Below are 57,671 nucleotides of genomic sequence, written 5' to 3' on the forward strand. Positions count from 1 at the left end.
TACAACTTATAAGTACGTAATAAGAGCTGTATATTCACGAATGTAGTATAGTATAAACATAGAATGATAGTGAAGAGAGGGGCAAAGACAATGACAGTTTATGATTTTTCAGCTAAAACAATTACAGGTGAAGAAAAATCGTTAAAAGATTACAAAGGAAAAGCACTTCTTATTGTCAATGTAGCTAGCAAATGTGGTTTCACACCACAATATAAAGGATTACAAGAGGTATATGATAAATATAAAGACCAAGGACTCGAAATACTCGGATTTCCTTGTAACCAATTCGGGGGACAAGAACCAGGTACAGAAGCGGACATTACTAGTTTTTGTGAATTAAACTACGGTGTAAACTTCCCGATGTTTGCAAAGGTTGATGTGAAAGGTGATAAGGCTCACCCTCTATATACATACATGACAGAACAAGCACCAGGTTTACTTGGTATGAAAGCAGTGAAATGGAATTTTACGAAGTTTTTAATCGGAAAAGACGGGAAAGTAGTAGGGCGTTTTGCTCCGCAGACGAAGCCGGTAGATTTAGAGGTTGAGATTGAGAAGGTGCTTGGGGAATAAGTAGGAGTTTCACTTTATTAAAAAACGTCTCAAAGAACAATGTAGTTCTTTGAGACGTTTTCTTTAAACTCAAATTTTCAAGATTAAATAACTGTATCAAAGCCATCTGATTTAGGTGGAGAAGCTGCTTTTTTCATAAGCACTTCCCATAAGTGTACGGATTTCTTCCATTCTACCGTAGCCTGCCCCTGTTGATACATAGCGTTCTCATAACTGGCAGTAAGTTGTTGCATATCGGCCGAGTTGTAAAGTGTATCGATATGGAGAGCGTATTCTCGGAATGTTTGACTTTCACCCCGTGGTATGCCAATTCTCGCAAATTGTTTTAAAAGTGCACCGTAAGCTTTTTGATAAACAGCATCATCTTTTCGGTATTTATAGAAATGAATAATAAGAAATGTCATCCATTTCATTCTAGTGGTGAAGAGAATGTATCCTATAATACTAATTAGTGCCGTAGAGAGGAATACATACCACCAAGAAAAACTAGTTTTAGAATTTGTGACCTTTTTAGTAGAAGCTTCTTCTGTATTTTCAATTAAACTTTTAAGTTTTGCTTCATTATTTCGTTGTTGTATTTGCTCGATATTAGAATTATTTGCTTCGCTATTTTGTGAAATAGGAGCAGGCGTATTATTTATAAAATTATAGGGATTAGTAAATCCTTTTGTCGGTTCGAATGGAATCCATCCGTATTCTGGGAAATATACTTCGACCCAAGAGTGTGCGTTATCGTTCGTGATTGTATAAACATCCTCACCTTCTGCAGAGGCAAGTGTATTGTCAAGAGTTCCTTCTGTATAGCCTTTCACCCAGCGAGCTGGAATCCCGGCAGAACGAAGTAGTACAATCATAGACGTCGAAAAATTATTACAGTAGCCGCTTTTTGTATCGAAAAGGAATTGATCTACATAATCTTGGCTTTTGGCAGGGAATGAGACATTCGTTGATTCGTATGTAAAAGAGTTGTCTGTGAAGTAATTTTCAATAGCTAATACTTTATCATATCGGTTGTCTTTATCATTTGTAAGATTGATAGCCAAGTCTTTTACGCGCTGTGGTAATGACTCGGGAAGTTGTGTGTACTTTGTCATAAAATAAGGATTTGTTTCTTGACCTTCATTTGTTTTTACAGCTTTCAAGTTTTTTATGGAAAACTCAGGGATCTCATATGTTACTTTATACGAATGTAAAGTAGTAGAAGAGTCGCCATTCATTGTATAAATTTTTTCTGAAAACGGGTCAACACTGTATGATACATCAGAAGAAGCTTCAACTGTTACTAATCCTGCTGGATAGGTAAGGTGAGGGTAACTTTTTTGCATGGTAATTGTTGCCTCTGTAGTTTTCGTTTTTGTATTTTGTTCGTACCAGCTTACGACGTCGTTTTTATTTTTAAAAGAAACCTTTTTCGGATTTTCAGAAACATCCCAGCCTTTTCCGGTATAAAAATCTTTCGTTTCGACTCTCCAATATTGTTTGTTTTGCGTTCGTGCTGTGAAAACAATTGTAGGATCCGCCTTAAAAGGACCACCTAATCGTGAGTCATCTAAACCATACCCAATTGTAGAAACTTTTTTTTCTTTACTTGCTTCAGATGTGTTGAATTTTAAAAAATCCATTGGGTTTGGCCATTGAGGGCCAAATTTTGGAGCAAAGTATGCGATGGTTGCTAATAATACAATAAATATTGTAAGTGGTCTAAGTAATTTTGAGATTTCCCTAGCATAATTTTGTAAGTGTTCACGTTCTTTTATTCGTTCTACTTGAAGAAGACTAAGCATAAAAAAGCCGATGACAACAGTACGAATAATAGCGTAGTTTGCATTGTATAAATGTAAGTTATGAAAAGTTGCGATATAAATAATAGTCAATACAAGAAATAGAAACCCACGTTTTTTATGAATAATCCAAAATGAAGTAAAAGAACTCAAAAACCAAAATGAGAGAAAAAATAAAACCGTCGGAAAAACTGGAGAAATATCTAGTAAATTCCCTTGGAAAAACAGGGAGGAATTTCGAAACATATCAGAAAAGAATGCTGTTAGCCAAGATGGATTTATAAAAGCACTTTTATAATATAGGGAATGAATGATAAATAGGACTGTGACAATTTTTATTGGAATCTGCCACCTCGTTTGAAAAAAAGAGAGAGCGAAGCAAATTCCTATAAATGTTACGAAAATATCTAATCTACCTACATTTGTAATACCTATAAGAGGTCTTAGCCATTCTAGTAAAAGCAGAAATACACATGCATGCATAAAGAATCTGTTCGTATCCCACTTGTATTTTGTTTGTAATGTTATCATTTGCTCACCTCAAAAAACACGTTTGTATACCGGTTTTCATAAACCGTGTTTACAAATATTTGTCGTTTTTTTAGAGTTTCTATTATACTGATTTCTCGGTGTGAAAGTTGATTCGCTTTTTCTTTCACGACAAAAACCATACATTTTCTATTTCTTATAGCAGCACAATCAGCCGCCTTTTGAATATCGGGAGAAAGATTACTGGTCACGAGTATAACCGTGACGGGCTCATAAATTTTTCTTAGTTCCATGTCTACACTCTGGGAGAGCGGGAATACACTGTCTGCTTGCACTTTTGCTAAATGACAAAGGATTTGTTGTAACTGCGTATCTCCATTGTCTAAAGGGAAAATAGTTTGTTCTTTTCCGATAGACACGAATGATGCTGGTGAATTTTGTTTCAAGACAGTCCTTACGATAGAGGCAGTAAATGTGACGACTGATTCGAATAGAGGAGACTCGGTTCTGTCTATGAATATCATGACATTATGGCTGCGCTGTTGTTCAAACTCTTTTGTCATAATAGTGTTTGTTCGTGCAGTTGCTTTCCAATCAATCCATGAAAAGCGATCACCAGGTTTATAGTCTCTGACACCGACAGAGATTGTAGAGTCTTTTGCTGAATTTATATTTGCTGAAAGCGCTCCTTGTTCGAAATGATTTTCCAATTGTCGATATGCTATATCTACATACTGGGGATAGACTAAAAATGTATCTGGAACTGAAAAAGTTACTTCTTTCTCTATCATGCCGAATAAATCGCCAGTTTTTACACGAACGCTTGAAAAAGTGTGCTCGCCTCTAGAGATTGTGTCAATAACATATTGAAACGAAATATTTCGTTTCAATCCTGGGAAGAGTACTACCTTATTCATCTTTGTTTGTTTACAACTTATAAATTGTGGTGGCAGTTCATCTTCTATAACTAAATAAAGTAAGGGAAAAGGAAATTTTCTTTTTATTGTAATCGTGCTTATAAATTGTTCTCCTACTACATATCCATTTTGGTTTGTTATTCGTCTTACTTCAGCGTCCCATAAAGCGTAAAAGGGGAGTAGTAGTGAATAAAGAGCAATGGGAATTGTGCTGTAAAACAAAAACCAACTTACAAACCCTCCTTGAAACATAGCGTACACAAATGTTAAGACTAGACATAAAGGGAGTAGCAATAACTTCGTAACGTGATATAGCGCTCGCAGTATTCGTTTCATCAAGGGTTCATCGTCCTTTGAGTCGGCACAGTAGTTCGTGCAACGATTTTTGCGATAACTTGTTCTCCAGTTATTCCTTCAAATTTTGCTTCCATTTTTAAAATGAGTCTATGTGCTAAAACGTAAGGAGCTAAAAATTTAACATCGTCTGGAATAACATAATTTCTGCCATGGATAAATGCATAAGCTTGTGAAGCTTTCATTAAAGCAATTGAGCCACGTGGACTTGCACCTAGCTGTATAGAACTGTACGTACGAGTCTGATTAACAAGTTTTACAATGTAATGCTTAATTGCTTTGTCCATACTTACTACCCGTACGCTTTGTTGTAAATAAATTAATTCTTCTATTGTAGTAATGGTCTGTAATTGAGAGAGTGGATTTGTTTTTTCCATCCGGTTTAAAATTTCAAATTCTTCTTCTGGTGTAGGATATCCCATTTTTAGTTTCAATAAGAAACGATCGAGCTGAGCTTCTGGTAGAGAATATGTTCCTTCATGTTCGACCGGATTTTGTGTAGCCATGACAAAGAACGGCTTTGGTAAAGGCCTTGTAATGCCATCGATTGTAATATTGCCTTCTTCCATACATTCAAGTAAAGCAGATTGTGTCTTTGGAGATGTACGATTAATTTCATCAGCAAGTACAAAATTCCCCATAATTGGTCCAGGCTTGAACTCAAATTGGAGCTCTTTCGGATTATAAATAGAAACTCCCGTTACATCTGACGGCAATAAATCAGGTGTAAATTGAATTCGCTTATAATCAGCATCAATGGATTTAGAAAGAGCACGTACTAGCATTGTTTTCCCGACACCAGGAACATCTTCTAATAGCACATGACCGTCAGCTAAGAGAGCTGTCAAAGCTAAGATCGTTTCTTTTCGTTTTCCGACCATTATTTTTTCAATATTATTGATTATTTTTTCTACAGTGGGATGTAATGAATCAAGCTGGGGCATCGTAATCCTCCTAATGTTATTATCGTTTTCTAATCTATTTAGTGGACATATTTCTAATTCTATTTGTAGATAGTAAAACTTTTACCTTAAATTCTGAGAATATTCAGATTATTTATTTCGATTACATCTAGTATAATTGTTTCCGTAACTAAGGGCAATACAGTAAATAATGATTTGTAGTTTTATGTAAAATCAGACTCGATATAAAATAATAACATTTGGAAAAAATTTTTTACATACAATTTATACTCTTTTCCTTATGGCAGTTTTGAAATAATATCAAAACTCTTTTTCTTTTGCAAAATAGTCGATACCTCAAAATACCATTCTCCTAATAATTAAGATTAACCATAATCTTCACAACGGAACACAAGATTTTCTCACAAACTTATTTTCTACTGAATTTTTGACAATCTCTTGAACTGTGCGAAATGTCACATCTGTATTTTACAACCTCTCTTATAGTAAGGGTATGTAAGAGAGACGTATTAAAGGAGTGAACAGTATGAAGAAAAAAACTTCAGCACTAATGAGACGTTTAAAATATTTTTCACCAATAGATCGTTATAACGATAATCATACACAAGAAACATATGAAGATCGCGAATGGGAAAATGTGTACAGAAAGCGTTGGCAGCATGATAAAGTAATTCGTTCTACACACGGCGTGAACTGTACTGGTTCATGTAGCTGGAATATATATGTGAAAGATGGAATTGTGACGTGGGAAGGGCAGGAGCTTAACTATCCAACGACAGGTCCTGATATGCCAGATTTTGAACCGCGAGGATGCCCACGTGGAGCAAGTTTTTCTTGGTACATTTATAGTCCACTTCGTGTGAAATATCCGTATGTACGTGGTGTTCTTTGGAGTATGTGGCAAGAGGAACTACAAAATAACGAGTCACCACTAGATGCTTGGAAAAGTATTGTGGAAAACCCTGAAAAAGCACGTAAGTATAAGCAGGCGCGTGGTAAAGGTGGATTTATTCGTGCGAATTGGGATGAAGTATTACAACTCGTTTCAGCTTCTCTACTTTATACAGTAATTAAATACGGGCCAGATCGAAATGTTGGCTTTTCACCAATTCCAGCTATGTCGATGTTAAGTCATGCTGCTGGTAGTCGTTTTATGCAACTTATGGGTGGGCCGATGCTTAGTTTCTATGATTGGTACGCAGATTTACCACCAGCTTCTCCGCAAATTTGGGGCGATCAAACAGATGTACCAGAAAGTAGTGACTGGTATAACTCTGGTTACATTATGACATGGGGTTCAAATGTACCGATGACGAGAACACCCGATGCTCACTTTTTAGCAGAGGTTCGATATAAAGGAACGAAAGTCGTTTCTGTCAGTCCTGACTTCGCTGAATCTACAAAGTTTGCGGATGATTGGATTAGTGTGAAACAAGGTACAGATGGTGCACTTGCGATGGCAATGGGGCATGTGATCTTACAAGAATTTTACGTAGATAATCAAGTGGAATATTTCACAAAGTATGCGAAGCAATATACTGATTTTCCTTTCTTTGTCACATTGAAACAAAAAGGAGATCAATTCGTTGCTGATCGTTTCTTAAACGCTGCTGATATTGGACGCGAAACGAAGTTAGGAGAATGGAAACCTGTTCTTTGGAACGAGAACACGAATGATTTTGCAACACCTCAAGGCACAATGGGCTCACGTTGGGATAACGAAAAGAAATGGAACTTGCGTTTAGAAGATGAAGAAACAGGTGAAAAGATTGATCCACGTCTTTCTTTACTTGGAATGGAAGAAACGATTGGAACGGTACAAATTCCGTACTTCTCTGATGATGGAAACAAAGTATTAGAACGTACAATTCCAGTGAAAAAGGTTATGACAGAAGAAGGCGAAGTGTTCGTTACAACTGTATACGACTTAACGTTAGCAAATTACGGGGTGAATCGAGGGTTTGGCGGACAAGAGCCGAAAGACTTCAATGATGATGTACCGTTTACACCTGCATGGCAAGAGAAAATGACAGGAGTGAAACGAGAACTAATTATTCAAATCGCTCGTGAGTTCGCACAAAATGCCGCTGATACAAATGGTCGCTCGATGATTATTGTTGGAGCTGGTATTAACCATTGGTTTAATTCTGATACGATTTATCGCGCAGTTTTAAATCTTGTTCTTCTAGTTGGGGCACAAGGAGTAAACGGCGGGGGATGGGCGCATTATGTTGGTCAAGAAAAGTTACGACCTGCAGAAGGATGGCAAACAATCGCGATGGCAAAAGATTGGCAAGGGCCACCAAAATTACAAAATGGTACGTCTTTCTTCTATTTCGTAACAGATCAATGGCGCTATGAAGATACACCTGTTGGACATTTAGCATCACCAATTGAAGGTAACTCACGTTATCAACATCACGGTGATTACAATGTATTAGCAGCACGACTCGGCTGGTTACCTTCTTATCCAACATTCGAGAAAAATGGAATTGAATTATATAAAGAAGCTGTTGCTGCTGGTGCAACAACGCAAGAAGAAATCGGAAAATATGTTGCACAAAAATTAAAAGAAAAAGAACTGAAATTTGCGATTGAAGATCCTGATAATAAAAACAACTTCCCGCGCAACTTATTCGTTTGGCGTGCGAATTTAATTTCAAGTTCTGGTAAAGGGCATGAATATTTCTTAAAACATTTATTAGGTACAACAAACGGATTAATGAATGACGATAGTGATTCATTACGACCAGAAGAAATTAAGTGGCATGAAGAAGCACCAGAAGGGAAGCTTGATTTACTCATTAATTTAGATTTCCGTATGGCTGGAACAGCGCTGTATTCTGATATCGTCTTACCTGCTTCAACTTGGTACGAAAAACATGATTTAAGTAGTACAGATATGCATCCATTTGTGCATCCATTTAATCCAGCAATCGGTTCACCGTGGGAAGCACGCTCTGACTGGGATATTTTCACTTCACTTTCTAAAGCTGTGTCAGATTTAGCGAAGAAAATAGATCTTGAACCAATGAAAGAAGTTGTTGCAACACCACTTCTTCATGATACACCGCAAGAATTAGCGCAACCACTTGGCAAGATTAAAGATTGGAGTAAAGGTGAATGTGAAACAATCCCGGGTAAAACGATGCCACAAATTCATGTTGTTGAAAGGGATTATAAAACGATTTATGACAAAATGACAGCACTTGGACCAAATGCCGGAAAACAACCGATTGGTACGAAAGGGATCTCTTGGTCAGCAGAAAAAGAGTATGAGCAATTAAAGAGCAAATTAGGAGTTGTTCGAACGGATACTATTGCGAAAGGTTGCCCAGACATAAAAGAAGCAATCAATGCTGCTGAAGCGGTATTAACGCTTTCTTCTACAACAAACGGTCATATGGCAGTAAAAGCATGGGAAGCACTTGAAAAACAAACAGATCTAAAATTACGTGATTTAGCAGAAGAACGTGAAGAAGAATGCTTTACATTCGAACAAATTACAGCACAACCGAAAACAGTAATTACTTCTCCGGCCTTTACAGGTTCAGAAAAAGGTGGACGACGTTACTCACCGTTTACAACAAATGTGGAACGTCTTATTCCTTGGAGAACGATAACTGGTCGACAATCTTTCTACTTAGACCATGACATGATGAAAGAATTTGGTGAAACGATGGCAACATTTAAACCAATTCTGCAACATAAACCGTTCCGTAAGTCACGCCCTGAAGTAGAAGGGAAAGAGATTACACTAAACTATTTAACACCGCATAATAAGTGGTCGATTCATAGTATGTATTTCGATTCATTACCGATGTTAACGCTGTTTAGAGGTGGTCCAACTGTTTGGATGAATAAAGAGGACGCTGCAGAAGCTGGCGTTGCTGATAATGATTGGATCGAGTGCTTTAACCGTAACGGTGTTGTCGTAGCGCGTGCTGTTGTAACGCACCGTATACCGAGGGGAATGGCATTTATGCACCATGCGCAAGATCGCCACATTAACGTGCCTGGTACGAAATTAACCAGCACCCGTGGGGGAACGCATAATAGTCCAACCCGTATTCATGTTAAACCAACACATATGATTGGTGGATATGGCCAATTAAGCTATGGATTTAACTATTATGGTCCGACTGGGAACCAGCGTGATTTAAATGTTGTAATCCGTAAACTGAAGGAGGTAGATTGGCTTGAAGATTAAAGCGCAAGTCGGAATGGTAATGAACCTAGATAAATGCATCGGCTGTCATACTTGTAGCGTTACGTGCAAAAGCACCTGGACAAATCGTCCAGGTGCGGAATATATGTACTTCAATAACGTAGAAACGAAGCCTGGAATTGGTTATCCGAAACAATGGGAAGATCAGGAGAAATATAAAGGCGGATGGGAATTGAAAAATGGTGAAATTCAGCTGAAATCTGGTTCGAAAATGAAACGTCTTATGAACATTTTCCACAATCCAGATCAACCAACAATTGATGATTACTTTGAACCTTGGAATTATGATTATGAAACATTAACAAATAGCCCGCAGCGTAAGCATCAACCAGTTGCTCGTCCGAAATCAGCAATTACAGGCGAATTTATCGACAAAATTGAATGGGGTCCGAACTGGGAAGATGATTTAGCTGGTGGACATATAACAGGATTACAAGATCCGAACGTAAAGAAAATGGAAGAAGAAATTAAAACAGATTTTGAAAACGTCTTTATGATGTATTTACCACGCATATGTGAACATTGTATGAATCCGTCTTGCGTATCATCTTGTCCATCTGGTGCGATGTATAAACGTGAAGAAGACGGCATTGTTCTTGTAGATCAAAATGCATGTCGTGCTTGGAGGTTCTGCGTATCATCTTGTCCATATAAAAAAGTGTATTTTAACTGGCAAACGAATAAAGCTGAAAAATGTACAATGTGTTTCCCACGTATTGAGGCTGGTATGCCAACAATTTGTTCAGAAACATGTGTGGGACGTATCAGGTATATTGGGGTAATGCTATATGACGCTGACAAAGTAAAAGAAGCAGCTTCTGTTGAAGACGAAAAAGATTTATATGAATCTCAGCTTACTGTTTTCCTAGATCCAAATGATCCAGAAGTAGCAGCTGAAGCGAAAAAACAAGGCATTCCTGAAGAATGGATTAAAGCAGCACAAGAGTCACCAATCTATAAAATGATTATCGATTGGAAAATTGCTCTGCCTCTTCATCCAGAGTACCGTACAATGCCGATGGTTTGGTATATTCCGCCGCTTAGCCCAATTATGAATATGGTGGAAGGGAAAGGCAGTAACTGGCAAGCAGAAGAGATTTTCCCTGCTATCGATAATATGCGTATTCCAATTCAATATTTAGCGAATTTACTCACTGCAGGAGATGAATCACACATTCGTCTTACATTGAAGAAAATGGCTGTTATGCGAACGCATATGAGAGCGCTGCAAATTAATAAAGAGCCAAATGAAGCTGTATTAAAAGAACTTAGTTTAACAAAACAGGATGTAGAAGATATGTATCGTCTTCTTGCTATTGCGAAATATAAAGATCGCTTCGTCATTCCGGGCACTCACCGTGAACAAGTGGCAGATTTATATAGCGAACAAGGAAGCTGTGGTTTAGCATTCGCAGGTGGTCCAGGCTCTTGTATGACAATTTCTTAAATAAAGGGGGCAGAAAATGATGAAACAAAGTTTACAAACTGCTTTTTCTTGTTCTTCTTTTCTTCTCTCCTATCCTGAACTAGGGTGGAGAGAAGCTGTAACTGAATTGCAAGAAGAGATTGAAACGATAGAAAAGGAAGAAGTTAAAACATCACTTACAGCCTTTATAAAGCAAGCGCTAGATAAAACGAATGATCAACTTATTGATGGTTACGTATATACATTTGATTTTGGTAAAAAGACGAATATGTATTTAACGTATATGAACACTGGTGAACAAAGAGAAAGAGGGATTGAATTACTAGAGTTAAAGCAGCATTATAAAAAATCGGGTTTTGAAGTAACAGATAAAGAACTACCTGATTATTTACCGCTATTACTCGAGTTTTTTGCAAATGCAAATGAGCAAGACAGTGAACCAATTATGAGTAAATACAAGGAGAATATACAAGCATTACACGTTCAGTTAAAAGAAGCAGGTAGTATGTATGAACCAATTCTTGCGGCTGTTCTACTCGCTATCGAAGCATGGGATGTACAGACAAATTAGAAAGGAGAGTTGTTAAAATGATGAATCAATTTCTATGGGTATTGTTTCCCTATATCATTTTTGCAATCTTTATCGGTGGACATATTTTTAGATACAACTATGATCAATTTGGATGGACATCAAAATCTAGTGAACTATTAGAAAAGAAAATGCTCCGAATCGGAAGTCTATTATTCCACTTTGGGATTATGTTCGTAATTGGCGGTCATGTTATGGGGATATTAATTCCAGAAGCTGTATACCGTTCGATAGGTATTTCTGAGCATACGTATCACATAATGGCAATTAGTTTCGGGCTTCCGGCAGGTGTTGCTTCTATCATCGGTTTAATTATATTAACGTACCGCCGCGTAACTGTAAAACGTATCATTGCAACGAGCACAAAGGGAGATTATATTGCGCTTATTTTATTACTTATCGTAATGTTAGCAGGACTTTCTTCAACATTTTTAAATATCGATTCAAAAGGATTTGATTATCGTACAACAATTGGCCCTTGGTTCCGAAGTCTCTTTATTTTCCAACCGAAAGTTGAATATATGACGGAAGTACCAGTATGGTTTAAAATTCATATTCTTGCAGGGATGGGTTTATTCGCAGTGTGGCCATTTACAAGACTAGTACATGTATTTAGTGCCCCAATTAAATATGTAAGCCGTAGTTATGTAATTTACAGAAGACGTATTCCTAATGAGTTGAAAAAATAATACTGCTGTAAACGGATAGGAGTTAGCAGCTAAAACGAAACGAGGTCTCATATGGCAGGCCTCGTTTTTGTTTACATAGGAAATAATCGTTAATAAGTAGTTTAAATTGAAAAAAGATTAGCATCTAAATAAGATGCTAATCAATGCTACAAACAGAAGCAGAGCAATCTTCACAAGCAATTTCACATTTTAAAAATTGTAAATCGTGGATTGTAATCTTTCCTTTATGAATCGAAATTGTACCTTGCTTTTTTAATTCATTTAACATTCGATTTACACTTTCACGTGAAGTTGCACAGAAATTAGCAAGTTCTTGATTTGTTAATGGTAAATCGATGAGAATCCCATTTTCTTTTAATACACCGTAACTATTTGTCATTCGTATAAGAGTAGAGTACACGGCACCTTTTTTGCCGTGTAATACTAAATCTCGGAACTTCGTTTGCATTCTTCTTAAATGTTCACTAATCCATTTCATAAATTCAAATACAAGTGCTGGTTTTTGGAGTAATGCTTTTTCTAACGCTTCACGCTTTATAACTCCTACCTCAACATCTTCAAGGCATTTTGAATTTAATAAGTATTTCGCATTGTCCGTGAATAATGTTAGTTCTCCAATAATGTCATATTCCGAACAAATTCGAAGTGTCAATTCTTGTCCGTCAGCACTTAATTTACTAATTTGTACTTTTCCTGAGTGGATGATATAGAGCTCTGTTGCCTCCATACCTTCTTGAAAAATAAAACTACCTTTTTTAATTTGCATTTTATATTCAACAGATGCAAGTAATTCTTTTAAATCTTGAGATAATGTCATACTGTTTGCCACAGTGATCACCTTTCTTCTTATAAGCAATACATTTCCTATTTTGAGTGTAAGTATGATGAAAATGCAAGAGCTATTTTAAAAATAAATTGAAATTTCAATGACCGTAAGGGGAAGAAATCTTCAGTTTTTAGTTTGAAAAATTCAATAGACAAAGTGGATGAGATTAAAGATGTGAACAAAATTCGAACGGATTTGTGAAGAATTTTTGAATGGGGAAAGTAATGTGAGAAAAGTCACATTGAATATGTAGCTTCTTTTTTATAATGAAGGCAAATAAAAAAATTGAAAGCTTACTAAGGATTGCAGCAGAAAAGAAGGGATATAGATGCATGAGAACATGAAAGATTCTTTAGAACGGCCACTTCAAGATTTACGTATTTCAGTTATTGATCGTTGTAATTTTAGGTGTACATACTGTATGCCTGCTGAAGTGTTCGGACCTGATTACGCTTTTTTAAAGGAAGAGCTTTTATTAACGTTCGATGAAATAGAAAGATTAGCGAGATTATTTATAAGTATGGGAGTCAATAAAATTAGGCTTACTGGCGGTGAACCTTTATTGCGTAAAGACTTACCGACGTTAATTGCAAGACTTGCAAAGCTAGAAGGCTTAAAAGATATTGGACTCACAACAAACGGTATTCATTTAGCAAAACAAGCAAAGGCGTTAAAAGAAGCGGGATTAAAACGTGTAAATATTAGTTTAGATGCGATAGAGGATTATGTCTTCAAAAAAATTAATGGACGAAATGTAAGCACAAAACCTGTATTAAAAGGAATTGAAGAAGCGAAGAACGCAGGGTTAGAAGTAAAGGTAAATATGGTCGTAAAAAAAGGAATGAATGATAGTCAAATTCTTCATATGGCTCGTTACTTTAAAGAAAAAGAAATTCAGCTCCGTTTTATAGAGTTTATGGATGTGGGCAGTACAAACGGCTGGAACTTTGAACAAGTTATTACGAAGGAACAATTAATAGAGAAGATTAATCGTGTATATCCGATTGAGCCTGTTAAACCTCGTTACTTTGGAGAGGTTGCGAAAATGTATCGATATGTAGGGAGCGATGCAGAAGTTGGATTTATTACTTCTGTTTCTGAGTCATTTTGTTCTTCTTGTACGAGAGCCCGTATTTCGGCAGACGGTAAGTTTTTTACATGTTTATTTGGAACAAAAGGAACGGATTTGCGAACGCTTCTTCGAGAAAATATTTCTGACGCCTCATTATTAAAAATTTTACAACATACATGGCGATATAGAACAGATCGATATTCAGATGAAAGAACAGTTGAAAGTACAAGTAAACGTCCAAAAGTTGAAATGTCTTACATTGGTGGATAGTGAAAGGCGGAGTTCTTATGCAAGAGCGTTATGCAAGACAAGTATTGTTTTCTAGAATTGGTGAAATGGGACAAAGAAAAATAAGAGAAAAGCATGTGCTCCTAATCGGTGCGGGTGCACTAGGAGCTGCAAATGCAGAAGCTCTTGTTAGAATGGGAATTGGGAAATTGACAATTGCTGACCGTGACTACGTCGAATGGAGTAATTTACAACGGCAACAGTTATATACAGAAGAAGATGCACAGCAGTGCAAACCGAAAGCAATTGCAGCGGCAGAGCATTTAAGAAAGATTAATTCTGAAGTGGAAATTGTACCAGTAGTATCGGATGTCACACTGCAAGAAATAAAAGAGTTAACAAAAGAAGTGGATCTCATATTAGATGCGACTGACAATTTTGATACGCGCCTACTTATAAATGACATTTCACAAAAAGAAAATATACCTTGGATATACGGTGGATGTATTGGAAGTTACGGTGTAACGTATACAATTCTTCCAGGGAAAACACCATGTTTTCGCTGCTTAATGGATCATCCTATGGGCAGTGCAACATGCGATACAGCAGGAATCATTCAACCAGCTGTACAAATGGTCGTTGCTCATCAAGTAACAGAGGCGATGAAAATATTGGTGGATGATTTCGAGGCGCTAAGAGGAACAATGTTATCATTTGATATTTGGAACAATCAATATCTCTCATTAAAAGTAAATAGACAGAAGAAAAATACATGTCCATCTTGTGGAAATACACGCACGTACCCAAGTTTAACATTTGAAGCACAGATGAAAATGGAAGTGCTATGCGGACGGAATACGGTTCAAATCCGTTCAGGGGTAAAACGTGTTCTTCATTTAGAGGAAGTTCAAAAACGATTACAAAAAAGTGTACTTGTCCAAAAAACGCCTTACTTACTATCATTTCTAATTGATGAATATCGTTTCGTTTTATTTACAGACGGTAGGGCATTTATTCATGGAACAAATGATGTGAAAATAGCAAAACGTTTATACGCAAAATATATAGGATGAACAGAAAGAGAGTTGTCCCTTATTAAAACGAGGTGAAAAAGAATGTTAGAAAAACGTATACCAATTCCAGTGGCAGAAGCAGTTGCACGTGTAATGGAATATGCTTACCAAGGTGAAATAGAAAAGGTTTCTCTTATAGAAAGCTACGGTAGAACACTTGGAGAAGATGTTATTGCAGATCATGATGTCCCGCATTTCAATCGTTCTCCATACGACGGATTTGCGATTCGAGCAGAAGACACAAAAGAAGCAAGTAGCAGTAATCCCATTCTGTTTGAAGTGATTGGTGAAATTGGAGCAGGTTTTGTTTTTACAGAAGATGTGAAAGCATTTCAAGCTGTCCGTATTATGACAGGTGCGGCAATTCCTGCGGGGTGTAATGCAGTAGTTATGTTAGAGCTAACGGAAGGATTTGAAGAAAACGAAAAGACTTATATGAAATTGAAACGCTCCTTTGTTGCTGGGGATAACATTTCTTTTAAAGGAGAAGATGTAAAACAAAATAGCATTCTGGTGAAAAAAGGGACTGTTATTAATCCTGGAGTTGCAGCACTTCTTGCTACGTTTGGTTATAGTACGGTATATGTTGTAAAACAGCCAGTCATTGGAATTGTAACGACAGGAAGTGAACTGCTCGAAGTACATGAACAATTAAAGCCAGGGAAGATTCGAAATAGTGACTCTTATATGGTAGCTGCTCAAATTGAACGAGCAGGTGGAATTGTACAGTATTATGGGCAATTCGCTGACAATTTTGAGACGTGTTATAACACTGTAAAAAAAGCGATAAAAGAAGTTGATATATTAATTACAACTGGTGGCGTTTCAGTAGGAGACTATGATTATTTACCGGCTATTTATGAGAGATTACAAGCTAATGTACTTTTTAACAAAATAGCGATGCGACCAGGAAGTGTGACAACTGTAGCTGAGTTAGAGGGAAAACTATTATTTGGTCTATCTGGTAATCCTTCTGCTTGTTATGTCGGATGTGAATTGTATGTTCGACCTGTCATTGGAACATACTTGCATAGGAAAGATCCGCACATATATCGTGCAGAGGCAATTTTACAGAAAGACATTTCGAAAGCAAATCCGTTTACTCGTTTTGTAAGAGGGAGAGTAGAAATTGTAGATGGGCAATTGCAAGTTACACCAGTCGGTTTAGATAAATCTAGCGCAATTTCTTCAATTGCAGAAGCGAATGCATTTATCGTTCTGCCGGGAGGAACGAGAGGATTTGAAACAGGAATAACCGTTTCGGTACTGTTATTAGAATCGAACGTCGGAAGTGAGTGGCCGTGGGAAGAGCCGCTTCGATCATACAAGTAATAGAAAAAGAGATTGCTAACTTATATAAGGATCAGAGGTGCAAGATGACACATACGTATTATGAAGTAATTGATACACCTATTTCAATTGAAGAAGTTACAAACAAAGTAATTCGTCGTGAGTGTGGTGCGGTTACTACTTTTATTGGTACTGTTAGAGAATTTACGAAAGGTCGACGTACACTTTGTTTAGAGTATGTAGCTTATAAGACAATGGCGGAGAACCAGCTTGAGAGAATTGGCACTGAAGTAGGAGAGAAGTGGCCAGGGACATATGTCGCTATTACACATCGCATTGGTACATTACAAATTTCTGATCTTGCTGTTGTTGTCGCTGTTTCTACACCACACCGGAAAGCTGCATATGAGGCGAACGAATATATTATGGAGCGTATTAAACAAATTGTTCCAATTTGGAAGAAAGAGTTTTGGGAAGATGGTGAGTCATGGATAGGTGATCAGTTAGAGAAGGTAACATATGCAAATGGTGAGCCTGGAAAGGAGAGGAGTATATGATTGAAGTACTATTATTTGCACATTTACAAGAAGAAGTAAGTAAGCCGGCATTACACATAGATTGTGAAAATATTACAGTTGCGAAGCTGAAGGAAGTTCTGATTAAGGAATATAATGTAGCAATTTCAAACGAGATTATGGTCGCGATAAATGAAGAGTATGCAAATGAGGATGACATCATTCAAGTTGGCGATGTCGTAGCAATGATTCCGCCAGTAAGTGGTGGTTGATTCTTTTCAGCCTAATCATGTTAGGACGTGATTAGGCTGGAGAGAATGAATATAACTATGCATACATAGGAGGGAACAGGATGAAAAGTCCTAATTTTCAATTAAGTTTACAAACTTCTAATCTAGTTATCGGTTTTATGGTATGGGTCATTTTATCATCATTAATGCCTTATATTAAAGCGGATATTCCATTAACTGCGGGACAAATTTCTATAGTAACAGCAGTACCGGTTATTTTAGGTTCTGTTCTTCGCATTCCAATTGGTTATTGGACAAATCGTTTCGGAGCAAGAAAATTATTCTTTATTAGTTTTATTTTATTATTATTTCCTGTCTTTTATATTAGTGTTGCCAATTCTATGATGGATTTAATTATTGGTGGATTATTTGTCGGAATCGGTGGTGCTGTATTCTCTGTAGGGGTAACTTCTTTACCAAAATACTTTCCGAAAGAGAGTCACGGTTTTGTAAATGGTATTTACGGTGTAGGTAATGCCGGAACAGCCATTACTTCATTTTTAGCGCCTGTTATCGCAACTTCAGTTGGCTGGAGAGCGACAGTACAATGTTATTTGGTTTTACTTGCAGCATTTGCACTTATGAATTTTTTATTAGGCGATCGTAAAGAGAAAAAGGTGAATACACCATTAATGGAACAAATAAAAGGTGTATATAAAAATGAAAAACTTTGGTTTTTATGTATCTTTTACTTTTTAACATTCGGATCATTTGTCGCATTTACCGTATACTTACCAAACTTTTTAGTATCTCACTTCGGATTAGAGAAAGTAGATGCAGGTATGCGGACAGCTGGATTCATCGTACTCGCAACAATTATGCGCCCAATTGGTGGTTGGCTCGGTGATAAGTTTAATCCATTTAAAATATTAATCTTTGTATTTATCGGTTTAACACTTTCAGGTATTATTTTATCATTTATGCCTAGCATGAACGTGTATACATTTGGTTGCCTACTAGTCGCATTTTGTGCAGGTATAGGTAATGGTACAATCTTTAAACTCGTTCCAATGTATTTCTCAGAACAAGCTGGTATTGTAAATGGTCTCGTATCAGCTTTAGGTGGACTAGGAGGATTCTTCCCACCGCTAATTTTAACGTTACTATTCCAATTAACAGGTCATTATGCAATTGGATTTATGGCGTTATCAGAAGTCGCACTTGCTTGTTTAATCATTACAGTATGGATGTATAGCCAAGAGAAATTGTTAGTGATGTTAAAGAATCATTAATAAGGAAAAAGAACTGTCCCAAAGTATTTTGGGATGGTTCTTTTTGTAATAGGCTTCAACATGTTTTTATTGCTATCTCAACAAACGCTCGTTTTCTAAAAGAGTGTGTTTTTAAAATGAAAAACAGAAGGTTTATGGAATTTTATTTTAAAATATAGAAGTCAAAAGTTATTCAATTAAAGGGTAGATTAGTGAAGGAAATCTTAAATCTATTCTAAAGATCGAACTCATTTTTAGAATGCAAATATTTAATTGAATCGGGATGTTTAGATGAAAAAAATATAAGTCCACTCAAGATAAACAAGTATCAAGTATGTTAGGTGTTTTAAGCGACAAGTATGGAATTGATGTAAGTATTCTTCGCATAGTAACTGCAGTATCAGATTTTTCTAGGGCCAGATTTTTTGGTAAGGCTAATGGATATTGTGAAAAAGAATACTTAAAATAAAAAATACCGTTTAGGTTGATAAGATAAAATTATGAATTTGTATAAACAATCCATAATTTTCTTTATGAGTTATATTTGATATGTTAAAGAAAAGAGAGGGGAGGGAAATGAAATAAGAATTTTTGATGAGCATTTTCATATTATTGATTTCAGTTTTCTGATTATTAAGAACTGAGGGTGTTTTCCGATGAATAAAATGTGGTCCATATTTAGTAAAGAGTTTAATCCAACTATAATATATTTGGAATGAGGTTTTACATGTTTGTTTTTATTATATTAGACGTGATATTACCAATATTAATATTGATGCTAATTGGTGCAATCTTACAAAGAAAGTTTCAATTTAACTTAAAGCAGCTATCTACACTTATTACTTATTGCTTGATGCCAGCGGCTGTATTTGTGAATATATATGATATTCGTATAGAAACAGGTTTGTTGCTCCAGATAATATACTATTTAATGCTTTATAGTCTGAGTCTGATCATAGTAAGTCATTTCATTTCAAAAATATTAAAGTTAGAAAAAGGAGAAAGTGCAGCTCTAAAAAATAGCATTTCGTTAATGAATTCCGGTAATTATGGGTTACCAGTAAGTCAATTGATTTTCAGTCACAATCCAGTGGGGGTTTCCATTCAAATTTTTATTGTTATTTTCCAGAATCTTTTAACTTATTCATATGGGATATATAACTTACTATCAGCAACAAAAACAATCGGAGGTATTATTCAATCATTTCTAAGACTGCCTGTATTTCATGCACTCGTATTAGGGGTTTTCTTTCAATCTTTTACAATTCAAATACCTAATTCTATCTTTATTCCTCTTAATCAGCTTGCGAATGGTTTTGTTGCAATAGCACTCATATTGCTAGGGGCACAATTATCCAACATTAAGCTTAATTTTTTCCATCGAGTCATAACATGGGCTTTAATTGGAAGGTTACTGATGGGACCATTATTAGCACTTGCTATGATATATCTACTAAACATGGATGGTATTGTTGCACAATCATTATTTATTGCAAGTTCTTTTCCTACTTCAAGAAATACATCAACCATTGCTATGGAGTATCAAATAGAACCTGAATTACATGCACAAATCGTTTTATTTTCAACACTTTTCAGCATTATTACAGTAACTGTCATTATTTATTTGTCATATATTTTGTTTTGAATGTACGTGCAAAAAACGAATAGATTTGAGGTGGTAAATGATGGACGGAAATCCCATCGATATGAGAAGAAAACAGTCTTAAATATATTGAGTGTCGTTTACAATTGTACTATGTCTGATAATCAAGTGGCTTAATTCAAAAAAAGGAAACTCATTAGGGGTTATTTCGTATGTAAATCTTTAAAGCATCTACATATAGATTTGCGAAAAAAGACACAATCTCGCTTATAATTGACGTTACATGAGCTTAGGTTGATAGTGATGGGGGAGCGTCAAGTAAGAATTTTATCTTTATTGATTCCATGTAGTTTTTCCGTATTATTGTAAATAAGGGGGATGATTCCAAGTTGAATAAACAGAATATTAGCACAACGGTTTCGAGAGATATAATTGTTACCCATCTAGTTGGTAATATAAAAACAGATGATGTGTATGAATGGTTTAATGGTTTCGAGCAGGTTTGTCAGCAATTCATTTCCGAAGGGCGGAAATACAAATTGTTGGTGGATAGAAAAGGATACACGCCAAATCATTTTTCTGTTCAAAAAGTATGGAAAGAGAAGTTTTTCAATGAAACCATTTTGAATCACAGTAAGGCAATTGCATTTCTCCTTGAAGAGGGGGAGATAATGGATTATTTACAACAATCTAATACGAAAGAATCTGTGAGATTTTTTGATGAGTATGAATATGCGCTAATTTGGTTGAATGAATATCCAATATAAAACCTGTATTGAAGCAGTTGCTCTCAAGCAACTGTTTTTTATGTCCGTAATTGTTGCCGTTATTTTTCTTCACAGATTCTTGTCCAATTGCTTGTCTGAGCCTAAAAAACGAAACTAAAGCAAAAAGAACAAAGGCCTCTAAAAACGTTTGTTCAAAGTTAATTACTATTTTAGCTGAGTGATAGATTACAATTTGCGAGTATGAGAAAGTTTTTTTATAAGTTTAGGAAGTATAGATGTTAATTCTTGCTTCATGCGCTTCGTAAACGATGGGTCCTTACCTGAAGTTGAAATAGTGACAACATATTCATCATTTCGAATGACACCAGGTGTGTGAAAAGATGATGCTGTACTACCACTTACAACGTTAACCCACTGGAAATCATGAGCGGCCTGTTTGACCATCATATTTACAGCATGTTGATTTGTAGCTGCATAAATAAGATGAGCATCTTTAATATCATCATTACTAAAAGTTTTTTGCTTCCAAGTAATATAAGAAAGTTCCTTCATTTCCTCGCAAATTTCTGGGCTGACAACAGTGACGAAAGCACCTGTATTTTTTAATCCAGACGCTTTTCGATATGCAATTTTACCTCCACCAATGATAACGACCACTTTATTTTGTAGATTAAACATAAGAGGGTACATGTTATACATATATGCATTCCTCCATTCGTTCTAATAATGTTAACTTCATGTATGTATCAAACTGAAGACAGTTACAAGTCGTAACGTGATCATATTTTTTTGTATGCAATTTAATTTTTTGAAGTAATAATCCGGTAAAGAGAAGGTACGGCATGACATATACATGGGACGCAGTCGATGTTATAGCCTTGAGCTCAGCAGCAAAAGAGGGAGTTCCTTTCGTTAAAAAGGAACAGGATACTGGCATACCAAGTTTTCGTTCGACAGCTGCTCTGATTTGTTGTAATTCATGTATCGGTTGTGGATCACTACTGCCTCGTCCTACGAGTAAAATACTACTATTTTGCATTGACATAGCTTCACGTATTCTTTTCACTACAAGTTCCACCATATGTGGATGTGTACTAAAAGGAGGTACAACTGAAAATGTTATTTGTGGATATTTCTTTTGTAGTTGCTCTATTTCAAAAGGAATATCACGTTTATAGTGAGCTGCTGCAAATAATAAAACAGGTACAATCATTATTTCAGTTACTCCCTCTATTATCGTTTCTGTAACTGCATCCGAAATAGTAGGTGTCGTTAGTTCTAGAAAAGCTATTTTTTGAATTCTTTCGTTTCGCTCTTTCATAACAGATTGAATAAATTGAATGAATTGTTCATTACCTTCTTGTAGCCGGCTCCCATGTCCAACATATACAATTCCTTTCATTGTCTCACCATGTCTTTCTTCATAAGAGTTTCTTGTAATTGATGATCTACGTTATGAAACCCAACTTTATTTGCATAGTGTAAAGTTGGAACGTCGGTATACGAGAATGGGAGAGTAAGAATATTGATAAAGCCAAGGCGTTTTATTTCTGCTAGAAACGTATCAATAGAAGCACGACCTTCAAATACAATGCTATCCCATGAGAATTCAGAAAGAATACGTGAATGAATTTCATCGAAGCGATGATCAATTGTGTACTCATGAGTCATCATATAGGAACCAGCACCAATTTTTTCTTGAATAACAGCAATTCGGTTAATGTTTCGTCCTAAATAAATCGTTGAATTCGAAGAAAATTGCGCAGGTTTACTGAACAATCCATATTGCATGAGCTTTTCTTGAATAGAAAGGTTCATATACTGAAGTTCTGCCTGTAAGGAACGAATATCTTTATGATATTTACTGCATGATTGCATTAAGATGTCTACACTGTCAGCGGAACAAAATACAAGACGATCAACGTTAAAAATCTTATTGATTTGTTCAGAGGTTAATGTGTATTCTTTCTTTTTGAAAGTTGGAATTTGATATATTTCTGCACCGGACTCTTGTAACATTTGCTTTATTGCGCTTTTTTTATTTGTTGCAGATGCAAATAAAACTTTCTTGCTGTGCAATGGCTTGCGTTCTTTCCAAGAGATTTGATTACGTAAGGAAACGACATCACCAACAATTGTCATAGAAGGATTAGAAATATTTTCGTTTTTGACAATAGAAACAATGGTAGACAGTGTCCCTGTGACAACGCGCTGTTTACCAGTTGTACCCCATTCAATGACTGCTACTGGCGTATCTTCTTTTTTTCCTGCTTGTAGTAAGTTTTCACAAATTGTAGGTAAGTTTTTTATACCCATGTAGTAGGCAATCGTGTCGCTATTGTAAGATGAATTATATTTTCCATGATCACTTAAAGGACCTTTTGCATGTCCGGTTAATAAAGTGACACTATTACTGTAGTCACGGTGGGTGAGGGGAATACCTGCATAGATACTAGCGGCGATGCTAGATGTAATACCTGGTACAATTTCATATGGAATATTTGCTGATGCTAAAGTTTCTGCTTCTTCACCAACACGGCCAAAAATAGATGGATCTCCGCCTTTTAAGCGGACTACGATTTTTCCTTCTTTCGCAAATTGAAGGAGGTGTGAGTTAATCATTTCTTGACGCATAGTATGATTCTTTGGCATTTTTCCGCAATAAATAAGTTCACATGTTTCTTTTGTATAATTAAGAAAGGAAGGGTTTAATAAGCGGTCATATAAGACGATATCTGCACGATTTAAGCACTCTATCGCTTTTTTTGTAATAAGCCCTTCATCACCTGGTCCTGCACCAACTAAATATACATATCCGTTCATATTCGCACCTCGTCTATTTTTATTTAAAAGGAAGCCAGGGGAGGCTTCCTTTTGTAAATTACATGTATATATAAATATCTCCGTCAATAACTTCTACTTCATACGTTTGAATACAACCGTCATCAGGTTTTTGAACTTCACCTGTTAGTAGTGAAATTTTCCAATCATGTAGTGGACAAAAGACGAATTCTCCAGATACAATACCTTCCGCTAATGGCCCGTTTTTATGAGGACAACGATTTTCTACAGCTCGAATATCGCCATTTGAAAGGCGGAATAGGGCGAAAGACATACCTTTCATTTGCACCTCTTTACCGATTTGAATAGGAAGGTCTTCTGCACGCATAACTTTTATTTTTTCTTTCGTTTGTATCATATAGGTCACAGCTCCTTATTTCACAGTTTCTACTTCATACATCGCTTTTAATGATGTCGTTTCTAGTGCTTGTCCCCATGCTTCTTTATATGTGCCACGAGTTTTTTGGAAACGTTCATTTAACGTAGTAACCATATTTGCATCGTGCAGTATTTCTTTTATGTGATCGAAGCCTAAACGTTCTGTCCAGTAGGCAGTACGCTCTCCGTAAATACCAGTTTCACGATAATATTGCATGTAAGCTGTAGCGATGCGAAGGACATCATCTTCAGTAGGGACAATCATTACAAAATCAGCTTCACGTACTTCTGTACCACCATTTCCGCCAATATAAAGTTGATATCCATTTTCGACACAAACAACGCCAAAATCTTTCGTCAGTACTTCCGCACAGTTACGCGGACAACCAGTTACACCCATTTTCATTTTATGAGGTGTATCTACCATTTCTAATGATTGTTCAAGCAACATACCAAGTCCTAATGAATCTTTCGTACCGAAACGGCAAAAACGAGAGCCAACACATGATTTTACATTACGAAGAGATTTTGAATACGCATATCCAGAAGTCATATTTAAGTCAGCCCATACGTTAGGTAAATCTTGTTTCTTGACACCGTATAAGCCAATTCGGCTTGCACCGGTAATTTTCACAAGTGGAACATCATACTTCTTCGCAACTTCAGCAATTTTCATTAAATCATCTGCTGTTGTAACGCCTCCGTACATACGTGGAATAACAGAGAATGTACCATCGTGCTGGATGTTACCATTCATTCTTTCATTAACGAAACGGGACGATTTATCATCTTCATATTCTTCTGGAATCGCCATACGTAAATAGTAGTTTAAAGCAGGGCGGCATTTCGAACAGCCGTCTTCATGTGCAAAACCAAGAACATTTCGTACTTCTTTTGGAGATTTTAAGCCTTTCTCGTAAATGGCCGCTACGACTTCATCACGGGATAAAGGTGTACATCCACACATACCGGCAGATTGCGCTGAGGCATCAAAAGCATCTCCAAGTGTATGAGATAAAACTTGTTCCACAAGCGGACGACATTTACCACAAGACCCTGCGGCTTTCGTACAGCCTTTAACTTCTTCAAAAGTCGTTAACTCTTGTTCTAAAATGGCGTGAACGATTGTACCTTTCGTAACACCATTACATCCGCAAATCGTGTCATCAGCACTCATAGTAGCAACGTTAAGTTCACTTTCTTCACCAGCTTTGTGAAGAAGAGAAGCGGCTGTATATTCTTGTATATCTTCTTCTTTCTTTAACATGCTAAAGAGGCGTGTTCCGTCAGCTGTGTCACCATATAAAACGATACCGATGACTTTATTGTCACGAATTAATACTTTTTTATAGGAACGTTTACATTCATCAAAGATTGATATTGCTTTCGTTTGAGCATCTTCATAAATTTGACCAGCAGAGAATAAATCACAACCTGCAACTTTTAATTGCGTACCGACGATACTGCCCGAATATCCATCAGTTTGTAAATTTGTTATATGTTTTGCTAATATCGCACCTTGTTCATAAAGAGGAGCAACAAGTCCATATGCGATACCGTCATGCTCTGCACATTCTCCAACTGCATAAATGGACTCGTCATTTGTTAGCATATAGTCATTGACTACAATACCGCGATTTACAATTAAACCAGCATCTTTTGCTATTTGCGTATTTGGGCGTATTCCGACAGCCATTACGACTAAATCACAATCTACAACTTCACCATCTTCAAATTGAATGCCCTCAACATGGTCTGTACCAAGAATTTTTACAGTTTTCTTTTCCATTAGAAATTGCATGCCTTGCGCTTCCAAATCTTCGCGTAATAGAGAAGCTGCTTTCGTATCTAGTTGCTGCTCCATTAAGTTTGGCATTAAATGAACAACATGTACGTCCATCTCTAAGTCAATAAGACCTCTTGCGGCTTCTAAACCAAGTAACCCACCACCAATAACAACGGCCTTTTTCTTTTCTTTAGCGGTGTCTATCATAAATTGTGTATCTTCAATTGTTCGAAATCCTGTTACACCAGGAAGAGTAGAACCTTCAACAGGTAAAATAAAAGCACTAGAACCTGTTGCGATAATGAGTTTGTCATATGTAAGAGTACGATTTTTTTCTGTGATAATGATTTTTGCTTCTCGGTTAATACTTTGAACTCTTTCGTTTGTATATAAAGTTATTTCGTTTTCTTCATACCAACTGTATTCATTCATAATGATATCTTGCATATTTGTTTTGCCTTGTAAAACGTGAGAGAGCATAATGCGATTGTAGTTTGGATGCGGTTCATCTCCCAAAATAGTAATCTCATATGAATCACTATTATGTTTTAATATTTCTTCCATACAGCGTATTCCAGCCATACCATTTCCGATCATAACTAAACGTTTTTTCATTTTCGTTTCCCCTTTTTCTGTGAAATGTTGAACAAAGGATTATATTTCTATTATAGAAAATCCAAAAAAGGGGAGATGTGATATTTATCACATTTTTATAATGATTCACAAATTGTTAAAATTCGGATTTATTCGAGAGGGATGTGTATATTCTTTACCAAATGAAAAAACAGGACATAAGTATGTATACTCATGTCCTGCACTTGATTTATACTCTCGTAATTGCACGTGGAAATAAAATGTTATTTTCTAAATGAATATGCTCAAATAAATCAGACTCTAGTGCTTCAAGGCGTTGGTAAACAAGTCGATAAGTGCCGCAAGCTCCTTCTGGAGGAGTAAAGTCATTTGTAACTTTACGAAGCTCTTTAATAATGTTGCCTGCGTGGTTATGTTCATTTTCCAACTTATCTACTACTTTACGTAAATTCACATAGTTTTCTTCATTTGGATTTTGTTCAAATTCTAAAATTAATGGAAAATCTTCTGTTTCTTCTTTAATTAAATGTTGTTCTAATTCCATCTTTAATTCGTGAAATAGCTTATGAATTTGAGCTAAGTGAGGCTGACTTGCTCCGTGGACGCGTAATACTTTCGTCACATACGGACTTAACTGTGGTAATTCTTCATTTAAATAGCGATGATGCTTATTTATAACATAATCAATCAATTCACGATAAGAAGCATTTTTCCAATCAATTTCAGATTCATTTAATCGTTTCGTATTATTATAAAGTGTATTTAATTCTGTAAGTACTTCTGTTGCTGATAAATTTCTTTCATGAATTGCATCAATAAGTGGTTTATTGCCACCACAACAAAAGTCTATTCTATATGATTTAAAAAGATCACTAGCTTTCGGAAATTGTGTAACGATCTCACCGACAATAGAAGTTTCAGTAAATGCATGTTTCATATGAACGCCTCCATAAAGTTTGAATGTAATAACTAAATTAAGAATAGCGATAAATTAACATCTATGTAGTGATTGAAATCACTTATTCTGTGTCGTTTTTGAGAATAATAAGAAGAATGTTATTAAAATAAGGGGGAAAGTAATAAGTGGTAATATTTTGCGTTAATAAAAAAGAAGCTTAGTAGAAGCTTCTTTTTTATTGCTATTTTTCACATGCAATTCCATCGCCATCACGATCAAGATGAGAGCTATAACCTGGTTGCCCTTTATGTAAAGGAGCTTTCCCAGCTGCTCTAACTGCAGCACAATTTTTGTAGTATGCACTACTAGTATTTTCTGAAGCGGGTTGTGTTTGAGTTTGCTATGCTTTTTGCTCTTCTTGTTGTTTACGAGCCTGTTCGTCAGCCTTACGTTTTTGTTCTTCTTGTTGTTTACGAGCTTGTTCCTCGGCTTGACGCTTCTCATCTTCTTGCTTTTGAGTTTTTTCGTCCGCCTCTTTCTTTTCTAGCTCTTTTTTCTGTTCACTATCTTTTTGTTCTTCATTGTTAGAGGCAACTTTTGTACTAGTTGCTGTCGTTTTTTCAGAAGAAGGAGCTGAAATACCTAATAGCGCAACAAAAATGACAAATAATACGGCTGTAATAATAAATTGTTTTTTCGCTACACCTGTTTTCTTAATTACAGATAAGATTGCTATAACAAGGAAGAATATAAATAGAATGAAACTTAAAGTAGAAAAAAACTCGACGACGGGGTGTTCCGATTTTGTTGTATCGGTCGTTATTAATATAATAGAAATCATAAAAAGAATAACGGTAGGACGTCCATATTGTTTTGCTTTTCCATTTTTCTTAAAGAATGAAATGATACATAAGATTAAAAGAATAAAAGCAATAGAAAATAAAGCTGCACCAATATTACTCAAAATCGCCATTTTCATACCTGCATTTGTAAGATTCTTCTTATTGATTATATAGGAACTTATTGATTATATAGGAACTTATTGGATATTACACGTTTTATATAAATTTAGAAAATTAATATTTTTACTAGACTTATAAACGATTATTTTATATATATAGAAAAATAGATATATTTCCTATTACTTTTTGAAAGATATTTCATAAATTATAGTATATCGATTGAAAGGAGGAGATTTGAATGGAATTTCAATTGTTAGTAACTTGTATATTACAAGAAGGTAATGCTTACTTTTTAGTAACGAAGGTAGACGATGTTATTACGTTAAAAGTACCGATTACTGCGGGAGTAGCAGGTTTATTTTTAGCTTTAGGTGTACCAAGATGTTCTTAATTTAAATCTCTATAGTAGAAGGGGGAGGGACATGCCTTCCTTTTCTGCTATTACATAATATAATTATGTAAACTTAAATATCATATTTGTGATAGCACGTTTGAAATGGACATGCATATACTATAATGTTTCATTGGATGTTAGCGGTGAAAGGTAGTTTTAATAAGTGCATCCAGTGATGTTTTTAAGCTATGAAAATAAAAGAGGTGCTATTATATATGAAAAGAAAAACATTGGATATTCCAGTTACATTGCGAAGAGAGTGGTTTTTAATAGAGTTAGCTCATTTAACGAAAAAATATGGAATTGAAATTGCAACTAGCAAAATGGATGCTGCACCGTTTTTAAGAGATCAAGTTACAGAATCAAAGATAGGGAAAGGGTTACAATACGATAAATATGATGATGAATATATAATTGAAAATTAAAGGGTAACAACAAAATTAAACTAATTTATAACAAAATATAAAATAAAGCAGATTCTAAATATAGAATCTGCTTTATTATGAAATACTTGTAGTCAACTAACCTCTTTCTAGTGTTTTTCCTACATATTTCTCTTGCGTTATTCCAAAAGATTCACGAAGAATGCGAGCGTAATCTTTAGATTCTATTGGTCGTTTATTTTTAGTGCCTTTAAAGGTTTCTGTATAATTTTTATTTGTTAATGATATGTGACCATAAGTAGTTAATTTACAAGTGATAGCCCCTTTATTAAAAGGAGATTCTTTATGCTCTACAATCACTTTTTGAATGTTATTCACTTTTTTCTCATCTATTGGATCTACAGTGAAAGCATAGCCTATTTTCCATTCATTTGAAGGTTCAGATTGTAAGAAACTTGTAGATTCTCCGTTAGCTCCTTTTCTCATTTCTAAAATATGCGTACCTTTTCGAGTATTTCGCTTACGAATTCGATATTCTCCTGTTTGAGAGGAGATGACATCTCCGTTAAAAGGGACTGGATGTAAAGGGAGATGAGATGCAAAACCTGCATCCACAACATAATCTTTATCCTCATGACTTAATATGATAATGACATGACCATCATCGGGTTTCCATTTATTATCGTACAGATCATAAACAGTACCGGCTACTTTGTATACTTGAAACCCACAATCAATTAAAAAATAATACAATAAGGAGTTTAATTCATAACAAAGTCCACCTCGTTTTTGAATAAGTAACTTTTCTATTAAGTTATCTTTTGAGATATTTTTAATAGTGCCAGCCATAATATCAAGATTTTCATAGGGGAGAATCATTCCCATTTTTAAGAGAATTTCATCTAAATCATCAAATGTTATTTCTTTTGCAGGAATTTTTAAGCGTTTAAAAAACTCCTTTTGTAAATTGGTCATCATAAAGTATTCTCCTTTCTTTTTACAGAATTTTCTTCTGCTCACCGATAGGTTAGTACTTCTAAAAAGTTAATTCAAGTGCGCGGAAATTATCATAATATATGTTTCTGGAAATGTGATTTTCTATTCTGAAATTTCAGTTTAATTTTTAATCGTAGGAAAGTCTTATAATATAAGCTCCTTTAAAATTAGTTTGTATTTAATGAAAAGAAAGTACATATATTTATTATATTTTTAAATAACTAACTAGTAATAAAATGTTTTTTCACTAAAATTTTTTCAAGATTTGTATGCTTTATATAAACAATAATAATTTAAAAAATATCTGGATGTAGCGAAGTTAACAATTATTGAGAAACTTTTTTGTCGTATTCTATCAAAAGGAAGAGGTAGAAACAAAGAGAATAACGAGAGTTAAGGAAGAGGGTACACAACTAGTAACCTTCTAAAAATAGGGCTAACATCTTTTTAAAATAAAAGATTAGCTATTATTAAGGAAGGGAAAATATAAAATATTATAAAGAACACCTTCTTTCAAAAAAATAGGGGGAGTAATATGCGACTGATGAGAAGATTTGTGGTCTTACTAATTGTATTTTTTATCATGGCTCCAACGATTAGCACAAATGTACAGGCAGAAGTTGTAAAAGAGCTTGGAAAGGGGTTTCCTGATACAGAAGTATTCACACCTGGAGAATGGTTTTTAGGCCAAAAACCTGCTAATTATGATGAGAATAAACCACCAATTCTCTTTGTACAAGGAAGAAATGGTAATGCAGATAGTTGGTATGGAAAGACAGTATATCATGATATAAATGATATGTATGATTATGCTTTGAAAGCAGGCTATCAAACAGTGTTTATACAATTATATGATGCTGCTGGGAAAGGTTCGGCTAGTCAGTGGGATAACGGAAAATTGTTAGCACAAAAACTTGAAGAAATATATAATCATTTCGGTAAAAAAGTTAATATTGTAGCACATAGTAAAGGTGGTATTGATACACAAGCTGCATTAGTTGAATATGGTGCGAATCGATTTGTTGGAAATGTTATTACACTTGCTACACCGCATCACGGCTCAAATTTAGCAGATTTATCATATAGTTGGTGGGCAGGGTGGCTTGCTTCTATATTAGGTCAAAAAGATGATGGTACGTATTCGTTACAAATAGGTGAAATGGCAAAGTTTCGTTCAACAATAGATAACAACCCAGCAGCTAAATTAAACCGTTACTATACGGCTACTGGGACTAGCTGGGGGCCAACATTTTCTGCATTATCTATGGGCGGGTTATATTTATCGTCGTACGGTTCAAATGATGGACTAGTAAATGAATGGAGTGCGAAGCTATCGTACGGTACACATTTATTTACAGATTCAAGATTTGATCATGACAATATAAGAAAAGGATCAGCTGTTTTTGCACGAATTGAACCATATTTACGTACGACAAATGTGGGGTTACCAGCTTTAGTAGCATCCAGCACTAGTTCAAATGAAAATCTAGAACAATTAAATACAACTTCAAATCAAAATATTTTAGGAGGCGAATTACCACAAAATCAGTGGATAGAGCAAAGTATTTCTGTTGATAAAAAGGCTGAAGGAATAGTTTCTGTACTAACTGCTTCTTCTGATGTAGAAGTACAAATGGTATCTCCAAAAGGAAAAATCTATGCAAACAAAGATAGCGCTATAACTACTGGTGAAGGCGAATCTTTCTTTAATGGGGCGACAATTAGAACATTCAAGTTTGATAAATTGGAAGTAGGCGAATGGAAAATCAAAATGATGGCGAAGCAGTCGAAAGATGCATATTTATTTGTAAGCGATTACAAGAATGACGCGCCATTTGTTCTTCAAATGCCTACAAAGGTTAAAGTAAATAAACCTGAGTATAAACTGAAAAAATCACCAGTGGCACCTGAAATGAAAGGGGATCTTTCCATAACAGTAAGAGTCGTTAATAAAGAAGGTAAGTTAGTCTCTGAATTTAATGAATTACAAAATGTTAATACGAATACATTTACAGGTGCTTTGAAAGATATAAAACAACCGGGAGTATATAACGTTACGATGGATATAAAAGGGATGAATAAAGAAGGAAAACCATATAATCGTACGATTGTTAAGTCGGTTTATGTAGAGAAATAAGGAAGAATAAATAAGCATAATATAAAAGTGCAGAAATCTTGAGTTAGAAAGAATTCTGCACTTTTTTTGCGTGATGAGAGATAATAAAAGTCGAAGAAAACTGTTATTCAATAAAAAAAGATGCTGAAATAGTATCTGAATGTGAAGAAATAATATTAACTTAGTTTTGTAACTGTTAATTCAACTGAATTTATACCATTGTCACAAGTTACAATACTTTGACGATTAAAGCCACTATTATTTCTAAGTTGAAGAGTTGAATTAGCTGGCACTGTAACAATCGTTTCGCCAACGAGTTGAAGACATTCGTTATTTGATGAAGTATTCATTTGAATAGCGAAGTCACCTTGACTATTAGCAAGTGGATTGTTATTTAAAAATATAGTTATGACTGGGATATGTGGAAATACAGGATTTAAAGTAGTATTAATACTGGAAATGAACGAGACTCTATAATCACCAGCTTGTCTAAATTGTATAGTAGTAGGGTTTAGTAAGGAAACGCCTCCTGCTAAAGGTCCAACGTGATTAAATGGAAAAGGGTTGCCAAAAGGAACAGTTATAAATTCAGTTTGCCAAAAAGTTCCGTATGCAGGACAGCTTCGTTTATGTGAATGGTCACATGAACATTTTTTATTTGAACTGGAAGAAGATTTGCATGAGCATTTTTTATACGAGTTTGAAGAATGATAGTATGAACCCAATATATTACCTCCTATTCTTAATAAATGTAAAACACATAATAGTTTATGAAAATGAATCACAATTGGCGTGTATGCTTGTACTATAAAAGGAGATAGATTTGGAATATAAAGTGCTCAAATGATGAAATATAGTATTGGGGTATTACCTGTAACACTTTTTGAAGATGATAAGGTTCATAATTTGATAGAAAAATGAATGGGATTTCTAAATGGATTAAAGTAACGAGGAAACGTTTATAACGCTATTTTCCGAGCAGTAAGACCCCACCTCAAAATTCAGTGAAAGCAAAGAAGTTAGTTGGGGGATGAACAAAACCCCCACTCATTAAAGTTTCACTTTACTATATTAATTTCGTCTGACAAACAGCAATATTATCTTTTGCTGTATGGATGTTATCGTTTGGTGAAGTTAGGATATTTAATCGTATGTATATTAGATTATTTAGTTTATTTTTTTATTTTATTTGTGTAGCTGGGCAGGAAGAAGTCAGAAAATATAGAATAAATGTACATATGAAGCATCGTTTGTTTTTGGTGTGAATAGTAATTAAAGATACGCTAAAATATTTAAAATTGTAACGAAAGAGAGATTAAATAATAGAGGGAGCAACTTACATGGAAAATATATTAAAGGTATCTTCAAAATCAAGCCCAAATTCAGTCGCGGGTGCAATAGCGGGTGTACTAAGAACAAGTGGTAATGTGGAAATTCAAGCGATTGGGGCTGGAGCTATAAATCAAGCGATTAAAGCAATTGCGATTGCAAGAGGGTTCGTCGCTCCAAGTGGTATTGACTTAGCTTTTGTTCCAGCGTTTCAAGAGATCTCTATCAATAATGAAGAAAGAACAGCGATTAAATTAATTGTAGGCCCTAGAAAGAAAAGGTCTTAAAAGTAATTGTGAATGGTTCGTATCAATACAAAGTTCACAACAGTAAAAGCAAAGCATACTATGTAACTGCTAATCCTGCTTATGTGTATGCAAAATGAAAATTATAAAAGCAGAACTCTCATAAGGTTCTGCTTTTATTTGTTGTAATTAATTATCGCTATCTAGTGTAAATCCCTATATAGTTTTTTTTTCTTCAATTAACTTAACATTTTTTAAGTTTACAGACATTTCATATTCTGATTTATTAACATTTTCATACATTGTATTTTTTATCCTTTTTTCAATAAATCAACGGTGTGTTCTAACCATTCTAAAGGTGTTACTTTTAATCCCTCAAAATATATTCCATCTGCAGCTTCTTTTATATATCTATTTTTTTCTTCCTTACTGTAATCACTTTGAATAAATTTAGTTAAGAAAATAATAGCATCTTGTATATATTCTTTATTTTCCTCTTCTATTAGTTCTTGAATTACCTCTTCATAGAAAGAATCTTGATGAAAGTTTCCTGCTAGGAATTGATAAATTTCATCTTCTGGATTGTGTTTTAATAACATATTTATCCTCCTATTTATTAATTTGGATAGCCAGTTAAAATAAATTTTCCGTTTGCATCTTTCTTTAAAATAATTTTAGCATTGGTCATTTCCTCAATTGTCGTAGAACCTCTTTGAATTCCTCTACCAATTATTTCATTACCACTATAGGGTAAGGCTAAGGGCCGATTATTACGTGAATTATTTAACCAGTTTTGAATAAGTTCTTGGTTTCTAGGGTTATTTAAAACGTTGTTAGCTATATTTTCAGCTGTCGCTCTATCTGTAAAGGTGGATGCACCTGTTATTCTAGTATCACTTTCTAATCTTTGCAATAGTTCTTCATCCGTTTTTCCTACATGCCTTTCTAGTAAATGTCCACCTCTAGCCTCGTGTGCAGCTAGGCCTCCTCCGGGGACAAGTGAACTGCTATCACCAGGTTTCACAGTAGTAGTATTTTCACCTTTAGCAAACTGATAGGTTGATAGTTCCTCCTTAGCTTGTTTAAATAAAGCATTGTCAAATGTGGAGTTTATACCATTACTACCACCTGAGAAAGCCAAATTATCGCCTTTGCTCAATATTTGTCCAGCTTTTGAGATACCTTGAGAGAATTTAGCACCTTGCGCTAGCTTTGCAGCTTTACTGACTCCTTTATCCCCAATAAGACCTAATCCAATTTGTGTTAAAGCATACGATCCCCATCTTGCGCGGGTTTCTGCATCTCCATTTATCACATCTTTCTTAAAAGAATCTGATAACGCATCCCACATAGCAGGTAAAGCTTCATCTAAATGGGTAACAGTGTAGCCCATACCTTTCCAAGTTTCCCAGTCACCTAATGCCTTTATACCGTCGATTGTATCTCCTACAGCATCTCCCGCACCATCTACTATACCAGCCCAAACTTTTCCTAAGAAAGATTTTTCAGGTACTTTACTAGGTGTAGTTTCTTTTGAAAACACATGTAATCAATTTGATTGCACAAATTATTATGTATGGATTCTAATGCATGCTTAGTATCATTAGCCCGTTTTGCAACTTGTTCTAGTTCTTCAGGTGTAATTTTTATTTGAACCATTTTCTTCCTCACTCTCCCGATTAAAATTATGAGACAAGAAGAAAAAAATGTAAATATAGAAAATTCGTATTACTGTATTAAGGGACTTTAAGAGGATAATTTTAATCATATGAATAAATTCAAAGCCCACTCTACTGAGTCATCTTTTTTGCTACGATATTTTAAATTATCTTTTAGATAATGCCTTTGATATAGGAAAGAACAGATGGAAAAATAAAACAGGCCTAATTCATTTAGTTTTATATTTTGTGGGGGCACCCACAACCCCACCCGCAATTTACCCACAAAATATAAAAAGTGATGAATCACTATGAAATATCATTTTTATAAAAGCTTGATAAATCAACGTTTTTAGCGCACTTTAAAACTTGATGAATTAAGAGGATATATTTAGAACAAAAGTTCAACAAATGGAAGGGGAATGTTTATTTATCAAGGGGATCTAATACAGTTTAATTAAAAGGTTATTATTTGCTCACAAATAATATAAAAACATGTGAAAAAATATGAAATACCCTTTTGAAGTAGAATATAATATAACAAATAAAAAGCGTCGCAAATGCTTGTATAACAGGCATTTGCGACGCTTTTATAGTTTTTCTGAACATAAAATAAACAACCCTAAAACTGTTCATTCTTCTCCCAAGATTCTACGATATAATGAGCAATCGTCGGATTGAAGCCTTTACCAACTAAAAACATAATCGCAGCAACTTCTGTTAATGCGTGTTCGTGTGATGTATGTTTTGCTTCATTTAAACCGTAATCTACCCATGGTTTTACGAAATCTAGTACGGGTTTCTTGAAAGGTAAAAACTGTGTACCGACAACTTGTTGAATTTGTTGTTGTGTTGGTTCAGTAATTGGTCCAGGTGGTAAGATTTGTGGTTGTGTAATGTCTAATGTTGGTCCTGGCGGTAAAATTTGTGGCTGCGTTGGATCTATTGTTGGTGGTTTAGGTGGTGAGACACGTGCGTCGTAGTTTGGTTGATACATTTGTTGTTGGTATTGCGGTTGTTGTGGTTGAGTTGTGTATGGGTTTTGTGGTGCTGCATATGGATTTTGTTGATATGGTTGTTCTTGGTTTTGTGGTGCTACATATGGATTTTGTTGATATGGTTGTTCTTGGTTTTGTGGTGCTGCATATGGATTNNNATGGATTTTGTTGATATGGTTGTTCTTGGTTTTGTGGTGCTGCATATGGATTTTGTTGATATGGTTGTTCTTGGTTTTGTGGTGCTGCATATGGATTTTGCTGATATGGTTGTTCTTGGTTTTGTGGTACCGCATATGGATTTTGAGGATATTCATAATTTGGACGTGTTTCATATGGATTTTGTTGAAATTCAGTTTCTTGATTTTGCGTTGTTGCATATGGGTTTTCGTCATATTGTTGTTCTTGCTGTTGTAACTCTTGTTCTTCGTATTGTTCTGTGTATCTTTGTTCTTGTTGTTGAGGGTAAAATGGTTGCCTTGGATAAGGCGGTTGATTATTATAGAACATATTTATTCCTCCTTCATGATGATGCTTACCACTCAGTGTATGGGCGGACAAGAAAATATGTGATGAAAAAATGCGGGCGTGTTACAATAAGTAACTGGGTGAAGATAAAATGACAAAACAAGAAAAGATTCAAAAAACAATTACTTTTGTAAAACATATTTTAGAAAAAGATGCGAGTGGGCATGATTGGTATCATATTGAACGCGTACATAAACTGGCGATTTCTTTATCCGAGCAAGAAGGGGGAAATCGTTTTATAATTGAAATGGCAGCATTACTTCACGATGTGGCAGATGAGAAGTTAAATGAAAGTGAAGAAGAAGGAATGAAAAAAGTTTCTGATTGGTTAGAAGAGTTACATGTGGAAGAAGAGGAAAGTAAACATGTTCTTCATATTATCGCCAATATGTCTTATAAAGGTGGTCATGGCGGTAAAGTGGATTCACTTGAAGGGAAGCTTGTTCAAGATGCGGATCGCTTAGACGCCCTTGGAGCAATTGGAATAGCTCGCACATTTGCGTATGGTGGAGCGAAAGGGAGATTAATGTATGATCCAACTATTCCTCCGCGTGAAGTGATGACGAAAGATGAATATAGAAAAAATAACGATCCATCTTTAAATCATTTTTATGAAAAACTTTTGAAATTAAAAGACTTAATGAACACGAACGCAGCAAAACAAGAGGCGGAAGTTCGTCATCGTTATATGGAACAGTTTATTGAACAATTTATGAAAGAGTGGAATGCACAAATATGAAAATGTTAACTGTGGAAAACTTATCAAAATCATATGGAGAAAAACCGTTATTTGATGGATTATCATTTAGTATTGCAGAAGGACACCGTGCCGGAATTATCGGTGTAAACGGAACTGGTAAATCGACGTTATTAAAAATTATTGCAGGGGCAGAAATTCCTGATACAGGTGATATGACTCATTCTCGTGGGTATACAATTAGTTATTTATCACAGCAACCAGAGTTTGATGAACAACTAACAGTGCTAGAGCAAGTCTTCCATGGTGATACTCCTTTAATTCGTCTTCTTCGTGAGTATGAAAAGGCGCTATTACATATCGAAAAAGATCCAAGTAATGAAAAAGTACAGGAACAATTATTTGCAGTGCAGCAACGTATGGATGCAATGAGTGCATGGGAAGCAAATGCAAATGCGAAATCTCTTTTAACGAAATTAGGAATTACGGACTTCACTGCAACTGTTGGAAATTTATCTGGTGGACAGAAAAAACGTATTGCGATGGCGCAATGTTTTATTGAAACACCGGATCTATTAATTTTAGATGAGCCTACGAACCATCTTGATCATGAGACAGTGGAATGGTTAGAGGAATATTTAGCTCGATATAATGGCGCAGTATTACTTGTAACCCATGATCGTTATTTCTTAGATCGTGTGACGAATCGTATTTTCGAATTAGATAATGGAAAACTGTATAGTTATGAAGGGAATTACAGTACGTTTTTAGAAGCGAAAGCACTTCGTGAAGAACAAGAAATTGCGCAAGAATCAAAACGTCAAAACTTATATCGCCGCGAACTAGCATGGATCCGCCGCGGTGCAAAAGCCCGTTCAACAAAGCAAAAGGCACGTATTCAACGATTTGATGAGCTAAAGGGCCAAGAAGGGCCAGCTGCAAAACAGTCAGTTGATATTGCACTTAGCGGTAGCCGTCTTGGGAAAAAAGTACTTGAGTTAAAAGATGTGACGAAAAAATTTGGTGATAAAACGGTATTAAACAACTTTAATCATATCGTGAAACCAGGCGATCGCATCGGAATTATTGGAGCGAATGGAAGCGGGAAATCTTCGCTATTAAATATGCTTGCAGGTAAGTTATCTCCTGATAGTGGTGAAATTGAAGTTGGGCAAACTGTAAAAGTTGCTTATTATACGCAAGAAAATGAAGAGATGAATTTAAATCAGCGTATGATTGAATACATTAAAGAGATTGCAGAAGTTATTCATACAACAGATGGAAAAGTAATTGGTGCATCTCAAATGTTAGAACGTTTCTTATTCCCGACTCATTCACATGGTACACCGCTTGGTAAACTATCTGGTGGTGAAAGAAGACGTTTATATTTATTACGTATTTTAATGGGAGAACCAAACGTACTTTTACTTGATGAACCTACGAATGATCTAGATACACAAACATTAACAGTACTAGAAGATTATTTAGAAGATTTCCCAGGTGTCGTTTTAACTGTATCGCATGACCGTTACTTCTTAGATAAAGTAGTAGATGAACTGTTCATCTTTACTGGCGGAGGCGAAGTGCGTGAGTTCCTAGGTAGTTATACAGATTATTTAGAAATGGAAAAAACGAGAGAACTTATGGAGAAAGCGGAAGTTCAAAAAGAGAAAAAAGTAGTAGAAGAAGCTCCAAAACAACAACGTAAACGTAAACTTTCATACAATGAGCAGCGTGAATGGGAAACGATTGAAGATACAATTGCCGAACTTGAAGAAAAAATTGAGTCAATTGGAGAAGAACTTGCGAAAGTTGGATCTGACTTCACAAAGGCACAAGAATTATCTGAAGCACAGCAGAAAACAGAAGAAGAGCTAGAAAAAAAGATGGAAAGATGGAGTGAACTATCAGACATCGTTGAAGGATTAAAATAAAAACAAGCTGCATATATTGAAAAGTAAAGAGAAAAACTTTACACTATTGGTAGAACCTATTTTAGGAGGGAAAAAATGAGAACATCTAATCCAATGTTGAAAAAAGAGGCATTCCGTAAAGAGGGAGCAAGTGCTTCTGCGATGACGATTGGCGGAACAGTAGGCAAAACGTTCATTATGCTTATCTTGCTACTTGCAACGTCTGTCTATTCATACATACAGATGATGCAGGGGACGATGAAGATGCCAGTATTAATTGGTGCTTTAATCGTTGCGGCAATCATCGCATTTGCGTCTATGTTCTTCCCGCGTATTTCACCTTTTGGTGCACCAATCTATGCGGCGGTAGAAGGGGTTGTGTTAGGAAGTATTTCAGCAGTTTATACAATGAAATTTGGCGATTCTATCGTTTTAAATGCTGTATTACTAACAATCTCAATTCTATTTGCAATGTTAGTGTTATATGCAACACGCGTAGTAAAAGTAACGGATAAATTCCGTACAGGCGTTATGGCAGCAACACTTGGAATTATGGTTATGTATTTAGTCGTATTCCTACTAAATATGTTTGGTGTAACTGTTCCATACATTCACCAAGGTGGTACAATCGGTATTATTATTAGTGCAGTTGTTATTGTAGTTGCTGCATTAAACTTATTACTAGATTTCGATTTAATCGAAAATGGTGTACGTAGTCAAGCTCCGAAATATATGGAATGGTACACTGCAATGGGACTAATGCTTACATTAGTTTGGTTATACTTAGAAATTCTTCGTTTCGTTTCTTACTTTACGAAAAATGACTAATAAAAAAAACCTGCATGAAAAATGCAGGTTTTTTTTATTTTCAAAGATATATTGAACGTATGGTATAATATGGATGTTAACAACTTGAATTGAAGGAGATGGAATATGATGAAAGAGAAGAAGGGGATTATGAAAAAACTATTTTCTAAAAGTTTTTTCATAGAACTAGATGAAGCTTTAACGTATCCATCATCTGAAGTTATTACTTCAGCGATTGAAGGATATGCAACTGAATGCAATGAAAGACTAAAATTTGAGAGTAAAGTTAAACCGATTACTTTTTACTTAGGAAGTGTATTGTACCGTGTTGAAATAAAGATGGCTCGCGGAGGATATTACATATCTTGTACTGAAGTGTAATAAATTTTGAAACCATACATGTTTGAACTATGTATGGTTTCTTTTTTTGTTTTGTAAGGTCTAAATTAATACTTTTTACTTACGGATACATCATTTTGTGCTTTTTACCATTCATCCATTTCTCCTTACAATGGAGAAAAATATGTGAGGTGGTATAACCTATGATGAATAGAGTTGTATTAATCGGTAGATTGACAAAGGAGCCAGAATTATACTACACAAAACAAGGCGTTGCTTATGCAAGAATATGTATTGCGGTGAATAGAGGATTTCGAAATAGTTTAGGTGAACAACAAGTCGATTTTATTAATTGTGTCGTTTGGCGAAAATCGGCTGAGAATGTAACTGAATATTGTAAGAAGGGATCACTTGTTGGGATTACAGGGCGTATTCAGACGAGTAATTACGATGATGAACAAGGCAAGAGAATATATAGAACTGAAGTTGTGATTGAGAGTATTACCTTTTTGGAGAGAAGGCGGGAGGGGGCATCGTAATAAAAGGTGATTTTAAGTAATAGCTACGGAAAAAATTGTGGAAAGTATTTTAATAAACTTAAAGAAGGAGTACCGCCAGCTTTTTTTGGAAAACAAGTAAAGAGTATACAAAATTTTATTACGTTTTTCGGCTAATCCAGTAACAATCGAGAACCGTAAAACCCATGCGAGGATAGGAATGTATAAAAAGAAGAATCGAGTGATAGAAAATAAAAAAGGGGATCCTTTCTGAGAGTAAGGAATCCCCCTTTTTATTGTTTCTTGCAAGTGAATTATTTAAATTCTTGTCTATATAATTTAAACGAATAAATAGCTCCAACGAAGAATACAAAGGCTTCAAATAATATAAAGATTTGACGGGAATTCTCAATATCTTTACCAACTAAAGAAATAAATATGCAATTCATTAGAATTTGAGTAGTAAACATACAAGAAATAATTTTAAAATGAATAGGAGTTGTTCTTTCATCTGGTTTACCAATTTTTTTGTAAATAATAATAAGTGTAATTACTGAACCCAAAAATAGAAGTGCAGTAAGTCCTACAACGATATTGAAATTTCCTGTACTTTCTAACATCCATTTATTTAATAAATCAATCATTATTATCTTCCTTTCCTACATAAGAGAATATTTCGTTCTTCTTTTTCACTATAATAAAAAAAGAAAAAGGAAAACATCGAACTTTCTTACAAATACTCGTGTATTCTTACAGTTTTGTCATTTTGCAAATGTATTCATCGCCTTGTCTTTCACTATTTTCTTTGGAAAACATAGTGAATTACGAGAAAGAGCGCTACAAGATCAACTTCCGAGAACGAAAAATATGTAAATAAGCTGTCTATATGGACAGCTTATTTACATATTTTTGCTTAGCGTGTGTTTTTTTTTAATACTGGCGGTACCTCAAGAAATGGATAAAAAATAAAAAGCATCGGAAACGAAAGCTTTTAAAACCTCATTCCTAATTTGAAATGTAAAAAGAATGAAATAGTATGGTAGCGGGAAGAAAGTAGTAAAATTAAGCATCCGAGTAGGAGTATAGAGTGATAACATGTTACAATACAGCTAAGAACACGCAATAAAGGAGAGTTTTTTACGTGAAGATTAAAGCAATTGAACCGACGCCAAGTCCAAATACAATGAAAGTTATTTTGAATGAAGTATTACCATCAGGAGCGCGTAATAATTATACAAATGAAAATAAAGAACAAGCACCAATGCAAGTGCAAGAAATTTTGAAAATTGAAGGCATTAAAGGTGTGTATCATGTAGCTGACTTTTTAGCAGTCGAGCGAAATGCAAAGTATGACTGGAAAGTATTATTACAACAAGTTCGTGCTGTTTTTGGCGAAGAAGTAGTGGAAGAAAGTGAAGAACAACAACTGTCTCATTTTGGAGAAGTGAAAGTGTTTGTTCAAATGTTCTTTACAATTCCAATGCAAGTAAAGTTAACAGATGGAACATCGGAAGAACGCGTTGGCTTACCAGATCGTTTCAAAGAATCAATTATGAAAGTACAAATGTCTGCACCAAACGTTGTAAAAGAGCGTAAATGGGTAGAACAAAGTACACGTTACGGTAATTTTGAAGAAATCGGGAAAGAAGTAGTAGAAGAGATTGTTGCTGCTTATTCAGAAGAACGTGTAAATGAAACGGTTAAAGAATTATTAAATCAAGCAGGTGCTGTTGAAGTAACGATTCAAAAGCGTGAGCCATATAAAGTAACAGAAGAGATGATGAAAGATTCTGACTGGAAAAACCGTTTTGCAGCATTAGAACAAATGGATCCTACTGAAGAAGATATTCCAGTGTTGAAGATGGCGTTAGATGATGAAAAAGTTTCAATACGCCGTTTAGCAACAGCGTATTTAGGTATGGTAAAAGGTGATGAAGTATTACCGTTATTATATAAAGCGTTGTTAGATCGCTCTGTAAGTGTTCGTCGTACTGCAGGAGATTGTTTATCAGATGTAGGTGATCCGGCAGCGATGTTCGTTATGATTAAATCTCTGAAAGATCCAAGTAAATTAGTACGCTGGCGTGCAGCGATGTTCTTATTTGAACTTGGAGATGAAAGTGCGATTCCAGCATTAAAAGCAGCGCAAGATGATTCAGAGTTTGAAGTAGCGATGCAAGCACGTCTAGCATTAGAGCGTATTGAAGGCGGAGAAGAAGCAAAAGGTTCTGTATGGAAACAAATGACGGAGTCTCGTAAAGGGGAATAATGTATGATTGTTTTCTATGATAGTTGGTGTCCGATGTGTACGGCCGTTGCAGAACGTACGAAAAAATTAGATAAAAAGGGTAAGATGAAATTTGTTTCATTTCGAAATGAAGATGTAGTTGAGAAATATAAGCTTTCTCAAGAACTACAAAGTAAAATGGAACAAAGACTGTATATTTTTAAAAATAATAAGTGGTATGACGGCATTCAGAGCATAGATGTATTAGCAAAGGCCGTTCCATCTTATTGGTTTGCAGTTCCTTTTATAAAGCTATCTATCGTACTTGGTTTTGGAAGTAAAGTATACGATTATATCGCTAATAATAGAAAACTTGTTCCAGTGGGACATTGCCGCGGTGGGGTTTGTGAAATCCCTACAAAAAAATGAAATCATCGTTATCTTTCTTTTGCACCTATTAATAGAGCGTGATATGATGAATTTGGAATGAAAGTTGAAGGAGAGATTACAAGATGTCAAATGCTTATGAAGAATACATGCGCCAAATGGTAATCCCAATGCGCCAAGAGTTAGTGCGTTCTGGGTTTGAAGAGTTAACTACAGAAGAAGCTGTAACAGAATTTATGGAAAATACATCAGGTACAACTTTAGTAGTTGTAAACTCTGTTTGTGGTTGTGCAGCTGGTTTAGCACGTCCATCAGCAGGTCAAGCGGTTGTTCGTGCTGAAAAACAACCTGATCATCTTGTAACTGTATTCGCAGGTCAAGATAAAGATGCTACTGCAAAAATGCGTGAATATTTCGGAGAAATTCCTCCATCTTCACCATCTATGGCATTATTAAAAGGAAAAGAAGTTGTTCACTTCATTCACCGTCATGAAATTGAAGGTGCAACTATGGACGAAATTATTACGAACTTAGAGCAAGCTTTCGAAAAGAATTGCTAAAGAAGGGGGAGAGTAAATCTCCCTCTTTTCTTTATATAGAGGTGAAACAATGATAGTAACAACAGCAGGAAGAACAAACAAAGAAATGACAGCATATGCAAAAAAGGTAGCAGAAGAATTAAATCGTTCTTTCATTTTACGTAATGATATACCAGTGCATAAATTACATGAGCAGTATGAACAAGATATACTTGTCGTAGGAAAGAACCGATTAGCTATTTATCCGAAAGGTACGGAAGAATCATTTTTCTTTCATCCGAACTCAGCGATGTTTCGTGTGAAAAGGTTAATGCGTGGAGAACACGATCCGTTTGTACAAGCTGCTAAATTAGAGAGCGGAATGACAGTGTTAGATTGTACGCTCGGGATGGCATCAGATAGTATTGTAGCTAGTTATGTTGTTGGTGAAAGTGGAAAAGTAACAGGACTTGAAGGCAATGAATATATGGCTTATATCATGAGAAATGGTTTGAAAACATGGTCTTCATCTGTTTCTGAAATTGATGAAGCAATGCAAAGAATCCAAGTAAAGCAAACGGAGCATTTTTCATTTTTAGCGCAATGTGAAGACAATAGTTATGATGTCGTTTACCTTGATCCGATGTTTGAAGAAACTGTCATAGAATCTGACGGAATTAAAGGATTAAAACACTTCGCTTTGTATCATGATATTACTGACGAAACAATTGCGGAGGCAAAACGAGTGGCGAGAAAACGTGTCGTTTTAAAAGATTATTTTCGTAGTTCTAGATTTGAAAAACACAATTTTCATGTATACAAAAGAAAAAGTGCTAAGTTTCACTTTGGTGTAATTGACCCTTGCTAATTGTTTGAAAAGATGTATAATAAGCAATAATTAATTAAATATACTGTCTGTGATGAAGAGAGTAGTCTTTTTTAGAAGGAAAGCGAGCTAGGGATGGTGTGAGCCTAGTACGGAAGAAAAAGATGAAGCGCACTTCGGAGATGCTTCTTGAACGAATAGTAGAGAAAGCCGAGGCCCCCTGTCCTCGTTATAAACGGGAAAGTGGTTCGTAACGAACAACAAGGGTGGTACCACGGGTTCAAACTCGTCTCTTTTTTAGAGACGAGTTTTTTGTGTTTTAAAAAATAAGGAGGTTGTATCATGGATTATAAAATGCAGTTTGCGGAAAGTTTATCTAATATTTTCACGAATGAATTAACGCAAAAACAAATTTTAGATTTAATTGAAACACCGAAACAAGATGAATTTGGAGATGCAGCGTTCCCATGTTTTTCATTAGCGAAGCAATATAAAAAAGCACCAGCTCTTATCGCAAAGGAAGTTGCTGAGAAATTAAATGATCCGTTTTTTACGAAAGTAGAAGCCGTTGGTCCTTATGTAAATGTATTTTTCAATCGTGAAACTGTAAGTGATGCAGTATTAAAAACAGTTTCAGCGGAGAAAGAAGAGTTCGGTCAAAACCACTTTGGCTGTGAAAAAACAGTAGTAATTGATTATTCCTCTCCTAATATCGCGAAACCTTTTTCGATGGGGCATTTACGTTCTACAATGATAGGAAATTCGCTGAAACATATCGCTGAAAAATGTGGCTATGAAGTTGTAGGGATTAATTATATAGGAGATTGGGGAACACAGTTTGGAAAGTTAATTACGGCTTATAAAAAATGGGGAAATGAAGCAGTGGTGAAAGAGGATCCAATACGTGAGCTATTTAAGTTATATGTTCAGTTTCATGTAGAAGTAAAAGAGAATGATGAATTAGAAGAAGAAGGACGTGCTTGGTTTAAAAAGCTAGAAGAAGGCGATGAAGAAGCAGTTGAACTTTGGAATTGGTTCCGTCACGAATCATTAAAAGAATTTTCTCGTATTTATGAACTTCTCGGTGTGGAATTTACTAATTTTCAAGGCGAAGCTTTCTATAATGATAAAATGGAAGACTTTATTGGGATTTTAGAAGAGCACGACTTACTGGAAGAATCAGAAGGCGCATTAGTCGTTAATTTAGAAGAAGAAGGAATGCCGCCTTGCTTAATTAGAAAATCAGATGGTGCGACGATTTATGCAACGCGTGACTTAACGGCAGCTTTATATCGTCAAAACACTTATGGGTTTGATAAAGCGCTATATGTTGTTGGTCCAGAACAAAGCTTACATTTCAATCAATTTTTCACCGTATTAAAAAAACTTGGCTATACTTGGGTTGATGGTATGGAACACGTACCGTTTGGCTTCATTTTAAAAGATGGTAAGAAAATGTCAACACGTAAAGGAAGAGTTATTTTACTTGAAGAAGTACTCGAAGAAGCAATCGAACTTGCAAAACAAAATATTGAAGAGAAAAATCCAAACTTAAAACAAAAAGAAGTAGTAGCAAAGCAAGTCGGTGTTGGTGCAATCATCTTCCACGATTTAAAAAATGAGCGTATGCACAATATTGAATTCTCATTAGAAAACATGCTGAAATTTGAAGGAGAAACAGGCCCGTACGTACAGTACACACATGCACGTGCTTGCTCTATTTTAAGAAAAGAAAGTGTAGAATTTGAAACATGTACGTTTGCTTTAAAAGACGATCATAGCTGGAGTGTCGTAAAATTACTAAACAAATTCCCACAAGTAATTGAAGCAGCTTTCAATAAAAATGAGCCATCGATTATTTCGAAATATGTATTAGATGTAGCACAATCGTTCAATAAATATTACGGTAATGTTCGTATATTAGAAGAGAGTGAAGAAAAAGACAGCAGACTCGCATTGGTTTATGCTGTGACGGTTGTATTAAAAGAAGGATTACGTTTACTTGGGGTGGAGACTCCTGAGGAGATGTAGCATAAAAGGTGTATGTATCATTACAGATATGTATGCCTTTTTATTTGGTATAGGAGTCATGTAAGCAGTAATCTCACCTTATTAAAACCAATTTCTTGGGTAATTGTTAAAAATGTAGGAATGTTTTGTTAAATGGAGAATTGTAAGGGGTGTATATAAAAGGAGGCGTTAGAGGTTGGAAACATACGATTGGAACAGTAAACTAGCGTATTTAAAAAATACGAGAGATTTATATTACAATAGCGATTATGTAAGTTTTCTAGTGAATTCAGTTTGGAAGATTTCTGAGCCAGTCCATGTTGTTGATTATGGTTGTGGATATGGTTATTTAGGCTTATTATTAATGCCTTTACTTCCAGAAGGATCAAAGTATACAGGCATTGATAGTGGAGAAACATTATTAGCTGAAGCGAGAGAGTTGTTTCGTTCACTTCCGTACGAGTCAGAATTTCTGGAGGGAGATGCTATAGAAATTGAATTGAACGATACATACGATATAGCAATTTGTCATGCCTTCTTATTACATATGAGTTCACCAAAAACGATGCTACAAAAAATGATTCATTCAGTTAAAAGTGGCGGGAAAATAATCTGTTTTGAACCACATTGGATATCAAATATGTCTTCATACACTTTGGATGGAGAGAACCAATCGGAAATTATCCAGCTAGGCATTTTGCAGAATTTATTTGAAAGTGACACGCAGAGGAGTGGAAAAGATGGAAATATTGGTATGAAAATACCGATGTATTTAAGTGAATTAGGTGTGAAAAATATTGAGTGTAGAGTAAGTGATAAAGTGAACTTTTTAGATTCTAATATCCACCATAATGATAAACAAAGTTTGTATCATTCATTAAAAGAAGAGGGGATTGCAGGTAATCCGGGTGATAAGCAGCAATTTATAAAACGTTTAATAGACAGAGGATTAACATATGATAATGCGCTAGCTCAATATGAAGCTGAACTACGATTTTTTAAAATATTTCATGTGCATTCTTCTTTAGTGTACGCTCCGAATATGAAAATTACATTTGGTGATATAGTATGTTAAAAGATATGATATATAAGGATTGTCGTTTAATGTCGATAAGTCGATATTCGACATATAATCGCCGATAAATGTTAAGAATCGGTCGATATAATTTGAAAATCGCCGATATAATTTTATGTACTAATTTCAGCTTCTACAAGATTAAAACTGCATGTTACGTTATTCTATATAATTAAACAACATATGGAGAAAAACAATCATTTTTACTATATTTTGTTATGAATTTGAATAATATTAATTAATATCATCCATTATAAGAGATTTTAGTTGAATACATACTATATGGTGTGTAAAATCTAAGCAAGTAGCAGTTTAAATATAAATTCGAGGTGAATGCATGCTAGATTTTAAGCAGTTAGAAGCGTGTTTGAAAGATAAGAGATTTGTAGACGGATTACAGGAAATAAATAATGAAATTGCATATATAAAAGAAACGAATACTTTATCCTATGGGAAGAATTGGCTTGCTAATATTCCTTCGCATAAGGAGTTTGACATATTAATTCGCCTTACTGATGAAGGGCTTATGCACCAATACAGTTCATTCCTCATTCGCTACGCTTATAAAAAATTCCCAAATATGAGAACGCTCTCTTTATATTGTGATGAGCTAATTGATGAGCGAAAAATTCTTGAAGCAGAGCAGCTGTTAAAAGAAACTTTAGAAGAGAGTAATAAAGAAGAAATAGATGCAGATTTTTTAGCGAAAACATATTTTACGTTAGTACGATGTCTTTTAGAAATGAAAAGAAATGAAGAAGCGCTAATGTATATGCAAAAAGCAGAGGAGTACAGTACGCGCGTAGTGTTTGATAAATGGGGCTACGTTTATATGCACACAGGCGAATGGGAGAAAGCGGAAGAACAATTTATTGCTGGCATGCAGCATGAAGATTGTAAAGAGTTATCTACCTATTTATTATCACAATTGTATGCGAATAAAGGAGAACAAAAACGTGCGATACAGTTAATTGATGATGCGATTGTAAAGTTCCCACAAGTACCATATTTTCATTTTGAGAAGGTAAAGTATTTATTAGATTTAGAGCAATATGAAGAGATGTTAGCGGTAATAGATAACATAAATACTCAGCTGCCATATCATGCTTATAACACTTACTTTGTACATTTACGTGCAGAAGCGCTGTACAAAATGAATAAATTTGCAGATTTACAAAAGCTATTAAAAAAAGAAAAGAGTTTAAAAGAATCTTTATATCATAATTTAGAAAAAAATCCGGATGGAAAAAAGGTTCACTTGCCGATAGTTCCTATTGTACAAAAGGATAATTATTGTGTTCCGACAAGTTTAGAGATGATGTTGCGTATATGGGGAGAGACACGTACACAAGATGAAATAGCAGAGTTTATTTTTGATATGACAGGATCGAAGTTTTCAGATACTGTTTCTTATTTGGAAGAATTAGGTTATGAATATCGTTATTTTAAAGGGAATGAAGAGAATTATAAGAGACTGATTGATGAAGGAATTCCTGTTTTATTAAGTATAGATATTGAGCATGCTTCACACGTACAAGTTCTATCTGGATATGATGATACATTGCAAGCTTTCTATGTTCAAGATCCAAACTTTATAGAACCAGTTCTTGTAGAATATAGTAAATTACAAGAAAAATATCGTTATACAGGCTGTTTAGCAATCACGTTTGTTCCGAAAGAAAAGAAGGCGCAACTAGCGTTTCTAAGTGAGGAAGAAAATCGTTATTTTAAATCTATTTTTTCTCTTACGGATCATTTAGATGAACATGACAAAGAGGGAATTAGTGACTTAGTACAATTTTTAAAAGAAACGAGTGATAATCCAAATACGTGGTTATATACGATAAAGCACTTAGATGTTGAAGTAGATAAAGAATTTATTTTATATTGTATCGATAAGTTAATGGAAGAGTTTCCGAACTCGGACTTTGTTAAATTGCATGGTGCACAGTGTTTTATTCGTCTTCAAGAAGTAGAGAAAGCGGAGCAAATGCTGACAAGCGTTGAGAGGAAAAATAATCGTGCTTTATATCATTTAATAAACGGAAGATATGCTTTTGAGCAGGAAAGTTATATAGAAGCGATTTCAAGCTTTCGTTCATCGTTACAATTAGACGCAGATCAGCCTATTGCTTGGAGTTTTCTCGCTTTATCCTATATGTATATTGATCAATCTGAAAAAGCATTGCAATACTCTCAAGTTGCGTTAGAGCGCAGTCCTGAAAGGTTCACTTTAACGAATCACGGTTTAATATTAATAGATTTAGAAAGATATGAAGAAGCATATGAAATCTTTAATGACTTGTTAAAAGAGTATAAATATGAAGCACATGTATGGTATGAACGAGCGAGATGTGCACATCAACTAGGAAAATTATATTTAGCAATAAAAGGGCTTAAAGTAGCGATTCATTTGGATAGTAATGCACCTTACATTTATACGAAACTTTCGGAAATATACGAATCTGATTTGAAGGATGAGGAAAGTACGAAAGAAATTTTATTAAACGGTATTGAGAATTGTGATGATAAAGCACCTCTTTACGTAAAATTAGGTGACTATCATTTTCAAAATGATAGCTTGGAAGAAGCAGAAGTATTGTATAAGCGTGCTTTAGAAGAAAACGATGAGGATGTTTATTCTCACTTCGGACTTACACAAGTGTATATGGCAAGAGAACAATACAAGGAAGCAAAAGAATACATTCTTGGTCTTGAGAAGCAAATTGAAAAGAGCCAAGATTTCCTCATGAATGCAGGAATGGTTTTATGGGATGCTGAACTTGAACTTGGTGGAAATGAAGAAGGGTTTAAAGTAGCGCTATCTAAGTTAGAAAATGGTATAAAGAAAAGCGATTATAATGTAGCAAGTGCGTTAGATGAATATGTGAATCGAATTAAAGGAACGGAATTTGTACAACGAGGTATAGCGTTTTTAAGAACGTTACACAAAGAAAGTAATGAAGTAAGTGAGTACGGTTGTTATGCAGGTATTTTATATGAATCTATTGGACAGTACGGCCAAGCGATGAAAAGATATAATAAGGCGATAGAACAAAAGGAAACGGCATTACCGTATTACCGAATTGGTGAAACACTTATGGCATTAGGGCAATTGACGGAAGCAAAACAAGCGTATGAAACATGTTTAGAGCTTGATGGGAATTTCGTAGGTGTACATTTACAGCTTGCGGAAATATACGAAAAAGAAGAAAACCGTTCTAAAGAACAAAGTCATATGGTTCAGGCGATGAAGGAAGAGCCGTTGCATATTAATATGGAATATTTGGCACAGCTTTCAGTAGATATGAATCTTCAGGAAGAATTGCTGACTGAACTAGAACAATTAGAGGAAGAAGTACCTGAAATATGGCGTTTAGATGCGATTGCATATGTGTACGGAGCGATGAATGAAATAGATAAAGAACAAGCACAGATTGAATACGCGCTACAATTAGATGGTGAGCATATAGAAGTTCTATATCATTATGCAAAAGTATTAGTGAAAAAAAGAAATGTAAAAGCAATTGAAGTTGCAATGAAAGTAATACAAAAAGATTTTGATAATGAACGTATATTTGATGTTTATGTAAAAGCAGTAGAGCAACATAAAAAATTGTCTAACATACGAGATTTTCTTCATACGTTAAAGGTGAAAAAAGCAGAAAGAAGTACAGCATTCATGTATGCTGCAGCTGCGGTTACGGAAATATGGATTGAACGCCAGCTGCATGAACAACCAAAACGATCTATCATTACGAGAGCTTTTTATCGTATGAAAAATCGTGCGAAAGAAATTTCAATGGTTACTATGATAATTGATTTATATGAAATCTCTTTAAAGTTAAATCCGAAAAATAGTATGGCAGCACAGCGATTTGCGCTATTTTATGAGAATGTAGAGATGAATAAAGAAGCAATAGAGATTCTGCACACGTCACTAGAAAATAGATGGGATTATGAAGTAGCGAAGCAACTTGTAAATCTTTTCGTTGAGTGCGAGGAAGAAGATATGTTAAGAGATGCTTTGGAATTAACGAAGCAAATGGTTCGAGAACTACCAGATGATTATGATACTCTTCTTCTGCAAGCACAAGTATTCTTTAAAGCAGGGGAAGAAAGAAAAGCAGAAAAGATTACCTTACAATTAACGGAGCAAACACCGTTCGTAAGTAGAGCATTTCTTGCTTTAGGAGAAATGTATCAAAGTCAAGAAAGGTTTGAAGAGGCAATTCATGTATTAGAAAATGCTTCTATACATCATCCAAATGAAACAGCAATTCTCCTTTCTTTAGCGTCTTCATATCATGGTGCCGGCCAAACACTAAAGGCAGAAAAAATAGCAAATGAAGTATTAACAATGGATGCAAATGATTTGTTAGCAAGATATGATCGTGCTTGTTATTTAGCACAGTTAAATAGAAATGAAGAGGCGAAGGAAGAGCTTGAAATTGTCCTTCGTGAGGATGAATCGGGATTCTTTGCTGAACTTATTGAGGATGATGAAAATTTAGCAGCATTGCGAGAATTTGAAAAGTAATTGTATAAGAATAGGGGATAAGGATAAGCATATATTTTGAATTAGTTGACAATTAGTTGTCAAATGGCATAAAATAACTTTTAATAAAGTATACAAATCTGAAGACGAGAAAGAGTAAAATAGTGAACTGTTCTCCAGAGAGCCGGTATATTGCTGAAAGCCGGTGGGCAGACGTTATTTGAAAATCATCTCCGAGGAGCCGAGGCTGAAAGTAAGTAAGCCCGGACGGATGTCTACCGTTACAAAGAACACGTATGATAGTACGTTGCTAAGCGCTATTAGTGAAAAAGCTAATAGAATTAGGGTGGTAACGCGGGTAAACCCGTCCCTACTTCATAGGGACGGGTTTTTTGTGTGCTTTTAAAACATTCAAAGGAGTGATTGTAGATGAAGAAAGTAGATGTAAAAGAGTCAGCTGTAGGGAGAGAAACACGTATTCGTAAGCAGTGGAACGAACAAAGCATTTTTGAACAATCAATTCAGAATCGAGAAGGCGCGCAATCGTTTGTGTTTTATGAAGGACCACCAACGGCGAACGGTTTACCACACGTCGGCCATGCACTTGGTCGGGCAATTAAAGATTTAGTAGCAAGATATAAAACGATGGCTGGTTATAAAGTAGTAAGAAAAGCAGGATGGGATACACACGGTTTACCTGTAGAACTAGGTGTTGAGAAGCAACTTGGTATTTCTGGTAAACATGAGATCGAAGAATATGGTATTGAACCATTTATTCAAAAGTGTAAAGAGAGTGTTTTCACATATGAAAAGCAGTGGCGTGAATTCACTGAAAGTATTGGTTATTGGGTAGATATGGATGATCCATATGTAACTTTAGAGAATCCATATATCGAAAGTGTATGGCATATTTTGGGGACGATCCATGAAAAAGGATTGTTATATAAAGGACATAGAGTTTCACCATACTGCCCAAGCTGCCAAACCTCATTGAGCTCACATGAGGTTGCACAAGGGTATAAAACAGTAAAAGATTTAAGTGCAACTGTGAAGTTTAAAGTGAAAGATAGTGAAAATGAGTATTTCTTAGGTTGGACAACAACGCCTTGGACACTTCCAGCAAACGTAGCGCTTGCTGTCCATCCAAATATGGAATACGTTAAAGCAAAACAAGAAAGTCATGTATACATTGTTGCGAAAGAACGTGTACAAGAAGTATTAAAAGAAAACTATGAAGTATTATCTGTTCATAAAGGCGAAGAATTATTAAACACATCTTATACAGCGCCATTTCCGATGAAAGAAGTTACAAATGGTTACCGTGTTATCGCAGCAGATTTTGTAACAGCGGATAGTGGTACAGGACTTGTTCATATTGCTCCAGCATATGGAGAAGACGATTATAGAGTCGTTCAAAGTGAAGGATTGTCATTCTTGCACGTTGTAGATGAAAAAGGTGAGTATACAGAAGCAGTACCATTTTTGAAAGGGAAATTTGTAAAAGATTGTGACGTGGATATCGTTCGTTATTTAGCTAAGGAAGGTTTACTGTATCATAAAGAAAAATATGAACATAGCTATCCGCATTGCTGGCGTTGTGATTCACCACTACTTTATTATGCAGGAGAAAGTTGGTTAATTCGAACAACTGCAATTAAAGATACCTTTTTACAAAATAATGATTCTGTTACTTGGTATCCGGATCATATGAAACATGGACGTTTTGGTAAGTTTTTAGAAAATATGGTGGACTGGAATATTAGCCGAAATAGATATTGGGGAACGCCATTAAACGTATGGGAATGTGAAAGTTGTAATCATCAGTTCGCACCGAAGAGCATTGCTGAATTAAGAAAGCATAGTACGAACGAAACACCAGAAGATTTGGAATTGCATAAGCCGTATGTAGATGAAGTGCAAGTCTGCTGCGAAAAATGCGGAGGCACAATGAATCGTACACCAGAAGTAATTGATGTTTGGTTTGATAGTGGTTCCATGCCATTTGCACAATATCATTACCCATTTGAAAATAAAGAGTTATTTGAAGAGCAGTTTCCAGCTGATGTTATTGCAGAAGGAATTGATCAAACACGCGGCTGGTTTTATAGTTTATTAGCAGTATCAGCACTATATACAGGAAAAGTACCGTATAAACGAGTGTTATCACTAGGGCATGTTTTAGATGAAGAAGGGCAGAAAATGTCTAAAAGCAAAGGAAATGCACTAGATCCAGTTGATTTAGTAGATAAGTTTGGTGCAGATGCGCTAAGATGGGCTTTACTTGTTGATAGTGCTCCGTGGAATGCGAAGCGTTTTTCTGAAAGAACCGTACTGGAAGCGAAATCTAAATTTGTAGATACATTAGTCAATGTGTATAGCTTCTACGTTTTATATGCAAATTTAGATGAGTATAACCCGAAAGAAACGTATGATGTAAAGCGTACGAAATTAGACGAATGGGTATTATCAAGATTGCATAGTACAACGAAAAAAGTGAGAACAGCACTTGATGATTATCAATTTACGAATGCAGCTCGTGAAATTGCAGTACTTGTAGATGAAGTGAGTAACTGGTATGTAAGACGCTCACGTAATCGTTTCTGGGAATCTGGTATGAACGCTGAAAAAGCTGCTGCGTATGAGACACTTCATGAAGTACTTGTAACAATTAGTAAATTAATTGCACCATTCACACCGTTTGTCGCGGAAGACATTCATCTTAATTTAGAAGGAAGTAGCGTTCATTTAGCTGATTATCCAGTTGTAAATGAATCACTACTTCAGCCGAAATTAGAAGCGGAAATGGATGCTGTTTTACAAGTTGTTGAACTTGGAAGAAGTAACCGTAATCAGCATTCTTTAAAAGTAAAACAGCCGCTAGCAGAACTTGTATTACTTGAGCATAACGAGAATGATATGGATTGGGAATCTTATCGTGATATCGTTATGGATGAGTTAAATGTAAAAGCGTTCCATGTTGAACTCGATGAAACAAAATACACATCATATCAATTGAAGCTCAATTTTAAAACAGCGGGGCCGAAATTCGGTAAAAATGTGAATGCAGTGAATGGTTGGCTAAAACAATTATCACAAGAAGAAGTACAAAACTTTGTAGCAACAGAAAGAGCAGTTTACGAAGCAACACCAGGAGAAGAAGTAGTTGTAACTGCTGAAGATGTGTTAGTTGAGAAAGTTGCAAAATCAGGATTCTCTAACACGACTAACGGACAATATACGGTTATGTTAGATACGAATGTAACGGAAGAATTGTTACAAGAAGGAGTAGCGCGTGAATTCATTCGTGCGGTTCAAGAATATCGTAAACAGTTGAATTTACCAGTTAATTTACGAGTCGATGTTATTCTCGATACAGAAGAAGAACTACAACGAACGTTAACGAACCATAAAGATTTATTGGAAGAAAACTTACTCGTTAAACAATTTACATTTGGTCACTTAACGAACGAAGACGATGAACTTTCTTTAGGTGAAACAAAACTTAGAATTAAATTAAGTGCAGCTAATTAAAGAAAAAAGGAAGTTGGAATGATTCCAACTTCCTTTTTCGTATGGAGGTAAATTAACTAGCTAATTTCCTCATAATCCATTCAATAGGCCCTCTAGAAAATTTCTTTCTCCATAATACGCTAAACAAAATACTGAAAATGAAAAATATAGTAGCAAATAATAAAACGAAAAGTAGTGTTTGATGTTCCATTCTATCGAATAGAATTAATGCTCCAATACCGATAAATACATGACTTACATAATGAGTTAATGTTAATTGACCTGTTTGTATAATGGAAGTAACAAACCAATTATTTTCATATTTTTCAGCGGAATAGAGACAAAGTATTAATATAGCAATAGCGGATCCTGTAGCAGATAAAATATATAATATATTTGGTAAAATGGGTCCTGTATTAAACAAAAATGTAGCAGCTTCTTTGCCAATGTGTGGAATGAAGTAGTATGTGAGCCCTTTTGATAAAAGTTCTATCAGTATGGTGAATGTAATACCGAGCAAGAGCAACCTATCTCTAATCTTTTTATTATGAAGATCTAATCTTCCAATTATCATACCGATTAAGAAGAACGAAAACCATGGGAAAAAAGGGTGATAACCATTAAAGAATAAATTGCGAAGAAAACCGTTTATTGTCCAGAAGTCTACATAGTTTATAAATGGAGTAGGGCCTCCCCAACCTTCGAAAGTATTGAAAGTAAGCTGAAGAGATTGTGCCAAGAGTAGGATAATAATAGATAACAAGAGTAATGCTTTTTTTCGGACTGTAATGAGTAATGCAGCAACGAAAAGGTAAACACCGTAGTAGTGTAATATATCCCCAGTCCACTCCATTACGTATAAAAATAATCCTAAAATAAATAAGAATAGTGCCCGTTTCCAGATGATTTTTCGGCTATTAGAAATTTTTATTTTTTCATTTCTAGCAACAGATGATCTAGTCATTAAAGATATGCCAATTCCAGCAAGTATAACAAACAAGGCAGAAGCTCTACCTTCAAAAAGTGACATGAAAGTTATTAAAAATGGGGGACCATTTCCTTCTGCACCTGTTATCACCATAAAATTAACAAGCAGCATACCAAACATCGCCAAAGCTCTAGCAAAGTCTAAGCCGATAATTCGTTTTTTAGTATTCAATTCAATCCCTTCTTTCAAAAATACTGTTTACAGCTTCCATCCATATTTGTCTATAATCTATATCCACATGTAACATCATAAAATTCCCGACATTATCAAGCACTAATGCTAACATATGAGCTTTTGAAACTAGATTTTTATTTTCAATCAATTGAAGCTCATTTGCTTTTGTAAGGAGGGATTCAAATCCTTGTAAATATTCTGTTTGCACAGTTAGTAATCGATCTTTGTACATATCATTTCTTGAAGATAGTAATACATATTCTTGCAACACACGATTAAAATAAGGATCGTTCTGCT

The 57,671-nt window shown here is 35.2% G+C and carries 47 protein-coding genes, 5 pseudogenes and 2 other annotated features (1 of these 54 only partly in view); of the genes and pseudogenes, 32 read left to right on the plus strand and 20 right to left on the minus strand.

The window, feature by feature from the left end:
• The first annotated feature begins 90 nt into the window (after positions 1–90).
• A complete protein-coding gene (gene bsaA, locus CQ064_RS11700) occupies positions 91–573 on the plus strand; it encodes a glutathione peroxidase (protein WP_000219440.1) in 483 nt (160 codons plus the stop codon).
• Between the two features lie 83 nt (positions 574–656).
• On the opposite strand, the gene CQ064_RS11705 is transcribed toward bsaA, so the two are convergent.
• Genes CQ064_RS11705 through CQ064_RS11715 form a run of 3 tightly spaced genes read right to left on the minus strand, consistent with a single transcriptional unit; the run spans position 657 to position 5,058 of the window.
• Positions 657–2,885: a transglutaminase TgpA family protein gene (locus CQ064_RS11705; protein ID WP_000631799.1), complete on the minus strand. Its 2,229-nt coding sequence runs from the start codon at positions 2,883–2,885 to the stop codon at positions 657–659.
• On the minus strand, positions 2,882–4,096 hold the full coding sequence (locus CQ064_RS11710; RefSeq protein WP_000821909.1) for a DUF58 domain-containing protein: 1,215 nt from the start codon (positions 4,094–4,096) through the stop codon (positions 2,882–2,884). Before CQ064_RS11710 ends, CQ064_RS11705 begins: the two co-directional genes overlap by 4 nt.
• On the minus strand, positions 4,096–5,058 hold the full coding sequence (locus CQ064_RS11715; RefSeq protein WP_001135797.1) for an AAA family ATPase: 963 nt from the start codon (positions 5,056–5,058) through the stop codon (positions 4,096–4,098). The genes CQ064_RS11710 and CQ064_RS11715 overlap by 1 nt, the downstream gene beginning before the upstream one ends.
• 505 nt (positions 5,059–5,563) lie before the next feature.
• Here CQ064_RS11715 and CQ064_RS11720 point away from each other — a divergent pair.
• The 4 genes from CQ064_RS11720 to narI are packed head-to-tail and all read left to right on the plus strand — an operon-like array spanning position 5,564 to position 11,969.
• Complete coding sequence (locus CQ064_RS11720; RefSeq protein ID WP_000730788.1) at positions 5,564–9,247, plus strand: nitrate reductase subunit alpha; 3,684 nt, start codon at positions 5,564–5,566, stop codon at positions 9,245–9,247.
• The gene (narH, locus tag CQ064_RS11725; protein WP_000692712.1) at positions 9,237–10,712 is read left to right on the plus strand and encodes a nitrate reductase subunit beta; all 1,476 of its coding nucleotides are present in this window, start codon (positions 9,237–9,239) and stop codon (positions 10,710–10,712) included. Before CQ064_RS11720 ends, narH begins: the two co-directional genes overlap by 11 nt.
• A 19-nt stretch (positions 10,713–10,731) precedes the next feature.
• On the plus strand, positions 10,732–11,262 hold the full coding sequence (gene narJ / locus CQ064_RS11730) for a nitrate reductase molybdenum cofactor assembly chaperone (RefSeq protein WP_015055116.1): 531 nt from the start codon (positions 10,732–10,734) through the stop codon (positions 11,260–11,262).
• Between the two features lie 17 nt (positions 11,263–11,279).
• Positions 11,280–11,969: a respiratory nitrate reductase subunit gamma gene (gene narI, locus CQ064_RS11735; RefSeq protein WP_000981851.1), complete on the plus strand. Its 690-nt coding sequence runs from the start codon at positions 11,280–11,282 to the stop codon at positions 11,967–11,969.
• Positions 11,970–12,105: 136 nt separating this feature from the next.
• Here the strand turns inward: narI and CQ064_RS11740 are convergent, their stop codons facing one another.
• Positions 12,106–12,798 carry a Crp/Fnr family transcriptional regulator gene (locus CQ064_RS11740; RefSeq protein WP_000013867.1) on the minus strand — a complete coding sequence of 231 codons (693 nt, stop codon included), beginning with the start codon at positions 12,796–12,798 and terminating at the stop codon, positions 12,106–12,108.
• Between the two features lie 325 nt (positions 12,799–13,123).
• Between CQ064_RS11740 and moaA the strand changes: the two genes are divergently transcribed.
• From moaA to CQ064_RS11785, 8 genes are all read left to right on the plus strand, one after another.
• Positions 13,124–14,137 carry a GTP 3',8-cyclase MoaA gene (gene moaA, locus CQ064_RS11745; protein ID WP_000545008.1) on the plus strand — a complete coding sequence of 338 codons (1,014 nt, stop codon included), beginning with the start codon at positions 13,124–13,126 and terminating at the stop codon, positions 14,135–14,137.
• Positions 14,138–14,154: 17 nt separating this feature from the next.
• Positions 14,155–15,168 (plus strand): molybdopterin-synthase adenylyltransferase MoeB, encoded by a 1,014-nt coding sequence (locus tag CQ064_RS11750; RefSeq protein WP_001158064.1) that lies wholly within the window; start codon positions 14,155–14,157, stop codon positions 15,166–15,168.
• A gap of 42 nt (positions 15,169–15,210) precedes the next feature.
• Positions 15,211–16,500, plus strand: coding sequence for a molybdopterin molybdotransferase MoeA (locus CQ064_RS11755; protein WP_000890784.1), 1,290 nt, complete (start codon positions 15,211–15,213; stop codon positions 16,498–16,500).
• A 44-nt stretch (positions 16,501–16,544) separates the two neighbouring features.
• Entirely contained in the window at positions 16,545–17,015 is a 471-nt protein-coding gene (locus CQ064_RS11760; RefSeq protein WP_000149965.1) for a molybdenum cofactor biosynthesis protein MoaE, read from the plus strand.
• A complete protein-coding gene (gene moaD / locus CQ064_RS11765) occupies positions 17,012–17,245 on the plus strand; it encodes a molybdopterin converting factor subunit 1 (RefSeq protein ID WP_000573676.1) in 234 nt (77 codons plus the stop codon). The genes CQ064_RS11760 and moaD overlap by 4 nt, the downstream gene beginning before the upstream one ends.
• Before the next feature lie 80 nt (positions 17,246–17,325).
• The gene (narK, locus tag CQ064_RS11770; protein ID WP_000841859.1) at positions 17,326–18,495 is read left to right on the plus strand and encodes a nitrate transporter NarK; all 1,170 of its coding nucleotides are present in this window, start codon (positions 17,326–17,328) and stop codon (positions 18,493–18,495) included.
• Between the two features lie 706 nt (positions 18,496–19,201).
• Positions 19,202–20,119, plus strand: coding sequence for an AEC family transporter (locus CQ064_RS11780; RefSeq protein ID WP_000497495.1), 918 nt, complete (start codon positions 19,202–19,204; stop codon positions 20,117–20,119).
• Between the two features lie 317 nt (positions 20,120–20,436).
• Entirely contained in the window at positions 20,437–20,844 is a 408-nt protein-coding gene (locus CQ064_RS11785) for an STAS/SEC14 domain-containing protein (protein WP_232292439.1), read from the plus strand.
• Between the two features lie 186 nt (positions 20,845–21,030).
• On the opposite strand, the gene CQ064_RS11790 is transcribed toward CQ064_RS11785, so the two are convergent.
• From CQ064_RS11790 to CQ064_RS11820, 7 genes and pseudogenes are all read right to left on the minus strand, one after another.
• The gene (locus CQ064_RS11790; protein ID WP_000282601.1) at positions 21,031–21,504 is read right to left on the minus strand and encodes a precorrin-2 dehydrogenase; all 474 of its coding nucleotides are present in this window, start codon (positions 21,502–21,504) and stop codon (positions 21,031–21,033) included.
• Positions 21,497–22,207, minus strand: coding sequence for a sirohydrochlorin chelatase (locus CQ064_RS11795; RefSeq protein WP_000676477.1), 711 nt, complete (start codon positions 22,205–22,207; stop codon positions 21,497–21,499). Before CQ064_RS11795 ends, CQ064_RS11790 begins: the two co-directional genes overlap by 8 nt.
• Positions 22,204–23,628, minus strand: a complete 1,425-nt coding sequence (locus CQ064_RS11800; protein WP_001014975.1) for a uroporphyrin-III C-methyltransferase — start codon at positions 23,626–23,628, stop codon at positions 22,204–22,206. The genes CQ064_RS11795 and CQ064_RS11800 overlap by 4 nt, the downstream gene beginning before the upstream one ends.
• 58 nt (positions 23,629–23,686) lie before the next feature.
• Positions 23,687–24,004: a nitrite reductase small subunit NirD gene (nirD, locus tag CQ064_RS11805; protein ID WP_000616683.1), complete on the minus strand. Its 318-nt coding sequence runs from the start codon at positions 24,002–24,004 to the stop codon at positions 23,687–23,689.
• A gap of 15 nt (positions 24,005–24,019) precedes the next feature.
• Positions 24,020–26,425: an NADPH-nitrite reductase large subunit gene (gene nirB, locus CQ064_RS11810; RefSeq protein WP_000746957.1), complete on the minus strand. Its 2,406-nt coding sequence runs from the start codon at positions 26,423–26,425 to the stop codon at positions 24,020–24,022.
• Positions 26,426–26,633: 208 nt separating this feature from the next.
• Entirely contained in the window at positions 26,634–27,341 is a 708-nt protein-coding gene (gene ric, locus CQ064_RS11815) for an iron-sulfur cluster repair di-iron protein (RefSeq protein ID WP_000679632.1), read from the minus strand.
• Positions 27,342–27,543: 202 nt separating this feature from the next.
• Positions 27,544–28,275: pseudogene (locus CQ064_RS11820) on the minus strand (excalibur calcium-binding domain-containing protein).
• A 227-nt stretch (positions 28,276–28,502) separates the two neighbouring features.
• Here CQ064_RS11820 and exsG point away from each other — a divergent pair.
• Together exsG and CQ064_RS11830 are read left to right on the plus strand one after the other, a co-directional pair.
• Entirely contained in the window at positions 28,503–28,655 is a 153-nt protein-coding gene (exsG, locus tag CQ064_RS11825; RefSeq protein ID WP_000395679.1) for an exosporium protein ExsG, read from the plus strand.
• 218 nt (positions 28,656–28,873) lie between these two features.
• The gene (locus CQ064_RS11830) at positions 28,874–29,083 is read left to right on the plus strand and encodes a hypothetical protein (RefSeq protein WP_000824207.1); all 210 of its coding nucleotides are present in this window, start codon (positions 28,874–28,876) and stop codon (positions 29,081–29,083) included.
• A 96-nt stretch (positions 29,084–29,179) separates the two neighbouring features.
• Here the strand turns inward: CQ064_RS11830 and CQ064_RS11835 are convergent, their stop codons facing one another.
• Positions 29,180–30,019, minus strand: a complete 840-nt coding sequence (locus CQ064_RS11835) for an arylamine N-acetyltransferase family protein (protein WP_000988898.1) — start codon at positions 30,017–30,019, stop codon at positions 29,180–29,182.
• 553 nt (positions 30,020–30,572) lie between these two features.
• Between CQ064_RS11835 and CQ064_RS11840 the strand changes: the two genes are divergently transcribed.
• Complete coding sequence (locus CQ064_RS11840) at positions 30,573–32,174, plus strand: esterase/lipase family protein (RefSeq protein WP_001238729.1); 1,602 nt, start codon at positions 30,573–30,575, stop codon at positions 32,172–32,174.
• A 155-nt stretch (positions 32,175–32,329) separates the two neighbouring features.
• Here CQ064_RS11840 and CQ064_RS11845 read toward each other — a convergent pair whose 3' ends face one another.
• The gene (locus CQ064_RS11845) at positions 32,330–32,878 is read right to left on the minus strand and encodes a hypothetical protein (protein WP_000536156.1); all 549 of its coding nucleotides are present in this window, start codon (positions 32,876–32,878) and stop codon (positions 32,330–32,332) included.
• A gap of 615 nt (positions 32,879–33,493) precedes the next feature.
• Between CQ064_RS11845 and CQ064_RS11850 the strand changes: the two genes are divergently transcribed.
• A complete protein-coding gene (locus tag CQ064_RS11850) occupies positions 33,494–33,769 on the plus strand; it encodes a stage V sporulation protein S (protein ID WP_000427801.1) in 276 nt (91 codons plus the stop codon).
• Positions 33,766–33,867: pseudogene (locus tag CQ064_RS34040) on the plus strand (N-acetylmuramoyl-L-alanine amidase); the annotation flags it as partial. The gene CQ064_RS11850 and the pseudogene CQ064_RS34040, both read left to right, overlap by 4 nt.
• 171 nt (positions 33,868–34,038) lie before the next feature.
• On the opposite strand, the gene CQ064_RS11860 reads toward CQ064_RS34040, so the two are convergent.
• The 4 genes and pseudogenes from CQ064_RS11860 to CQ064_RS11870 all read right to left on the minus strand — a co-directional run bounded on the left by CQ064_RS11860 (position 34,039) and on the right by CQ064_RS11870 (position 36,890).
• Positions 34,039–34,326, minus strand: a complete 288-nt coding sequence (locus tag CQ064_RS11860; protein WP_000924765.1) for a contact-dependent growth inhibition system immunity protein — start codon at positions 34,324–34,326, stop codon at positions 34,039–34,041.
• Positions 34,327–34,343: 17 nt separating this feature from the next.
• Positions 34,344–34,751 carry an RNase A-like domain-containing protein gene (locus CQ064_RS34395; RefSeq protein ID WP_230387350.1) on the minus strand — a complete coding sequence of 136 codons (408 nt, stop codon included), beginning with the start codon at positions 34,749–34,751 and terminating at the stop codon, positions 34,344–34,346.
• Positions 34,749–35,386: pseudogene (locus tag CQ064_RS34400) on the minus strand (WXG100 family type VII secretion target); the annotation flags it as partial. The pseudogene CQ064_RS34400 and the gene CQ064_RS34395, both read right to left, overlap by 3 nt.
• A gap of 621 nt (positions 35,387–36,007) precedes the next feature.
• Positions 36,008–36,890, minus strand: a pseudogene (locus tag CQ064_RS11870) (hypothetical protein).
• Positions 36,891–36,999: 109 nt separating this feature from the next.
• Between CQ064_RS11870 and CQ064_RS11875 the strand changes: the two are divergent.
• From CQ064_RS11875 to CQ064_RS11895, 5 genes are all read left to right on the plus strand, one after another.
• Positions 37,000–37,647 carry an HD domain-containing protein gene (locus CQ064_RS11875; protein WP_000165961.1) on the plus strand — a complete coding sequence of 216 codons (648 nt, stop codon included), beginning with the start codon at positions 37,000–37,002 and terminating at the stop codon, positions 37,645–37,647.
• Positions 37,644–39,539: an ABC-F family ATP-binding cassette domain-containing protein gene (locus CQ064_RS11880; protein WP_000783191.1), complete on the plus strand. Its 1,896-nt coding sequence runs from the start codon at positions 37,644–37,646 to the stop codon at positions 39,537–39,539. The genes CQ064_RS11875 and CQ064_RS11880 overlap by 4 nt, the downstream gene beginning before the upstream one ends.
• A gap of 75 nt (positions 39,540–39,614) precedes the next feature.
• The gene (locus tag CQ064_RS11885; protein ID WP_001260655.1) at positions 39,615–40,346 is read left to right on the plus strand and encodes a Bax inhibitor-1/YccA family protein; all 732 of its coding nucleotides are present in this window, start codon (positions 39,615–39,617) and stop codon (positions 40,344–40,346) included.
• A 105-nt stretch (positions 40,347–40,451) separates the two neighbouring features.
• Positions 40,452–40,706: a DUF4318 domain-containing protein gene (locus tag CQ064_RS11890; RefSeq protein ID WP_000975134.1), complete on the plus strand. Its 255-nt coding sequence runs from the start codon at positions 40,452–40,454 to the stop codon at positions 40,704–40,706.
• A gap of 161 nt (positions 40,707–40,867) precedes the next feature.
• Complete coding sequence (locus tag CQ064_RS11895; protein ID WP_000982013.1) at positions 40,868–41,203, plus strand: single-stranded DNA-binding protein; 336 nt, start codon at positions 40,868–40,870, stop codon at positions 41,201–41,203.
• A gap of 272 nt (positions 41,204–41,475) precedes the next feature.
• On the opposite strand, the gene CQ064_RS11900 is transcribed toward CQ064_RS11895, so the two are convergent.
• Complete coding sequence (locus CQ064_RS11900; RefSeq protein ID WP_000566293.1) at positions 41,476–41,805, minus strand: hypothetical protein; 330 nt, start codon at positions 41,803–41,805, stop codon at positions 41,476–41,478.
• A 139-nt stretch (positions 41,806–41,944) separates the two neighbouring features.
• Here CQ064_RS11900 and CQ064_RS34410 point away from each other — a divergent pair.
• The 9 genes and pseudogenes from CQ064_RS34410 to ileS form a co-directional block, all read left to right on the plus strand.
• Positions 41,945–42,019, plus strand: a pseudogene (locus CQ064_RS34410) (transposase); the annotation flags it as partial.
• Between the two features lie 283 nt (positions 42,020–42,302).
• The gene (locus tag CQ064_RS11910; protein WP_000692587.1) at positions 42,303–43,430 is read left to right on the plus strand and encodes a conserved virulence factor C family protein; all 1,128 of its coding nucleotides are present in this window, start codon (positions 42,303–42,305) and stop codon (positions 43,428–43,430) included.
• Positions 43,431–43,433: 3 nt separating this feature from the next.
• A complete protein-coding gene (locus tag CQ064_RS11915) occupies positions 43,434–43,817 on the plus strand; it encodes a thiol-disulfide oxidoreductase DCC family protein (protein ID WP_000634891.1) in 384 nt (127 codons plus the stop codon).
• Between the two features lie 83 nt (positions 43,818–43,900).
• Positions 43,901–44,335 (plus strand): BrxA/BrxB family bacilliredoxin, encoded by a 435-nt coding sequence (locus CQ064_RS11920; protein ID WP_000063706.1) that lies wholly within the window; start codon positions 43,901–43,903, stop codon positions 44,333–44,335.
• A gap of 49 nt (positions 44,336–44,384) precedes the next feature.
• Positions 44,385–45,161 (plus strand): class I SAM-dependent methyltransferase, encoded by a 777-nt coding sequence (locus tag CQ064_RS11925; RefSeq protein ID WP_000637433.1) that lies wholly within the window; start codon positions 44,385–44,387, stop codon positions 45,159–45,161.
• 40 nt (positions 45,162–45,201) lie between these two features.
• Positions 45,202–45,416 (plus strand) — a binding site (T-box leader).
• Between the two features lie 45 nt (positions 45,417–45,461).
• Positions 45,462–47,150, plus strand: a complete 1,689-nt coding sequence (gene argS / locus CQ064_RS11930) for an arginine--tRNA ligase (RefSeq protein WP_000384920.1) — start codon at positions 45,462–45,464, stop codon at positions 47,148–47,150.
• A gap of 175 nt (positions 47,151–47,325) precedes the next feature.
• Positions 47,326–48,204, plus strand: a complete 879-nt coding sequence (locus CQ064_RS11935; RefSeq protein WP_000451279.1) for a class I SAM-dependent methyltransferase — start codon at positions 47,326–47,328, stop codon at positions 48,202–48,204.
• 337 nt (positions 48,205–48,541) lie between these two features.
• Complete coding sequence (locus CQ064_RS11940) at positions 48,542–52,744, plus strand: bacteriocin-processing peptidase family protein (RefSeq protein WP_000883814.1); 4,203 nt, start codon at positions 48,542–48,544, stop codon at positions 52,742–52,744.
• 92 nt (positions 52,745–52,836) lie between these two features.
• Positions 52,837–53,077: a binding site (T-box leader), on the plus strand.
• Between the two features lie 54 nt (positions 53,078–53,131).
• Positions 53,132–56,233 carry an isoleucine--tRNA ligase gene (gene ileS / locus CQ064_RS11945; RefSeq protein ID WP_000754896.1) on the plus strand — a complete coding sequence of 1,034 codons (3,102 nt, stop codon included), beginning with the start codon at positions 53,132–53,134 and terminating at the stop codon, positions 56,231–56,233.
• A 52-nt stretch (positions 56,234–56,285) separates the two neighbouring features.
• Here the strand turns inward: ileS and CQ064_RS11950 are convergent, their stop codons facing one another.
• A complete protein-coding gene (locus CQ064_RS11950; protein ID WP_001093112.1) occupies positions 56,286–57,371 on the minus strand; it encodes a DUF418 domain-containing protein in 1,086 nt (361 codons plus the stop codon).
• Between the two features lies 1 nt (position 57,372).
• Positions 57,373–57,671 carry the 3' portion of a TetR/AcrR family transcriptional regulator gene (locus CQ064_RS11955; RefSeq protein WP_000045217.1) on the minus strand. It continues 286 nt past the right edge of the window, so only the last 299 of its 585 coding nucleotides appear in the window; its start codon lies off the right edge, out of view — the gene reads right to left on this strand; the stop codon is at positions 57,373–57,375.

Origin of the sequence: Bacillus sp. MYb78 (genome assembly GCF_002975115.1) — a bacterium.
GTDB classification, from domain to species: domain Bacteria; phylum Bacillota; class Bacilli; order Bacillales; family Bacillaceae_G; genus Bacillus_A; species Bacillus_A cereus.

What these genes read in the sequence shown, in the direction of transcription:
- bsaA (WP_000219440.1), top strand. Translation starts at nt 91, where the DNA reads ATGACAGTTTATGATTTTTCAGCTAAAACAATTACAGGTGAAGAAAAA.
- CQ064_RS11705 (WP_000631799.1), bottom strand. Translation starts at nt 2,885, where the DNA reads ATGATAACATTACAAACAAAATACAAGTGGGATACGAACAGATTCTTT.
- CQ064_RS11710 (WP_000821909.1), bottom strand. Translation starts at nt 4,096, where the DNA reads ATGAAACGAATACTGCGAGCGCTATATCACGTTACGAAGTTATTGCTA.
- CQ064_RS11715 (WP_001135797.1), bottom strand. Translation starts at nt 5,058, where the DNA reads ATGCCCCAGCTTGATTCATTACATCCCACTGTAGAAAAAATAATCAAT.
- CQ064_RS11720 (WP_000730788.1), top strand. Translation starts at nt 5,564, where the DNA reads ATGAAGAAAAAAACTTCAGCACTAATGAGACGTTTAAAATATTTTTCA.
- narJ (WP_015055116.1), top strand. Translation starts at nt 10,732, where the DNA reads ATGAAACAAAGTTTACAAACTGCTTTTTCTTGTTCTTCTTTTCTTCTC.
- narI (WP_000981851.1), top strand. Translation starts at nt 11,280, where the DNA reads ATGATGAATCAATTTCTATGGGTATTGTTTCCCTATATCATTTTTGCA.
- moaA (WP_000545008.1), top strand. Translation starts at nt 13,124, where the DNA reads ATGCATGAGAACATGAAAGATTCTTTAGAACGGCCACTTCAAGATTTA.
- CQ064_RS11750 (WP_001158064.1), top strand. Translation starts at nt 14,155, where the DNA reads ATGCAAGAGCGTTATGCAAGACAAGTATTGTTTTCTAGAATTGGTGAA.
- CQ064_RS11755 (WP_000890784.1), top strand. Translation starts at nt 15,211, where the DNA reads ATGTTAGAAAAACGTATACCAATTCCAGTGGCAGAAGCAGTTGCACGT.
- CQ064_RS11760 (WP_000149965.1), top strand. Translation starts at nt 16,545, where the DNA reads ATGACACATACGTATTATGAAGTAATTGATACACCTATTTCAATTGAA.
- moaD (WP_000573676.1), top strand. Translation starts at nt 17,012, where the DNA reads ATGATTGAAGTACTATTATTTGCACATTTACAAGAAGAAGTAAGTAAG.
- narK (WP_000841859.1), top strand. Translation starts at nt 17,326, where the DNA reads ATGAAAAGTCCTAATTTTCAATTAAGTTTACAAACTTCTAATCTAGTT.
- CQ064_RS11780 (WP_000497495.1), top strand. Translation starts at nt 19,202, where the DNA reads ATGTTTGTTTTTATTATATTAGACGTGATATTACCAATATTAATATTG.
- CQ064_RS11790 (WP_000282601.1), bottom strand. Translation starts at nt 21,504, where the DNA reads ATGTATAACATGTACCCTCTTATGTTTAATCTACAAAATAAAGTGGTC.
- CQ064_RS11795 (WP_000676477.1), bottom strand. Translation starts at nt 22,207, where the DNA reads ATGAAAGGAATTGTATATGTTGGACATGGGAGCCGGCTACAAGAAGGT.
- CQ064_RS11800 (WP_001014975.1), bottom strand. Translation starts at nt 23,628, where the DNA reads ATGAACGGATATGTATATTTAGTTGGTGCAGGACCAGGTGATGAAGGG.
- nirD (WP_000616683.1), bottom strand. Translation starts at nt 24,004, where the DNA reads ATGATACAAACGAAAGAAAAAATAAAAGTTATGCGTGCAGAAGACCTT.
- nirB (WP_000746957.1), bottom strand. Translation starts at nt 26,425, where the DNA reads ATGAAAAAACGTTTAGTTATGATCGGAAATGGTATGGCTGGAATACGC.
- ric (WP_000679632.1), bottom strand. Translation starts at nt 27,341, where the DNA reads ATGAAACATGCATTTACTGAAACTTCTATTGTCGGTGAGATCGTTACA.
- exsG (WP_000395679.1), top strand. Translation starts at nt 28,503, where the DNA reads ATGGAATTTCAATTGTTAGTAACTTGTATATTACAAGAAGGTAATGCT.
- CQ064_RS11830 (WP_000824207.1), top strand. Translation starts at nt 28,874, where the DNA reads ATGAAAAGAAAAACATTGGATATTCCAGTTACATTGCGAAGAGAGTGG.
- CQ064_RS11835 (WP_000988898.1), bottom strand. Translation starts at nt 30,019, where the DNA reads ATGATGACCAATTTACAAAAGGAGTTTTTTAAACGCTTAAAAATTCCT.
- CQ064_RS11840 (WP_001238729.1), top strand. Translation starts at nt 30,573, where the DNA reads ATGCGACTGATGAGAAGATTTGTGGTCTTACTAATTGTATTTTTTATC.
- CQ064_RS11850 (WP_000427801.1), top strand. Translation starts at nt 33,494, where the DNA reads ATGGAAAATATATTAAAGGTATCTTCAAAATCAAGCCCAAATTCAGTC.
- CQ064_RS11860 (WP_000924765.1), bottom strand. Translation starts at nt 34,326, where the DNA reads ATGTTATTAAAACACAATCCAGAAGATGAAATTTATCAATTCCTAGCA.
- CQ064_RS11875 (WP_000165961.1), top strand. Translation starts at nt 37,000, where the DNA reads ATGACAAAACAAGAAAAGATTCAAAAAACAATTACTTTTGTAAAACAT.
- CQ064_RS11880 (WP_000783191.1), top strand. Translation starts at nt 37,644, where the DNA reads ATGAAAATGTTAACTGTGGAAAACTTATCAAAATCATATGGAGAAAAA.
- CQ064_RS11885 (WP_001260655.1), top strand. Translation starts at nt 39,615, where the DNA reads ATGAGAACATCTAATCCAATGTTGAAAAAAGAGGCATTCCGTAAAGAG.
- CQ064_RS11890 (WP_000975134.1), top strand. Translation starts at nt 40,452, where the DNA reads ATGATGAAAGAGAAGAAGGGGATTATGAAAAAACTATTTTCTAAAAGT.
- CQ064_RS11895 (WP_000982013.1), top strand. Translation starts at nt 40,868, where the DNA reads ATGATGAATAGAGTTGTATTAATCGGTAGATTGACAAAGGAGCCAGAA.
- CQ064_RS11900 (WP_000566293.1), bottom strand. Translation starts at nt 41,805, where the DNA reads ATGATTGATTTATTAAATAAATGGATGTTAGAAAGTACAGGAAATTTC.
- CQ064_RS11915 (WP_000634891.1), top strand. Translation starts at nt 43,434, where the DNA reads ATGATTGTTTTCTATGATAGTTGGTGTCCGATGTGTACGGCCGTTGCA.
- CQ064_RS11920 (WP_000063706.1), top strand. Translation starts at nt 43,901, where the DNA reads ATGTCAAATGCTTATGAAGAATACATGCGCCAAATGGTAATCCCAATG.
- CQ064_RS11925 (WP_000637433.1), top strand. Translation starts at nt 44,385, where the DNA reads ATGATAGTAACAACAGCAGGAAGAACAAACAAAGAAATGACAGCATAT.
- argS (WP_000384920.1), top strand. Translation starts at nt 45,462, where the DNA reads ATGGATTATAAAATGCAGTTTGCGGAAAGTTTATCTAATATTTTCACG.
- CQ064_RS11940 (WP_000883814.1), top strand. Translation starts at nt 48,542, where the DNA reads ATGCTAGATTTTAAGCAGTTAGAAGCGTGTTTGAAAGATAAGAGATTT.
- ileS (WP_000754896.1), top strand. Translation starts at nt 53,132, where the DNA reads ATGAAGAAAGTAGATGTAAAAGAGTCAGCTGTAGGGAGAGAAACACGT.